The following is a 57671-nucleotide window of genomic DNA, read 5'->3' as shown; positions in this document are numbered from 1 at the left end:
CACGGCGAGACGATCGGCGCGCTCGGCGTCACCGATGTCGCGCTCTTCAAGGATGCATACGATCCGCTGATCCGCAACGCGCATGTCGTCGCGTCGCCGGATGCGCGTTTCGCGCGCGACGATGAAACGGCCGCCGACGTCGCGCAACGCGCGCTCGACGACGTGCGCTCGCTGTTCGAAGCGCGCGCGAGCAACATCGCCGCGCTGATCGTCGAACCGCTCGTGCAATGCGCGGCTGGCATGGCGATGCACGACCCGTCGTACATCGCGGGCTTGCGCGCGCTGTGCGACCACTATGGCGTGCATCTGATCGCCGACGAAATCGCCGTCGGCTGCGGACGCACGGGCACCTTCTTCGCGTGCGAGCAGGCGGACGTGTGGCCCGATTTCCTGTGCCTGTCGAAGGGAATCAGCGGCGGCTATCTGCCGTTGTCGATCGTGCTGTCGCGCGACGAAATCTTCGCGGCCTTCTACGACGACGACACGACGCGCGGCTTCCTGCATTCGCATTCGTACACGGGCAATCCGCTCGCGTGCCGCGCGGCGCTCGCAACGCTCGATCTGTTCGCCACCGATAACGTGCTCGCCACGAACGCAACGAAATCAACCGCGTTGCGTGCTGCGCTCGACCCGCTCGTGCAGCATCCGAATGTGCGCAATCTGCGTCAGCGCGGCACGATCATCGCGTTCGATGCCGAAATCGACGACGCCCACGCCGCGAAGACGTTCTCGCGCCGCTTCTTCGAAAACGCGCTCAAGCGTGAACTGCTGCTGCGCCCGATCGGCACGACGGTGTATCTGATGCCGCCGTACATCCTCGACGAAGAAGAAATCGCGCTGCTCGGCGAACGCACGCGCGCGGCCTTCGAAGCGACCCTGGCGGAGGCGCGCTGATGCAGTTGCTCGAAACGCTCGAACAAGGGCTGAAGGATATCGACGCGCTTGGCCTGCGCCGTCGCCGCCGTACCATCGACTCGCCGTGCTCCGCGCATATGACCGTCGACGGCCGCGACATGATCGGCTTCGCGAGCAACGACTATCTCGGGCTCGCCGCGCATCCGCTGCTCGTCGCCGCGATGACGGAAGGCGCGCGCCGCTATGGCGCGGGCAGCGGCGGATCGCATCTGCTGGGCGGCCACTCGCGCGCGCACGCGCAAGTCGAAGACGATCTCGCGGCCTTCGCGGGCGGCTTCGTCGACAATCCGCGCGCGCTGTATTTCAGCACCGGCTATATGGCGAATCTCGCGACGCTCACGGCGCTCGCCGGACGCGGCACGGCGCTGTTCTCCGACGCGCTCAATCACGCGTCACTGATCGACGGCGCACGGCTCTCGCGCGCCGAGATCCAGATCTATCCGCACGCGGATACCGAAGCCTTGAGCGCGATGCTCGACGCTTCGGACGCCGCCGTAAAGCTGATCGTCACCGACACCGTGTTCAGCATGGATGGCGACGTTGCCCCGCTCGCCCGCCTGCTCGAACTCGCGGAACAGCATGGCGCGTGGCTTGTCGTCGACGACGCGCACGGCTTCGGCGTGCTGGGTCCGCAAGGGCGCGGCGCCGTCGCCGAGGCCGCGCTGCGCTCTCCGCATCTGATCTCGATCGGCACGCTCGGCAAGGCGGCGGGTGTGTCGGGCGCGTTCGTCGTCGCGCACGAAACGGTGATCGAATGGCTCGTGCAGCGCGCGCGGCCGTATATCTTCACGACGGCGTCGGTGCCCGCTGCCGCGCATGCCGTATCCGCGAGCCTGCGCATCATCGAAGGCATCGAGGGCGACCACCGCCGCGCGCATCTGCGCTCGCTGATCGAACGCACGCGCGAGGTGCTCAAGCGCACGCCGTGGCTTCCCGTCGATTCGCAGACGGCCGTGCAGCCGCTCGTCATCGGCGCGAACGAGGCGACGCTCGACGTCGCCGCGTCGCTTGATCGCGCGAATCTCTGGGTGCCGGCGATCCGTCCGCCGACGGTGCCCGAGGGCACGTCGCGTCTGCGCATTTCGCTGTCGGCGGCGCATTCGCACAGCGATCTCGATCAGCTCGAGCACGCGTTGATGAAGACGGCGGAGACGGTCGCATGAGCCGCGCACTGTCTCTCTTCGTGACGGGCACCGATACGGAAATCGGCAAGACGCTGGTGTCGGCGGCGCTGCTGCGCGGCTTCGCGCGCGACGGCTTGCGTGCAGCCGCGATGAAGCCGGTTGCGGCGGGCGCGTCGATGGTGGACGGCGTGCTGCACAACGAAGACGCCGATCAGCTCGACGCCGCCGCGAACGTGCTGCTGCCGCCCGACATCCGCACGCCGTTCATGCTGAAGGAACCGGCCGCACCGCACATCGCCGCCGCGCACGAAAGCGTCACGCTCGACATGACGCGCATCGTCGACACGCACCAGGCGGCGCTACACATGGCCGATGTCGTCGTCGTGGAAGGCGTCGGCGGCTTTCGCGTGCCGCTCACCGATGCGCACGATACCGCCGATCTCGCCGTCGCGTTGAATCTGCCCGTGGTGCTCGTGGTCGGCATGCGGCTCGGCTGCATCAGCCATGCGCTGCTGACGGCGGAAGCGATCGTCGCGCGCGGACTTCCCATCGCGGGCTGGGTCGCGAACCGCGTCGATCCCGCAATGCAATTCGGCGACGAGAACATCGCCGCGATCCGCGAGCGGCTCGACCGCCAATACCGCGCGCCGCTGCTCGGCAGCGTGCCGCATCTGAGCCCTGCGTCGCCGGACATTGCCGCGACGCATCTCGACACCGCCCGACTGTTGCAGACGCTGCGTGCCGCGCAGCGCGGAATCTTCGAAAAAACGAATCATCAAGGAAGGACCCCATGAGCCATATCAACACTGCCCCCCTGCCCGTTACGCCGTCCCAGGCAGCGGCCGCCGCCGACGCAGCCGCCGCGCGCTGGCGCGTCGCGGATGTCGTCGCGCTGTACGAACTGCCGTTCAACGATCTGCTGTTCCGCGCGCAACAGGTGCATCGCGAGCACTTCGATGCGAACACCGTGCAGTTGTCCACGCTGCTGTCGATCAAGACGGGCGGCTGCGAGGAAGATTGCGCGTACTGTCCGCAATCCGTGCATCACGATACGGGGCTGCAGGCCGAAAAGCTGATGGACGTCGAAGACGTGCTGGCGGCTGCGCGCGTCGCAAAGGAAAACGGCGCGACGCGCTTCTGCATGGGCGCCGCATGGCGCAATCCGAAGGACCGCCACCTCGAACCGATCAAGGACATGATTCGCGGCGTCAAGTCAATGGGCCTCGAAACCTGTGTAACGCTCGGCATGCTCGAAACGCATCAGGCGCAAGGTCTGCGCGAGGCGGGGCTCGACTACTACAACCATAATCTCGATACGTCGCCGGAGTTCTACGGCCAGATCATCTCGACGCGCACGTATCAGGATCGACTGGAGACGCTCGAGCGCGTGCGCGACGCGGGCATCAACGTGTGCTGCGGCGGGATCGTCGGCATGGGCGAGTCGCGCCGCGAACGCGCGGGCCTGATCGCGCAGCTCGCGAACATGGAGCCGTATCCGGAATCGGTGCCGATCAACAATCTCGTGCAGGTCGAGGGCACGCCGCTCACGGGCACGGAAGCACTCGATCCGTTCGAGTTCGTGCGCACGATCGCCGTCGCGCGAATCACGATGCCGCGCGCGATGGTGCGCCTGTCCGCAGGCCGCGAGCAGATGGACGAGGCGCTGCAGGCGATGTGCTTTCTCGCAGGCGCAAACTCGATTTTCTACGGCGATCAGTTGCTGACGACCAGCAACCCGCAGGCGGAAGCCGACCGCAAGCTGCTGGAGCGGCTCGGCATTCGCGCGGAAGCCGCACAGCAGATGCCGCTCGAACGCAGCGGATGCGAGCATGGTTGCGATGGACATTGAACGTCGCGTCTGTGCCTTCGCGTCTGTGCCCGCTAGCCGGAGTTAGCCGGCGCGATCGAACTGCATGACTCAGGAAAGGCCGCTTCGAACAATCGAAGCGGCCTTTTTTTCGTTGTTCTCGCGTTCGAGAAAAGCCGCGAGCTTGCACGCGACACCAAGACATACCGAGAGCGATTCCTACGCCTTCTGGCCAGGTTTTCTGACGGTTCGATTGCACGTACGATCGGTTCACAGAGTGGCTCGCGAACCGTCGATCGCCATGCTGCGACGCAATTTACGCTCGTCGGTCTGTCGAGTGTCTGATCAAACAAAACCCTGCGTAGGAAGGAATTTGCTTAGGATGGTGCGAATGGAAACGATGGAAAAACCTGTCGCGAAGCGCCACTTCCACGCGCTTCGCCTGATTCACGGCGGTATCAATATGGAGGCACGAATGACTCGGGCTGAAACGACGATCGAACACATTCTCCAGGACCTCGAAGACCTCAAGCGTGAAGTGCGCGAGTTGAAGGTCTATGTGGATGAACGCTTCCGCCTCTTCGAAGCGAAGATGGATGCGCGTTTCAGCGCGCTGGAATCCTCCATGCGCACCGAGTTCCGCCTGTTGTGGGCCGCGAACTTCGCGCTCGTCGGAATCCTCGCGAAGGGCTTCCACTGGATCTGAGCGCGGCGGCACTGTGCCGTGGTATCGCCGCGCTCACGTGCGTCCGCGTGCGCTCAGTTCAATGCCTGCACGTCCGGCTCCGGCGCTTCGTCTCGGAACCGCAGCGGCGCTGCGCAGTGAGCGAGCGTATCCACGAAGTACTTCGCGCGCGGCCACGGTCCAAAGCCCGCCGCTGTGTTGATGTGGCCCACGTCGCCCAGATTGACGAACGCACTGCCCAGATGCCGCGCCAATTCCCGCGCATCGGCAACGGGCATCCACGGGTCGGTCTCGCTGCCGATCAGAATCGACGGCACGCCAAGGCGCCGTGCGTCGAACGCACCCGCGAACTCGAACTTCTTCGGGCTGGCCGGCGCGACGAACAGCACACCCGCGATATCGGCCACGTGCACGCCTTGCAGAAGTGCATGCGCGGTCGCAAGACACCCGAAGCTATGCGCGGCGAGCACGAACGGTCCACGCTCGCTCGCGAGCAGATCGCGCACGGCCTTGGCCCACTGGCCGAGGTTCGGCGCGTCCCAATCCGCCTGCTCGACGCGCAGTGAGCGCGAAAACTGGCGCTCCAGCCAGCTCTGCCAATGCGCGCCTTCGCTGCCGTGCAGGCCCGGCACGGTCACGAGCCGTGGCGGCCAGATCGATCGGGTGCACGAAAACATGATTCTTTCCTCGTCGCCGGAATCCTGGAAATCATTGTCGCGTGAGCAGCGCACAGCTTGAACCAATTTTTCGTGCTTTACATATCCCCACGCCGCAGCACCCGTCCGCGTTCCGGCGCTCGGCCCGCTTCACGCCCGCCGGAACGCGCGCGAATGGCGGCGAAAAAGTAGAATGAAGCCTATCCATAAGAGGAGTGGCCCCATGTCGCAGACTTCGTCCGCAACGCCACGTGCGCTGCAGCCCTTTCATCTGGCATTTCCCGTCACAAGCCTCGAGAACGCGCGCGCGTTCTATGGCAATCTGCTCGGCTGCCCGGAAGGCCGCAGTTCGCCGGAATGGGTCGACTTCGATTTCTTCGGCCATCAGCTGGTCGCGCATCTTTCGCCGGAAGAAGCGGGCCATAAGAGCGTCAATCAAGTGGATGGCGACAATGTTCCCGTGCGTCACTTCGGCGTGGTGCTGACCATGGACGACTGGCACGCGCTCGCGGAAAAGCTTCGCGCGGCGGGCACGAAATTCATCATCGAGCCGCACATCCGCTTCAAGGGCGAAGTCGGCGAGCAGGCGACCATGTTCTTTCTCGACCCGTGCGGCAACGCGCTCGAGTTCAAGGCTTTCGCCGACATCAGCCGGCTGTTCGCCAAGTGACGGCAACGCTCACCCGCTCGCGCATGAAAGTCCTGTTCTATACGCCGCAATCCGATACCGCCGCCTGGCTACACGACCTGTCGCGCGCGCTGCCCGACGTCGACCTGCGCGAGTGGCAACCGGGCGACGATGCCCCGGCCGATGTCGCCGTCGTCTGGCGGCCGCCGCGTGAAATGCTCGCGGGCCGCAACGATCTGCGCGCGATCTTCAACATGGGCGCCGGCGTCGATGCAATTCTCGCGCTCGAACGCGAGCATCCCGGCACGTTGCCGCGCGGCGCGCAACTCGTGCGTCTCGAAGACACGGGCATGGCGCAGCAGATGGCGGAATACGTGACTCACGCGGTGCTGCGCTATATGCGCCGTTTCGACGAGTACGATCTGCTTCAAAAACAGCAGCGCTGGCATGTGCTGGAGCCGCATCCACGCGAGACGTTCACGATTGGCGTGCTCGGTCTGGGCGTGCTCGGCTCGCATGTCGCGCAAACGCTGGTGCCGCTCGGATTTCCGGTGCGCGGGTTCAGCCGCGGCGCGCGGCAGATCGACGGCGTGGAGACGTTCGCGGGCGATGCGCAATTCGATGCGTTCCTCGACGGGGTCAAGGTGCTCGTCAACCTGCTGCCGCACACGCCCGAAACGCACGGCGTGCTGAACAAGGCCAGCCTGTCGAAGCTCGCGCGCGGCGCATATCTGGTCAATATCGCGCGCGGCGCGCATCTCGTCGAACAGGATCTGCTCGACGCGCTCGACGAAGGCCAGATCGCGGCCGCGACGCTCGATGTGTTCGTCGAGGAGCCGCTGCCGTCGCATCATCCGTTCTGGACACATCCGCGCATCGCAATCACGCCACATATCTCGGCATTGACGCTGCGCGAAGAAAGCGTCGTGCAGATTGCGCAGAAAATCGGCGCGTTGAAGCGCGGCGAGGCGATCGGCGGAATCGTCGACATCGCGCGCGGGTATTGAATTCGCCAACCTAAGAAACTGAACAGCCGCTTCATGCGGGAGCAATCGTCTTGCATGGGGCGGTGTAAGCGTGAGACAGAAGTAAGGCGCTGAGGTGGCGACTCCCTCTATCGCTTTGCATGGGACGGGAGTACCGCTATAAATCGCCTACTCCCGTCGACCGCTTTGCATGGGACGGGAGTACGTGCTCTGCATGGGGCCGGAGTAAGTGCTAAAGCACTAACTCCGGCCGACAGATAAATCGCCTACTCCCGTCGACACAGGAGACAGACATGGCTGCGCCACAAGCAGTAAAAATCGTCGAAGTCGGTCCGCGCGATGGACTGCAAAACGAGAAGGAATTCGTGCCGACCGAAGTCAAGATCGAGCTGATCAACCGGCTGTCGGCGGCCGGGTTCAGGAACGTCGAGGCAGCTTCGTTCGTATCGCCGAAATGGGTGCCGCAAATGGCCGACGGCGCCGAGGTGCTGGCAGGCATCGAGCGCCGCGAAGGCACGATCTACTCGGTGCTGACGCCGAACATGCGCGGCCTCGAAGGCGCCATCGCCGCGCGCGCCGACGAGATCGTGATCTTCGGCGCCGCCAGTGAAGCGTTCTCGCAGAAGAATATCAATTGCAGCATCGCGGAAAGCATCGAACGCTTCGTGCCCGTCGCGCAAGCCGCGAAAGAAAAAGGCTTGCGCGTGCGCGGCAGCTTGTCGTGCTCGCTCGGCTGTCCGTACCAGGGCGAAGTGCCCGTGGCATCCGTAGTCGACGTGGTCGAGCGCTTCGCCGCGCTCGGCTGCGACGAGATCGATATCGCCGATACGATCGGCGTCGGCACACCGAAGCGCACGCGAGAAGTGCTCGCGGCCGTCACGAAGGTGTTTCCGCGTGAACGTCTGTCGGGCCACTTCCACGATACCTACGGCCAGGCTCTCGCGAACATCTACGCCGCGTTGCAGGAAGGCATCGAGATCTTTCACGCATCGGTGGCGGGGCTCGGCGGCTGTCCGTATGCGAAGGGCGCAACGGGCAACGTCGCCACGGAAGACGTGCTGTATCTGATGAACGGACTCGGCATCGAGACGGGCATCGATCTCGCGCAAGTCGTCGAGATCGGCGATTTCATTTCGACTTCGATCGGCAAGCCGAACGCGTCGCGCGCGGGCAAGGCGCTGCTGGCGAAAGCGCGCAGCGAAAAAGCCTCCTGCGTGTGACGCATCAAAGGAACAAAAAACATGACGGACAACGCAACAGTTCAAACGCCCCAAGCGACGCCTTTCGATTCGCTGCCTGATTCGGCGCGCCGCGTCTCCCTGCTCTTGCGCGAGCGCGGCCACGCCGGACAAATCGTGATGCTGCCGGAAACGGGCAAGACGTCGGCGGAAGCGGCGGCGGGGCTCGGCTGCTCGATCGCGCAGATCGCCAAGTCGATCCTGTTTCGTCGCCGCGAAGACGACGCGCCCGTGCTGATCGTCGCGAGCGGCGCGAATCGTGTCGACGAGAAGAAGGTCGCGGCGCAGGTCGGCGACATCGCGCGCGCCGACGCGAAGTTCGTGCGCGAGAAGACGGGCTATGCGATCGGCGGCGTGTGCCCGATCGGCCATGCGACGCCGCCCGTCACGCTGATCGACGCCGATCTGTTCACGCTCGACAGCCTGTGGGCCGCCGCCGGTCATCCGCACGCGGTGTTCAATCTCACGCCGCAGGAACTCGCTGCGCTGACGGGCGCGCCCGTCGTCGATGTGGCGCTGCGCGAGACGGCATGACGGCCGACACGGTTCGCACTCACGACACGGCGCAAAGCGTCGCGCCTGTTCCTTCGCCCTGCATCAACGTGTGCCGGATGGACCCGTCCAACGGCTTGTGCGAAGGCTGTCTGCGCACGATCGACGAAATCGCGAACTGGTCTTCGTTCGACGATGCCGCGAAACGCGCAGTCTGGGATGAAATCGAACGACGTCACGCCGATCTGATGGCAAAGCAACGGCAGCGGCGCGAGGCAAGCGAATGAACATACCGCCGCGCGTCGTCACGGTCGGCGAGACGTTCAGCGCGACGCTGACCGTATCGGCTGATTCGATCAAGTCGTTCGCGACGATCGTCAATGATCTGAACCCGCTGCATCACGATGACGCGTATGCCGCGCAGAGTCGCTTCGGCGGCCTGATCGCGTCGGGCACGCAGCCTACCGCGCATTTCATGGCGCTGCTCGCTACGCATTTTTCGACATACGCGCAGCCGCTCGGCCTCGAATTCGACATGAAGCTGAAGAAGGCCGTCCATAGCGACGACACGCTGACCATGACGTGGCGCATCGTCGGCGCGTTCTGGAAGGCGAGTCTCAATGGCGATTTGACGCAACTCGAAGGCAACGTCGTCAATCAGCGCGGCGAAACGGTCCTGATCGGCAAATCGACCATACTCGTGATGCCGAAGCCGCAGACGCCGTCCAATGTCGACGGGAACAACGAGACATGATCGCGCTGCCACGCTCGGTACGCGTGTTCGAACGCGGCTGGCTGTCGTCGAACAACGTGCTGTTGATCGATGACGCGTGTGCGGCGCTTGTCGACACCGGCTACGCGTCGCACGCCGATCAGACGGTGGCGCTCGTTCGGCATGCGCTCGACGGAAGGCCGCTCGATCTGATCGTCAACACGCATCTGCATTCGGATCACTGCGGCGGCAACGCGCGGCTGCAAGCAACGTGGCCGTGCCGCGCGCTGATTCCATCGACGGAAGCCGACGCCGTGCGCGCATGGGACGAGACGCGTCTGACATTTCGCGCGACGGGCCAGCTCTGTGAACGTTTCGCGTTTTCCGGCACGCTGACGCCGGGCACGCGACTCACGCTGGGCGCGCTCGATTGGGAAGTGCTCGGCGCGCCGGGACACGATCCGCATTCGCTGATGCTGTACTGCGCCGAGCAGAAGCTGCTGATCAGCGCGGACGCACTGTGGGAAAACGGCTTCGGCGTGATCTTTCCTGAGCTCGAAGGCGAAAGCGGCTTCGCGGAACAGCAAGCCGTGCTCGAACTGATCGGCACGCTCGACGTGAAGACGGTGATCCCGGGCCACGGCGCGCCGTTTTCCGATGTGCGGGCTGCGCTCGATCGCGCGTTGTCACGGGTTGCGTGGCTGCGCGCCGATCCCGCGCGCAACGCGAAGAACGCGCTGAAGGTTTTGATGGTGTTCAAGCTGCTCGACGCGCGCACGCTGTCGTTCGACGCCTTGTTGCGCATGCTCGACGACGCGAGCGCGATGCGCGCCGCCGCGTCGATGCTGAAGCCGCGCAGCGCATGGCCCGCGCTGCTGCGCGAACTGATCGAGGGTATGGCGGATGAGAACGGGCCGCTGCGCTTCGACGGCGCGCAAATCAGTGCGCGCGCAGCATGATTGGCTGAAGCATGGGAACGCCGTCGAAAGATAGCGGCAATTGCCGCGAACGAGCGTACAAAAAGAAAGCCGCTCGGCTTTCAGTTCGAGCGGCGTAATTATTGTTGACGTGATCAGCGTCGACAAAATGATACCTGCAGGAAGCTTTCGGACGCATCGGTGATTTCCCTACAGAATCATGACGTCCGACGAATCGGATCGCGCGCTTATTCGGAATCCGTACTATTGACATGAGCTGTTGTTATATGGAATAGCGGCGCGTCGGCACGATGCGCCAGCCGAGATTCACGCCCGCCGCCGCGAGCAGAATCAGCACTGCGCCAAGCACCTGAATCCACGCGAGCTTCTGCCCAAACGCCACACGATCGACGACGATTGCCACGACGGGATAGATGAACGACAGCGCGCCTGTCATCGCCGTCGGCAGCTTCTGGATCGCGCCGTATAGAAGCACGTACATGATCCCCGTGTTGACGACGCCGAGCGTGACGAGTTGCAGCCAATGCATGCCTGTCGAAGGCAGCGCGTCGTACTGCACGAACGGCGCGAGCACGATCACGCCCGTCGTCACGGTGATCAGCGCGATGAGGTGCGGCGGCGTGTTCTTCAAGTGCTTTGTGATGATCGACGAGACCGCGTACAGAAATGCCGCGCCGAAGGCATACGCGACGCCTTGCAGATACTGTCCCGGCATCGCGAGCACGGCCGGCTCGACTTTCACGACGAACACGAGCCCGACGAACGCGATCAGCATCCACATGATCGTCGACGCCGTCACGCGCTCGCGGAACACCAGCGCGCCGAGCGCGACGAGCATGAACGGTTGCGTGCTGTACACGGTCGTCGCCATCGAAATCGACGCGCGCGAGTAAGCGGCAAACAGCAGCACCCAGTTCACGACGATGGCGGCGCTGCTGAGCGTCGCCAGCAGGATCATCCTCCATGAGAACAGCTTGCGCTTGAGCAGCCCGAGCACCGCGCAGATCAGAAGCAGCGTCGCGCCGCCGAACAGACATCGGAAGAACGCGACGTTCAGCGCCGATTGCTGCGACGAAACGACCAGCCAGCCGATCGTTCCCGACATCAGCATTGCAAGCGTCATCTCGACCGCGCCGCGTCGCACTTCGTTGGTTGATGCCATTTGGAACGCTCCAGAAGAATCACATCTTGCGAGCAGTGTAATTAATCCGAAGCGCCGGATACATCTCTAAAATGAGGCGATCAATAGAATCGACCTAAGAAGCGAAGGCCAAAATGACGAAGCGCCTTACTCCTGTTTCGAAGCAGGCGCCAGCGCCCGCAACGCTCGACGATACCGATCGCCTGCTGCTCGCCGCGCTCGCCGACGATGCGCGTCAGCCCGTCAGCGAACTCGCGCGCAACGTCGGCCTGTCGGCGCCGGCGACGGCCGATCGCTTGCGCCGTCTCGACGCGCTGGGCGTGATCGAACGATTCACGGTGCAGATCGATCCGCGCGCGCTGGGCTACACGCTGCAGGCAATCGTGCGCGTGAAGCCGTTGCCCGGCCAGTTGCATCTGGTCGAAGACGTGATTCGCCGCATTCCTGAGTTCGTCGAATGCGACAAGGTGACGGGCGACGATTGCTTTATCTGTCGGCTGTATCTGCGCACGATCGATCAGCTCGACGAGATTCTTTCGAAAGTGACCGAGCGTGCCGAAACGAGCACGGCCATCGTCAAGTCGACGCCCGTGCCGCGTCGCTTGCCGCCGCTCGCCTGAATCCGCGAGCGGCGCGCGCCATTTGATCGTTCAGGGATCAAAGCTCGACGGCTTCGAAAAACGCCAGCATTTCCGCGACGAGTTCGGCGTGCGCCTCTTCGGGGATGTAGTGGCCGCAAGGCAGCGAGCGGCCGCTGACGTCGCGCGCGACCTTGCGCCATTCGGCGATCGGCTCGAAGCATTTCTCGATCACGCCCTCTGCGCCCCACAGCACGCGCAACGGACAGCCGATCTTGTGACCGCGCTCGATATCGGCGCGGTCGTGATCGAGGTCGATGGTCGCGGATGCGCGGTAATCCTCGCACATCGCGTGCACGGCGCCCGGCTGACGCAATGCGTTGCGATATTCGGCGAGCACTTCCGGCGCGAACGGCGCGAGGCCCGCGTGACGGCTGCCCATCACGCGGTCGACGTAGACATCCGGATTTCCTTCGATCAGCGTTTCCGGCAGCGGCTCCGGCTGGATCAGAAAGAACCAGTGGAAATAGAGGGTCGCGAAGGTGCGGTCGGTGGCTTCGTACATTGCGAGCGTCGGCGCGATGTCGAGCAGCATCAGACGTTCGACGGCACCCGGAAAATCGAGCGCCATCCGGTGCGCGACGCGCGCGCCGCGATCATGCGCGCACACGAGAAACCGCTCGTAGCCGAAGTGACGCATCACGGCAACCTGGTCGGCGGCCATCGCGCGTTTCGAATAGGGCACGTGCGTCGCATCGCTAGGCGGTTTCGCCGACGCGCCATAGCCGCGCAGATCGGTGGCGATCACGGTGAAATGCGCGGCAAGCTCGGACGCGCAGCGATGCCAGATCAGATGGCTCTGCGGATGACCGTGCAGCAGCAGCAAAGGCGGCCCCGCTCCGCCCTTGACTCCATGAATATCGACGTCACCGGCCTTGACGCGAAAAGGTGTGAAGTCCTTGAAGGGCATGTCGGCTCTCGTTGTCGTTGTGGGTCTGGGCATTGTAGAAGGCTGGTGCGGGCGCGCGAGTGGGATAACCCACGCTTTCGTAGAACCTGAACACTCCTTCGAACGTCACCGTGCGAGCAGTGCGCGCGAGACTCGCCTATAATCGAACGACCGTTCTTAAATCAGGTCTACGGTTGTCATGAACGGCGCGGCACCACGGACGTACCGCGCAAAGCGCGGGCCGCAGCCGCTACACTCATATCGCCGGACGCCGATGGCGCCGGCACGTCGATCAGGAGACTTGCACCATGGCATTGCCCGCCGTCCTGCAGCAACTTGCGCTGCCCGTCGTCGCTTCGCCGATGTTCATCGTCAGCTATCCGGAGCTCGTGCTCGCGCAGTGCAAGGCGGGGATCGTCGGATCGTTTCCCGCGCTCAATGCACGCCCGGCCGAACTGCTCGACGAATGGCTGACGCAAATCCAGGCGTCGCTCGCCGAGCACAAGGCGGCCAATCCGGATGCCCTTATCGGGCCGATCGCGGTCAATCAGATCGTTCATCAGTCGAACGCGCGGCTCGAGCACGACATTCGCGTGTGCGTCGAGCACAAGGTGCCGATTTTCATCACGAGCCTGCGCGCGCCCGCGAAGGAGATCGTCGATGCCGTGCACAGCTACGGCGGCATCGTGCTGCACGACGTGATCAATCTGCGCCACGCGCAAAAGGCACTCGACGCGGGCGTCGACGGGCTGATTCTTGTCGCTGCCGGCGCGGGCGGCCATGCGGGCACGACGTCGCCGTTTGCGCTCGTCGGGGAAGTGCGGCGCGCGTTCGACGGGCCGATCGTGCTGTCGGGCTCGATCGCCAACGGCGGCTCGATTCTCGCCGCGCAGGCAATGGGCGCCGATCTCGCGTACATGGGCACGCGCTTCATCGCGACGAAAGAAGCGCATGCCGTCGAAGGCTACAAGCAGGCGATCATCAACGCGAACTCGGCCGACATCGTCTACACCAACCTCTTTACCGGCGTGCACGGCAACTACATTCGCGAGAGCATCGTGAATGCGGGTCTCGATCCCGATGCATTGCCCGAGTCCGACAAGTCGAAGATGAATTTCGGCGGCGACAAGGCGAAGGCATGGAAGGACATCTGGGGCGCAGGCCAGGGCGTGGGGCTGATGCACGACGTGCCGAGCGTCGCTGAACTGGTCGGTCGTTTGAAGCAGGAGTACGACGCGGCCAAGTCGCGCCTCGCCATCGGCCGCTAAGGCTATTAAGCCCGCTAAGGCTATTAAGGCCGCTAAGGCTATTAAGGCCGCTGAGGCTGTTGATCCCGCGCGTCGGGTGGCCGCGCTTTCCGACGCGCGGCCTTTGCGTCACCGCATCACATATTGCGCCGATACTGCCCGCCCACTTCGAACAGCGCGTGCGTGATCTGTCCGAGCGAACAGACGCGCACCGCATCCATCAACACGGCGAACACGTTTTCATCATCGATGACGGCCTGCTTCAGGCGTTCGAGCATCTCAGGCGTTTCGTCCTGATGCCGTGACTGGAACGCGCGCAGCCGCTTAAGTTGTCCCTGCTTTTCTTCTTCCGTCGAGCGCGCGAGCGCAATCGGCGGCGGCGCATCGTGCGCGTGCGCGCCGAGGAACGTGTTCACGCCGACAATCGGATACGAGCCATCATGCTTGCGATGCTCGTACAGCATCGACTCGTCCTGAATGCGTCCGCGCTGATAGCCCGTTTCCATTGCGCCCAGCACGCCGCCGCGTTCCGTCAACCGGTCGAACTCAGCGAGCACGGCGGCTTCCACGAGATCCGTCAGTTCGTCGATGATGAAGCTGCCCTGGTTCGGATTCTGGTTCTTCGCGAGACCCCACTCGCGATTGATGATCAGCTGGATCGCAACGGCGCGGCGCACCGAGTCTTCCGTCGGCGTCGTGATCGCTTCGTCGAACGCGTTCGTGTGCAGCGAGTTGCAGTTGTCGTAGATGGCAATCAGCGCCTGCAACGTCGTGCGGATATCGTTGAAGTCGATTTCCTGCGCGTGCAGGCTGCGCCCCGACGTCTGGACGTGGTACTTCAGTTTCTGGCTGCGCTCGTTCGCGCCATAGCGGTCGCGCATCGCGACTGCCCAGATGCGCCGCGCGACACGGCCGAGCACCGTGTACTCCGGGTCCATCCCGTTCGAGAAGAAGAACGACAGGTTGGGCGCGAAGTCGTCAATGGCCATGTCGCGCGCGAGATACGCCTCGACATACGTGAAGCCGTTCGCGAGCGTGTACGCGAGCTGCGAGATCGGATTCGCGCCCGCCTCGGCGATGTGATAGCCGGAGATCGACACCGAATAGAAATTGCGCACGCCGTGCTCGACGAAGTACGCCTGAATGTCGCCCATCACCTTCAGGCTGAATTCCGTCGAGAAGATGCAGGTGTTCTGGCCTTGATCCTCCTTCAGGATGTCGGCCTGGACCGTGCCGCGCACGTTCTCCAGTGCAAAGCGGCGCGCGTCGTCGAGTTCCTGTTGCGACGGCTCGCGCCCTTCCTGTTGCGCCTTCGCGCGCGCGAGCGCGATCTGCTGATCGATCGCGACGTTGAAGAACATTGCGAGTATCGTCGGCGCGGGCCCGTTGATCGTCATCGATACCGACGTTTCGGGCGCACACAGGTCGAAGCCGTCGTAGAGTGCGTGCATGTCGTCGAGCGTCGCGACCGATACACCCGAATTGCCGACCTTGCCGTATATGTCTGGCCTTTCGTCCGGCTCTTCGCCGTACAGCGTGACGGAATCGAACGCCGTCGACAGGCGCTTCGCGGGCATGCCTTCCGATAGCAGCTTGAAGCGTCGATTGGTGCGGAACGGATCGCCTTCGCCAGCGAACATGCGCGTCGGGTCTTCGTTCTCGCGGCGGAAAGGAAACACGCCGGCCGTGAACGGGAAATAGCCAGGCAGATTGTCGAGCATCAGCCAGCGCAGGATTTCGCCGGGGTCCTTGAACGCCGGCAGCGCGACCTTGCGGACTTTCGAGCCCGACAAGGTTTCGACGGTGAGCGCCGTGTGGATTTCCTTGTCGCGAATCTTCACGATATGTTCGTCGCCGGAATAGGCGGCGACCGTCCGCGGCCACGAATCGAGCAGCGCCTTTTCGCGCTCGCCCATCTGCGACTTGCGCGCGTCGATCAGCGCATCGAAACCGTCGGTGTGTTGCGCGCCACCGTCGCCTTCATCGAGCATGCGCCGCGCTTCTTCGAGATGCCAACGCTCGCGCGCAAGCTGCGACTGCGCTTCGACGCGCTCGCGATAGCCGCGCACCGTCAGCGCGACATCCGACAGATACCGCACGCGCGCCGGCGGCACGATTGCGTTGCGGCCCGTCGAGTGGCGCACGTCTTCCATCGTGGGCAGCCGCCCGTCGCTCTCGCGCAGCCCGTATTCGCGCAGCGCGCTTGCGATATGTTGGTACACAGCCGTCACGCCATCGTCGTTGAAGCGCGACGCTATCGTACCAAACACCGGCATCTCGTCTACTTTCGACGAGAACTTCTGGTGGTTACGCTGCACCTGTTTCGCGACGTCGCGCAGCGCATCGGCGGCGCCCTTGCGGTCGAACTTGTTGATCGCGACGAAATCCGCGAAATCGAGCATGTCGATCTTTTCAAGCTGGCTCGCCGCGCCGAACTCGGGCGTCATCACGTACAGCGACTTGTCGGCGTGCGGCACGATCGCGGCATCGCCCTGACCGATACCGGATGTCTCGACCACGATCAGATCGAAGCCCGCCAGCTTGCATGCGGCAATCGCGTCGGGCAGCGCATCGGAAATCTCGCTCGACGCCTCGCGCGTCGCCAGCGATCGCATGAAGACGCGCGCCCCGCTGCCCCAGTCGCCGGTCGCATTCATGCGAATCCGGTCGCCCAGCAGCGCGCCGCCGGACTTGCGGCGCGACGGATCGATCGCGATCACCGCGATGGTCAGCGAGTCGCCATAGTCGAGGCGAAAGCGCCGGATCAGTTCGTCCGTCAGCGACGACTTGCCCGCGCCGCCCGTCCCCGTGATGCCGAGCACGGGGACGTTCGCCTGTTCGGCTTGCTGGCTGAGTTGCGCGCGGGTCGAGTCGTCGAGTTCGCCCGTTTCGAGCGCCGTGATCAGTTGCGCGAGCTTGCGGAATGCGGCGACGTGACTTGCGTCGCGATGAAGCTCGCCCGCGAGATCGCGAGTTAGTTGCGCCAGCGATGCATCGGATCGCGCGGCACTGCGGCAGCGCGCGATCATGTCGTCGATCATGCCTTGCAGCCCGAGCCGCTGCCCATCGTGCGGCGAGTAGATGCGCTCGACGCCATAGCGCTCCAGTTCCGCGATCTCATCGGAGACGATCACGCCGCCGCCACCGCCGAACACCTTGATCCGTTCGCCGCCCCGCTCTCGCAACAGATCGACCAGATAGCGGAAGTATTCGACATGGCCGCCCTGGTAGCTCGATACCGCGACGCCGTCCGCGTCTTCCTGCAACGCGGCTGTCGCGACTTCTTCGACCGAGCGGTTGTGACCTAGATGGATCACTTCGACGCCGCTCGCCTGGAGGATGCGCCGCATGATGTTGATCGACGCGTCGTGGCCGTCGAACAGCGCGGCAGCCGTGACGAAACGCAGGCGTCTCGACGACTGCGCGTCCGATGCGCGTTGCGCGGAAGGTTGTGAAGCCTGCTCCGAAGGCGCGTCGTCGCCGATGCGCTGCGGCGTGGAAAGATCGGTCATGTCTCCCCCGGATCGAATCGTCAGGTTCGTTCGTCCCTACTTCGCGGGTACTGCCTGCAACCAGTATAACGATACGACCCGACCGACCGGGCGGCGTTCAGCAGCGCCTGATGCGTCGCCGTTCCGCCCGCATTCGGGAACTCACCGCACCGCCAGCGCGCGAATCTGATCGAGCGTCGGCCAGAGCGTCTCGCTGGCGAAGCGCTCGGCGATGAAATCGACAAACGAACGCACCTTCGCCGATAGGTGCCGGCGGCTCGCGTACACGACGTGAATCGGCAGTTCGCGCGGCGGCAGTTCGTCGACGAGCAGCGGCACGAGACGGCCCTCGGCCAGATCGTCGCCGATCACTTCCGTGCCGAGCAGCGCGAGCGCCGCGCCCTGCAACACGACGACGCGCTGCGCTTCCAGATGATTGACAATCAGATTGCCCGACACCTTCACGCGCGCATTGCCGGCGTTCGCGCCCGCCACCAGTTCCAGCGCGGACACGCCCGCGTACTCGATGAAGTTGTGCGCGGCGAGATCGGCGACACGCTTCGGCGCGCCGTGCCGCTCGATGTATCCCGGCGATGCACACAGCACGAGGTGCGCGGTCGCCACCTGCCGCGCGATCAGCGACGACGACTTGAGCCCCGTCGGCGACGCGCGGATCGCCACGTCGAAGCCTTCGTCGATCAGTTCCACCACGCGATCCGACAGCGTGATATCGACGGTGACTTGCGGATGCTGCGTCGCATAGTCGGCGACGGCGCTCATCACGTGACGCAGGCCGAACGCCGACAGCGACGACACGCGCAGCCGCCCTTGCGGCACGACGCTTGCCGCGCCCACCGCCTGCTCGGCTTCGTCCAGTTCGGTGAGCACCTGACTCAGCCGCTCGTAGTACTCGCGCCCGGCTTCCGTCGGCGCGACGCGGCGCGTGGTCCGGTTCAGGAGCCGCGCGCCGAGCTGCTGTTCGAGATGCATCACGTGCTTGCTCGCCATCGCTGCGGACATGTCCATCTTCTCCGCCGCGCCGACAAAGCTGCCGACCTCGACGACGTGGCGAAACACTTTCATGCTGACGAGGGTATCCATGGCGGTCGCTCGGGACAGGAATGAATCAGGCTGATTCCCAGGACTTTATCAAGGAGCCGTCGACAATGCGCGGCCGCGCGGTATCGCTCAGAAAAAAGCCCCGCCTTCCGTGAAGAAGACAGGGCCTCGCGGGCAGACGCCTCGAAAGACGTCGCCGCCCATTTCGACGAGTAATGCGCGCCGATTTGCGCCGGTCAGAACTTCGCGCGGATGCCAACGCCGGCCGTATAGCCCGACGACTGGCTCGTGTACTTGTCGTAGAGATAGGCCGCGTACACGTCGGTACGCTTGGACAGCGGGTAGTCGTAGCCGAGCGCCGCCGACTGGTGCATCTGGTCGAGGCCGCCCGCATCGCGCGAGTAAGCATACGACGCCATCACGGTGCCCGTGCCGAGCGGCACCGACACGCCACCTTGCGCCGTGTTCACGTGCCAGCTGCCGACGTCCTGGTCGTTCTTCGTGTACATGTACTGGCCATAGAACTTCACGAACTTCAGGTCATACGACAGGCCGAGTTGCGCAACCGACTGGCTCTTCAGGCCCGCGACGAGCGAGCCGAGGTCGGCGGGCGTGTTGTTGAAGTTGACGTACTGATAGACGCCCGTCGCCGCGAACGGACCGTGGAAGTACAGGAACTGCGCGCTGTACTTCTTCGAGCTGTTCTGGCCGGCCGTATTGCCGAACGCGTACATCGCGCTGCCCGACAGGCCGTTGAAGTTCGGCGTCGAGTACTGGACCGCGTTGTTCCAGCCGGAATCGCCGACCACGCCCATGTCCGTCGTGTAGGTCGGGAACGTGCCCAGGCCGAGGAACACGTGATAGACCATCGGCGAGAAAACGTACGAGTCGATGAACGGGTTGAACAGGATCGTCGACACGAACAGATGCGTGGTCAGACGGCCCGCCGTCACCGTGCCAAACGGCGACTCGACGCCGACATACGCGTTACGGCCGAAGAAGGTGTCGCCGTCGAAGCGGCCGAACTTGCCGTTCTGCGCGCGGAAGAAGTCCTCCAGCGTAAAGATCGCCTTATAGCCGTTGCCCAGATCTTCCGAACCCTTGAGGCCCCAGTACGACGTCGACATACCGCCGCCCGACACGTTCCACGCCGTCTGGCTGCCCGGGAACTTCGTCGCGCCGACCCATTCGTCGACTTGTCCATAAAGCTGCACGCTCGACTGCGCGAACGACGAAGCCGACGCAGCAGCCAGCAATGCGCCGACGGCGCCCGCCTTCAGGGTTGTTCTCAGCGCACGGCTGACGGATGTTTTCATGGGTTCTCCTGTCTTTGTCAAAAGGGTGTGGCTGTGCGGCGGGGCGCTCGCCGGTCCGTGTCTGTCATCCGTCTGAATCGTCGAGCCAATCTGGGCTGGACAAATCTTTGCGGACCATTTTTGCGGACAAAAATAGCTGTACTTATTGCCGGTATATCGGACTGGATAGTTTGGTCGACTTTCGGCCTGATACTCGTTGCCGACGCATCTTGTTTCCGCGATGCCGCAAACCTGCGCGCCCGCCTTGAGGCGCGCGGATTCTACAGCACCGGGAAAGATGCGAAGCGCATCCACTGTCGGATGACGCGCTGCCGCAACGAAGACGGGATTTGAGGATGAAACGGTGAACGCTGACGAGCGATTTCAAAAATGTGTGGCGTGCTTACGTCACATCAGCGTGAATGATTCTCTCGGGACGAGAGGATGCCTGAGACGGCTGCGAGCGAGAACGGGGAGTTTGATCCAGCCTCATGAGCAAGGCCGAAAGGCGCGACAGGACTGGCGGGGAAGAAAAGCTCAGTTGCGATACGGCGACGGCGCCGGAATGCGCGAGTCGGCGGGAGGACGGGGAATCTGGCGCGAGACGCCGCGTTCTTCGTTGTACCGCGCAACGTCGTCGCGGATGGAGCCGACGTGCGCCGATTGCGCATTGGCCGGTGGCCGCGGCGCGGGACGCGATTCGGTGCTGATCGGCGTGATTGCGCCGGCGTATTGCGTCCCGACGTATTGCGCCGACGGACGGTTGCGGTAGACGTCGTTCGGAAGCGTCATGCGTTGCATCGTGTCACGGCTCGCACTGCCGCCGATGTGGCCGGCATACGCGTCGCCTGTGTCCGATCGGCTGGTCGCGTTGACGCGCACGCGCTGCGCGTCGTTTCTCGCATACCGGCTGCCGTGAGCCATGTCAGGCGAAACGTTTGCGCGCGGCACCTGGTTTCCGTAGACAGGGCCGTCAAACGATGAGACGCGATGAGCCGCGCCCCGGCCGAAGAAGCCATGTCCTTCGTGTGACGGGAACGGTGGCTTTGCATAAGCGAGCGAAGTCAGCGCAACGACCAGCGCGCTCGTCCCCCACCATTTGATCCTCGACAGCCCTACATGCACCATGTTTCACCTGCCCGACGATCCACCTGAAAGCCCGCCGCTCGAGCTGCGGCTGGGCTTGTTCCGGGACTGGCGCGACGGCGCGGCAAAACTTGCCACGCGCGATGTCCCAACGGCCTTCGAACAGTAATTTATTGGCCCCCCCAAGGGGTGTCGAGCCAAAAAATGTTAGGTCTGCGGCACTCTTGTAACGCATTGTTACTGCGACGCTTTTTCGCCACAAATCGCTTGCGGAACCCTCCGAAAAGGCGCTGAAAAGAAGTTGTTCGAACACCTGAATTCGTCTGAACAGACGCGCACCAACTGCACCCAAAAACTGTCCTTGCGGACAATCTTGCCGATACCAAATTGGCTTCCTTGCCAGGCATTCCGATGCGCGCGCACTCATTCCCGCAACACTCCCGTTTCATGCGCTCAAGTAATTAATCAATTCGGCAAATGAATTTGCTTTTTTAATCGCTTTGCGTTGACAATAGCCCTTTGGCGTTCGCCTGCAAGCAAAACGGCAAGGCAACCGCCTGATCAGCATCGAGATTTGAAAGATGGCTCGTCCGAAATTTCTTCCCGACAATTTCACGCTCTGCCTGATCGGCACGGTGATTCTCGCCAGTCTGTTGCCCGTTCACGGTCAGGCGGCGAAAGCGTTCAACTGGGTCACGGACATTGCGGTCGGGCTGCTGTTCTTCCTGCACGGCGCAAAGCTGTCGCGCGAGGCGATCGTTGCCGGCGCGACGCACTGGCGGCTGCACATCATCGTGCTGCTAAGCACGTTCGCGCTGTTTCCGATACTCGGGCTCGTACTCAAACCGCTTCTTTCGCCGCTCGTTACGCCCGCGCTCTACGCCGGCATCCTCTTCCTCTGCACGCTGCCGTCGACGGTTCAGTCTTCGATCGCGTTCACGTCGATTGCGAAGGGCAACGTGCCCGCGGCCGTATGCAGCGCGTCGGCCTCCAGCCTGCTCGGCATATTCATCACCCCCGCCCTCGTCAGCATGATCGTGACGAGCCAGGCGGCGAGCGGCGGTTCGCCGTGGCATACGGTGTGGAATATCGTGCTGCAACTGCTGGTGCCGTTCGTCGCCGGGCAGTTGCTGCGGCCGATGATCGGCGGATGGATCGAGCGCAACCGCGCCGTGCTGAAATTCGTCGACCAGGGCTCGATTCTGCTCGTCGTGTATGCCGCGTTCAGCGAGGCCGTCAACGAAGGGCTGTGGCATCAGATTCCGCTCGCCGCGCTCGGCGGATTGCTGGTCGTGTGCGTCGTGCTGCTGGCGCTCGCGCTCCTCGTGACGATGTTCGTCAGCAAGCGCCTGGGCTTCAGCCGCGCGGACCAGATCACGATCATCTTCTGCGGCTCGAAGAAAAGTCTCGCGTCCGGCGTGCCGATGGCCAAGGTCATTTTCGCGACGCACGCGGTTGGCGCCGTCGTTCTGCCGCTGATGCTGTTCCATCAGATCCAGTTGATGGTGTGCGCCGCGCTCGCGCAGCGTTGGGGCGCGCGCGACACCAGCGCCGAGAAGCGCGCTGCGAAGAAAGGCGCGACAGCCGCTGTTGCGCGCCGCTAGGCCCGCATGCGATCCATACAAGATGTGATTCATGAGCGCTCTCCCTGAGTGCATGTCGTGAAGGCCGCCTCCGGGCGGCTTTTTCATTGGCGTTTCGTTATTTCAACGCACCTTCCGCATGCTGTCGCGTCGAGCAAATGTCATAGGACAAAAGCACGAAATTGCACCCTTTTTGCGCCTCTTTTTTCGAATCGTGAAAGCGTTTCCGCCGCGGACGGCACGGGGCGTCGACTGTCACTAAAAATTCACTTAATTCCGTATGAATAATGCCGATATGCCGACGGTCGAATGCTCCGGTCGTTTGTCATGTCCCAACGCTCGTCTTCCCCAACCGTAGCGCCGCGTATCGAAGACCTGATTGCGCAGCGCGACCTGTCTGCCGTCTTCCAGCCCATCGTCGATTTCGACGACGGCGCCATTCTCGGCTATGAGGGTCTGATTCGCGGACCGGTCGGCACGCCGCTCGAAACGCCGTATGCGCTGTTCGCCCGAGCTGAAGCCGAAGGCAGCGTGATCGCGCTGGAGCGCGCGGCCGCGCGGACCTGCATCGAGGCGTTCGCGCAGCTCGCGTACGAGGGCAAGCTGTTCCTGAATTTCAGCGCGGGCGCGATCCGCCAGTTGGCCGACGACCGCGACAGCACGTTCGTGATGTTGCGCGATATGGGCGTCGAGGCCGAGCGCATCGTGATCGAGTTGACCGAGCAGAGCGCGATCCCCGACGTCGCCAGCTTTCTGCCCGCGATCTCCGTGTTGCGCATGGCGGGCGCGCAGTTCGCGCTGGACGACTACGGCACGGCGAACGCGAGCATGAACCTGTGGGTGCGCCTGCAGCCGGACGTCGTGAAGATCGACCGCTTTTTCATCCACGACATTGCAAGCGATCCGCTGAAGTTCGAGGCCGTCAAGGCGATGCAGCATTTCGCCGCGGCGAGCGGCGCGCGGCTCGTGGCCGAGGGCATCGAAAAGGAAGCAGATCTGATCGTCGTGCGCGACATGGGCATCGGCTGCGGGCAGGGCTATTTCTTCGGCAAGCCGCACGCGCGCCCGCCGCGCGCCGTCGCCGACGACGCCCGTGAAGCGCTGCGCGCCGGGCACATCGCCGTGTTCCCCGAAGCGACGCGCGCGGTCAGCGCATCGCCTTCGGGCGGCATGGCGTCCGCGAAAATGATCGTGCACGCACCCGCGCTGCCGCGCCACGCGACGAACAACGACGTCCTCGAGCTCTTCAACCGGCTGCCGAACCTGCATGCCGTCGCCGTCGTCGAGCAGAACGAACCTGTCGCGCTGATCAACCGACGCGCGTTCATGGACCGCTACGCGCTGCCGTATCACCGCGAGCTGTTCGGCAAGCGGCCATGCATGCTGTTCGCGAACGCGTCGCCTGTCGTGATCGAAAAGTCGATGACGGTCGAGGACATGGCGAAGCTGCTCGCCAGCGACGACCAGCGCTACCTCGCGGACGGCTTCGTGATCACCGATCAGGGCCGCTACGTCGGGCTCGGCACGGGCGAAAGCCTCGTGCGCGCAGTGACGGAAGTGCGCATCGAGGCGGCCCGCTACGCCAATCCGCTCACCTTCCTGCCGGGCAACATCCCGATCAGCTCGCACATCACGCGCCTGCTCGGCAACGACTCGGGCTTTTACGCGTGCTACGTGGACCTGAATCACTTCAAGCCTTTCAACGACCAGTACGGCTACTGGCAAGGCGACGAAGTGCTGAAGTTCGCCGCGCACGTGCTCGCGGAGGTCTGCGATCCGACGCGCGACTTTCTCGGGCATGTTGGCGGCGACGACTTCCTGATCCTGTTCCAGAGCGACGACTGGCGCGAACGCGCGCAACGCGCGATCCACGTCTTCAACGAAGGCGCGCAACGCTTCTACGCGCCGACGGACCGGCTCGCGGGCGGCATCCATGGCGAAGACCGCCGCGGCAATCCGACGTTCTTCGGCTTCGTGACGATGGCGATCGGCTGCGTGCACGTCGAGCCGCAGACAGGCAAACAGCTTCATGGCAGCGAGGACATCGCCTCGGTCGCGGCGCTCGCCAAACGCCGCGCGAAGAGCGAGGCGTCCGGCCTCGTGCTGATCGGATTCGAGGAAAGCCAGGCGCTGCTGCGAGGTCGGACGACGGCCACCGTCGACTGAGCTTCGAAGCCGGCTCATTATTCGCGTCAAAGCGTCGCCGCTGCAGCAACTTGCGCCCGATGCGACGGGCGCTATTGGATCGGCATCCAGCCGCCGACATTCTTCTGTCATCGCGAGCAGTCACCTTCGAGCAAGGTGTCGGCTGCCCGTGCCCCATTCCCTGATTCATCCCGCATCGAGCCACTTGCAAGCTCGGTCCATCGCACGCCCGCCGGCGTCGGAATATCCGGCAGGCCACGCCAATCAGCGATTCGACAGATCGTTTAGTGAATTTTACTAAACAAATATTTAGCCGCCAGTAGGCCTACCTACGGGTATCTACGCGTATCTAAAGCCGGCCAGCAGGGGTTTGCGCGCAGCGTTTTACTATACAATCACCCGAACCTGAACTTCGCTGCGGCGCGTCTGCGTGCGGCCGCTTCTCTCGATGGCTACAACGATCCGCGACGTCGCCCGCGCAGCCAGCGTGTCGATCGGCACGGTCTCACGAGCGCTGAAAAATCAGCCCGGTCTGTCGGAAACGACGCGCGAGCGCATCGTCGAAACGGCGCGCCGGCTCGGCTACGACTCCGCGCAACTGCGCCCGCGCATTCGCCGGCTCACGTTCCTGCTGCATCGGCATCACAACAACTTCGCGGTCAGCCCGTTCTTCTCGCATGTGCTGCACGGCGTCGAGGACGCTTGTCGCGAGCGCGGCATCGTCCCGTCCGTGCTGACGGCAGGTCCAACAGAGGATGTCGTCCAGCAGATGCGCCTGCACGCGCCCGATGCGATTGCCGTCGCGGGCTTCGTCGAGCCGGAAACGCTCGCGACGCTCGCCGCGATGCAGCGCCCGCTCGTGCTGATCGACCTCTGGGCGCCGAATCTGCGCTCGGTGAATCTCGACAACCAGGCGGGCGCGGCGCTCGCGATGCAGCATCTGTTCGCGCAGAAGCGCACGCGCGTCGCGTTCATCGGCGGCTCGCTCGCGCACTACAGCATCGCGCAGCGCGCGCTCGGCTACCGGCGCGCGTTCTTCGAAGCGGGACTGCTGTTCGATCCGTCGCTCGAAGTGACGATCGACGCGGGCCTCGACCCCGACGCAGGCGCCGCGCTCGCGATGGAGCAGTTGCTCGACCGCCCCGGCCCGCGCCCCGACGCCGTCTTCGCGTACAACGACCTTGCCGCGCTCGCCGCGCTGCGCGTGTGTCTCGCGCGCGGCGTGCGCGTGCCGGAAGACATCGCGATCGTCGGCTTCGACGACATTCCCGCCGCCGCGCACGCGCGTCCGCCGCTCACGACGATCGCCGTCGACAAGGAAGCGCTCGGCCGACGCGGCGTCGAACTCCTGCTCGAAGACGCGCCCGCCGCGCTCGATATCCGCGTACCCGTCCAACTCGTTGTCCGTGCCAGCACTTCGGTGAATACGCCATGAAACAACCCGACACGACTCTCTCGAACGACAACGCCAACCACCAGGCGCCGCCCGTCGCGAGCTTCCGCGACAGCACTTTCCTGCTGTCGCATATCGAAGACACGCTGCGCTTCTACGCGCCGAACGTGCTCGACCCGAGCGGCGGCTTCTTCCACTTTTTCCGCGACGACGGCACGATCTACAACCGCGCGACGCGCCATCTGGTCAGCAGTTGCCGCTACGTCTTCAACTATGCGATGGCGTACCGGCAGTTCGGCGATCCGCAACATCTGGAATACGCGCAGCACGGCCTGAAGTTCCTGCGCGACGGCCACTGGGACCCGCATCACCAGGGCTACGACTGGGAGATCGACTGGCGCGACGGCCACAGGCGCACGCTCGACGCGACGCGCCACTGCTACGGCCTCGCGTTCGTGCTGCTCGCGTATGCGCACGCGGCGATGGCGGGCATCGAAGAGGCGAAGCCGATGATCGCCGCGACGTTCGAGCTGATGGAGCACCGCTTCTGGGACGCGGCGACGGGTCTCTACGCCGACGAAGCCACGGCCGACTGGCGCGTGAGTACCTATCGCGGCCAGAACGCGAACATGCACACGACGGAAGCGCTGCTCGCCGCCTACGAAGCGACCGGCCATCTCGTGTACCTCGACCGCGCCGAGCGCGTCGCGACCAATATCACGCTGCGCCAGGCGAAGCTCTCGCAAGGGCTCGTGTGGGAGCACTTTCACGCGGACTGGTCGGTGGACTGGCACTACAACGAGGAAGACAGCTCGAACATCTTCCGCCCATGGGGTTTCCAGCCCGGCCATCAGACGGAGTGGGCGAAGCTGCTGCTGATTCTCGAACGTCATCGTCCGCTGCCGTGGCTGCTGCCGCGCGCGATCGAACTGTTCGACGCCGCGATGACGCACGCGTGGGATCACGATCACGGCGGCCTCTACTACGGCTTCGGCCCGGACCGCACGGTCTGCGATCACGACAAGTACTTCTGGGTGCAGGCCGAAACGTTCGCGACGGCGGCGCTGCTCGGCAAGCGCACGGGCAACGAGCGCTTCTGGGACTGGTACGACGAGATCTGGCGTTATAGCTGGACGCACTTCGTCGATCATCGCTATGGCGCGTGGTATCGCATCCTCACGTGCGACAACCGCAAGTACAGCGACGAAAAGAGCCCAGCCGGCAAAACCGACTATCACACGATGGGCGCATGCTACGAAGTGCTGCAACACGCGTTGCAGTCCGCGTTGCAGCCCTCGGGCAAGTCCGAATAACCCTGTACGGTGAGCATCATGAGCGCAAGCCCCGAATTTCCCGACTTCGTATCCGCCGGCGACATCCTCACCGATCTCGTGCGCACGGGCCCTTCAACGTGGCTGTCGGTGCCGGGCGGCGCGGGCTGGAACGTCGCGCGCGCCGTCGCGCGGCTCGGCCTGCCGACGGCGTGCGCCGGATCGCTCGGCGTCGACAACTTCTCCGACGATCTGTGGAACGCCAGCGTAGCCGCCGGTCTCGACATGCGCTTCATGCAACGCGTCGAGCGCGCGCCGCTGCTCGCGATCGTGCATCAGACGCATCCGCCCGCGTACTTCTTCATGGGCGACAACAGCGCGGACCTCGCGTTCGATCCGTCGAAGCTGCCGGAAGGCTGGATGTCGCATGTGAAGTGGGCGCACTTCGGCTGCATCAGCCTCGTGCGCCAGCCGATCGGCGCGACGCTCGCGAAGCTCGCGGCCGAACTACGCGCGCGCGGCGTGAAGATCAGCTTCGATCCGAACTACCGCAACCTGATGGCGCACGGCTACGAGCCGACGCTGCGCCACATGGCGTCGCTCGCCGATCTGATCAAGGTGTCGGACGAAGACCTGCGCCTGCTGTTCAAGACCGACGACGAAGCGTCCGCTCTCGCGCAACTGCGCGCGATGAACCCGAAGGCGATCGTGCTCGTCACGCGCGGCTCGGAGAAGGCGACGCTGATCGACGGCGAGCGCATCGTCGAAGCGCAGCCGCCGCGCGTGGCTGTCGCCGATACCGTCGGCGCGGGCGACGCGTCGATCGGCGGGCTGCTGTTCAGCCTGATGACGGCGCCGCAACGCAAGTGGGAAGAGCATCTGGCGTTCTCGCTCGCGGCGGGCGCGGCGGCCTGCCGTCACTCGGGCGCGCATTCGCCTACGCTCGACGAAGTGGTATCGCTGCTGGAGGATTGATCCGGAAGAAGTTGCCGCAACAACGCGTCGGAACGCGCGCCGAAGCTGCAACTTCACCCGTCTGAGCAACGGCGCTCGACGGCGCGAGATAGCCGCAAGCGCGCCGCGAAGCACCGACATGTGAGCGTCGAAATCGCGTGCTACGATGGAATCTCCCCCTTGCAGGAGATGCATCATGGAGGACGTCACCTACACCAAAGGTCTCTACACGGCGACGGCGACGACCCGCCCATTGGACGGCGGGAAGTATCAGGGCGTGGTTTCGCTCTCGCGCGACGAAGGCGATGAGACAGAGGACACGGTCTACGAAGTCGAAGCCACCTCGGCAACGGCCGACGAAGCGCTCGAAGAAGCGAAGGCACTGGCCCACAGAATCCTCGGCGAGATCGAACTTTAAGCATCGGGCTCGTGCGCCGGGTTGTATGCACCGGGTTGTATGCATCGAGGCAGACGTGGCGCGTCCGCCGCGCGCCGCGCCGATGGCCCTCTTCGACTTGAACAGGCGGAGGCGATCATGGCAGAACCGCTCTTTCTTTACGGCGTGTATGCGATACACGTACGTCCGCTCGAACTTCAAGGCGCGCGCTGGGACGCGGAGTATGAAATCCGGCATCGCGATCATCCCGTGCAGCGCTGGACCACGGTAGGTGGCGACTCGGGCTTTGCAACCGAGGCGGAAGCGATCGAGACGGCACATCAGCAAGCCGTCGCCGATATCGAACACGGCGCGGGCGTGCCGAAGCCGCGGACGTTTCCCTGACACGACGCGCGTCTGTCGCCGGCCGGCGCGGTCCGCACAAACCGCGCATCACGGCGATCGATCCGGCGGTTATCTGCTTGCGCCCGTCCCGGCGCACGCAATTCTTCTCTGACGCGCCTACGCACCGGGCCTGGCAGCACGGCTCGACGCGACGCGAGGCTGCGCCCGCGTGACGGCGACGCTACCGTGTATCGAACGGATTCACGCGCTACACTACGCGCGGCAGCGGGTGCCGCACGCGCGCGCCGTGACGCTGCAGAACACCCACGTCAGCAGAACAAGAATGAGCGCGACCCCGCCCGATTCCAAAGATCACCCGCAACACAAAGGCCGAATCCTCGACCGGAAGATTCGCATGCGCTCGCATGTTGTCGTCGCGCACGGTCTGCCGCTGCGCGTGTGGCAGGACCTCTACCACCGCGCACTGACGATCAGCTGGCCCGTCTTCTTCGTGTCGCTCGCCGTCCTGTTCCTGCTGCTGAACTCATTCTTCGGATCACTGTACGAACTCGGCAACGCGTCGATTGCCAATCAGAATCCCAAAGGTTTCACGGGCGCGTTCTTCTTCAGCGTCGAAACGCTCGCGACGGTCGGCTATGGCGACATGCATCCGCAGACGCTATACGCGCATCTCATTGCGACGCTCGAAATCTTCGTCGGCATGTCGGGCATCGCGCTCGCCACCGGTCTGATCTTTGCGCGCTTCTCGCGCCCGCGCGCCAAGATCATGTTCTCGCGTTACGCGATCGTGCGCCCCATCGACGGACGCACTACGCTGATGGTGCGCACGGCGAACGCGAGACAGAACGTGATCGTCGAGGCTCGCGCGCGGCTGCGGCTGATGCGCGTCGAGCGCTCGTCGGAAGGCTACGTGCTGCGCCGGATCTACGATCTCGGTCTCGTGCGCGACCAGCAGCCGATGTTCTACCTCGGCTGGAACCTGATGCACGTGATCGATGAAGCGAGCCCGCTGTATGGCGAAACGCCGGAGAGCCTCGCCGAACAGGATGCGTCGCTGCTGATCACGATAGAAGGCTCCGACGAAAACACCGCGCAGACGATGCAGGCGCGCTTCTCGTGGCCCAGCGACGACATCCGCTGGCAGCACCGTTTCGTCGATCTGATCCGCGAAGAGAACGGCGTGAGCCATATCGACTACACACATTTCGACGATGTCGTGCCGCTCGCGGCACACGAGATCCAGCAGCAGCCGACGGGCTGACGGACTGACGGTCCCGCGCGAACCGCGCGGTCCGTGCGGCTCGATCAGCGCACGGAATTCAATGATGCAGCTTCAGCGCGTCGATTTCCCGCTGCTCGACGGCCATCGCCCGCGCGTGCGCGTCGCGCGCCATTGCCCGCTCGACGTACTCGCCGATGCGTCCCGACGCTTCGAGCAGCTTCGCGACGAACGCGATCTGCAACGTGCTGGCCAGCAGCAGATCGGCGGCCGTAAAGCGCTCGCCGAGCAGCCATTCGCCTTCGTCCAGCGCCGTGTCGATCGCCAGTTTCACGCGCTCCAGATTGCCCCAGCCGAAGCTGAACGAATTGCCCGATGCGCCCGTCAGCTTTTCGGCCATCGCCGGTTCGAGGCAGCCCGGCGTGAAGAAAAGCCATTGCAACAGACGCCCGCGCAGCGGATCGCCGATGGGCGCGCCGAGCTTCGACTCCGGAAAGCGATCGGCGAGATACAGCAGCACCGCGCCCGATTCAGCGACCTGCACGCCGTCGTCGTCGAGCGCGGGCAGCTTGCACATCGGGTTGACGTGATGGAAATCGGTCGTGTCCTGCTCGCCTGCGCGAAGGTTCACGCGCGCCAGTTCATACGGTGCGCCGATCTCCTCGAGCATCCACAGCGCGCGGAAAGCCCGCGTCTTCGGCCAGTAATACAGTTTCATCGCCCCTCCCTATGCCTTCGGTGCACATCGGTCGGCATAGCGTAACCCATCGGCGGGCTGAGCGAACCTCGTCCGAATGGCCAGGTGTCCCTGTAAAAACGGCCGCGCCAGCCCCGCGCAAGTCATCGAAAAAAGCCGCTTTTGCCGAAGCGGTGGATCTATCTCAAAACCTGGCGGAATGCCAGGAATCCTCTCGGGAGAAATTGATCAACCGCAAAAAGTAGCAAGAATTCTCTCTAATTGACGCGAAAGAATGGAGTCTCTTTCGCCGCGACGGCAACGAGCACGCAATAAGCACGATTTGTCGGCGGCGAAACGCATAACAGCAACGGAGACTCCACGATGACCGCTCGTCTGCCCATCGACGGCACCCCGGCACTCGCCGACTACCGCCTTTCGGACAACCTCACCGCCACGCGTGGCCGCATCTTTCTGACGGGCACGCAGGCGCTCGTGCGCCTCGCGCTGATGCAGCGCCAGCTCGACAAGGCACGCAGCCTGAACACGGCCGGCTTCATCAGCGGCTATCGGGGCTCGCCGCTCGGCATGGTCGATCAGCAGTTGTGGAAGGCGAAGAAACTGCTCGACGCGAACGACGTGCGCTTTCTGCCCGCGATCAACGAAGAACTCGGCGGCACGGCCGTGCTCGGCACGCAGCGCGTCGAGGCGGACCCGGAGCGCACCGTCGATGGCGTGTATGCGATGTGGTACGGCAAGGGCCCGGGCGTCGACCGCGCCGGCGATGCGCTCAAGCACGGCAACGCGTACGGCTCGTCGCAGCACGGCGGCGTGCTGGTCGTGGCGGGCGACGATCACGGCTGCGTGTCGTCGTCGATGCCGCATCAGAGCGACTTCGCGATGATCGCGTGGCATATGCCCGTCGTGAATCCGTCGAACGTCGCGGACATGCTCGAATTCGGCCTGTACGGCTGGGCGCTGTCGCGCTACTCGGGCGCGTGGGTCGGCTTCAAGGCGATTTCGGAGACGGTCGAATCGGGCTCGACGGTCGATCTCGACGCGCTGCAGACGCAATGGGCGACGCCCGAAGGCTTTCGTGCGCCCGCAGGCGGCCTGCACAACCGCTGGCCCGATCTGCCGAGCCTCACGATCGAACAGCGTCTGCACGCGAAGCTCGACGCCGTGCGCCACTTCGCGCGCGTCAACAGCATCGACAAATGGATCGCGCCGAGCCCGCACGCGAACATCGGCATCGTGACGTGCGGCAAGGCGCATCTCGATCTGATGGAAGCGCTGCGCCGGCTCGATCTCACCGTCGCCGATCTGGAGAAGGCGGGCGTGCGCATCTACAAGGTGGGCCTGTCGTTCCCGCTCGAAATGACGCGTATCGACGCGTTCGTTTCCGGGCTTTCCGAAGTGCTCGTGATCGAGGAAAAGGGCCCTGTCGTCGAGCAGCAGATCAAGGACTATCTGTATAACCGCACGCAAGGCGCGCGGCCTGTGATCGTCGGCAAGCACGCGGAAGACGGCTCGATGCTGCTGTCGTCGCTCGGCGAATTGCGTCCATCGCGCATCCTGCCCGTGTTCGCGAACTGGCTCGCGAAGCACAAGCCCGCACTCGATCGCCGCGAGCGCGTCGTCGATCTCGTCGCGCCGCAAATCCTGTCGAATGCCGCCGATGCCGTGAAGCGCACGCCGTATTTCTGCTCGGGCTGCCCGCACAACACATCGACGAAAGTGCCGGAAGGATCGATTGCGCAGGCGGGCATCGGCTGTCACTTCATGGCCTCGTGGATGGAGCGCGACACGACGGGGCTGATCCAGATGGGCGGCGAAGGCGTCGACTGGGCCGCGCATTCGATGTTCACGAAGACGCGCCACGTGTTCCAGAATCTCGGCGACGGCACGTACTTCCACTCGGGCATTCTCGCGATTCGCCAGGCCGTCGCGGCCAAGGCGACGATCACCTACAAGATCCTCTATAACGACGCCGTCGCGATGACGGGCGGCCAGCCCGTCGACGGCAGCATCTCCGTCCCGCAGATCGCGCGCCAGGTGGAAGCGGAAGGCGTGTCGCATTTCGTCGTGGTCAGCGACGAGCCGGAGAAATACGACGGCCATCATGGCCTTTTCCCGAAGGGCACGACGTTCCATCACCGCAGCGAACTCGACAAGGTGCAGCGCGAGTTGCGCGACATCGACGGCGTGACGGTGCTGATCTACGACCAGACGTGCGCCGCCGAAAAGCGCCGCCGCCGCAAGAAAGGCGAGTTTCCCGATCCGGACAAGCGCCTTTTCATCAACGAGGAAGTGTGCGAAGGCTGCGGCGATTGCGGCGTGCAGTCGAACTGCCTGTCGGTCGAGCCCGTCGAAACGCCGCTTGGACGCAAGCGCCGCATCGATCAGTCGTCGTGCAACAAGGACTATTCGTGCGTGAACGGCTTTTGCCCGAGCTTCGTGACGATCGAAGGCGGCAAGCTGAAAAAGGCCGCGGGCGTCGCGTTCGATGCGGCCGCGCTGGCCACGCGCGTCGATGCATTGCCGCTGCCCGCGACGCATCTCGATGCCGCGCCCTACGACATTCTGGTGACGGGCGTCGGCGGCACAGGTGTCGTGACGGTCGGCGCGTTGATCAGCATGGCCGCGCATCTGGAGGGCAAGAGCGCATCGGTGCTCGACTTCATGGGCTTCGCGCAGAAAGGCGGCTCGGTGCTGTCGTTCGTGCGCTTTGCCGCGCGCGACGAGTGGCTCAACCAGGTGCGCATCGACACGCAACAAGCCGACGTGCTGCTCGCCTGCGACATGGTGGTCGGCGCGAGCGCCGATGCGTTGCAGACCGTGCGTCATGGCCGCACGCGCATCGTCGTGAATACGCACGCCATTCCGAACGCGTCGTTCGTGCAGAACCCGGATGCGAATCTGCATGCGGATGCGCTGCTCGACAAGATGCGTCACGCAGCGGGCGAAGAGCGCATGTCGTCGTGCGATGCGCAGTCGCTCGCGACGCGCTTCCTCGGCGACACGATCGGCGCGAACATCCTGATGCTCGGCTTCGCGTGGCAGCTCGGGCTCGTGCCTGTTTCGTTCGCCGCGATGATGCGCGCGATCGAACTGAACAACGTCGCCGTGCAGATGAATCAGCTTGCGTTCTCGATTGGCCGCATGGCCGCCGCCGATCCCGCCGGACTCGAAGCGCTGTGGTCGCAGCGTCATGCCGTACAGCAGCCGGCCGCATCGCTGGAAAAGCTCGATGCGCTCGATGCGTTGATCGCGGATCGCGAAGCGCGGCTGCTCGCCTATGGCGGCGCGGCTTACGTGAAGCGTTATCGCGCGCTAGTCGATGCGGCGCGTCAGGCGGAGCGCAAGCTCGACGGCACGCAGGCAGAACGCTTGAGTCGCGCCGTCGCGACGACGTTCTATCGGCTGCTCGCCGTGAAGGACGAATACGAAGTCGCGCGCCTGCACAGCGATCCCGCTTTCCGCGCGGCATTGGAAGCGCAGTTCGAAGGCGTCGCGGGCAAGGACTTCGGCGTGAAGTTCAATCTCGCGCCGCCGACGATCTCACGCGCACGACACGGCGCGAAGCCGCAGAAGAAGACGTTCGGCCAATGGATGTGGCCCGTGTTCGGCGTGATGTCGAAGTGGCGCGGCCTGCGCGGCACGATGCTCGATCCGTTTGGACGCACCGTCGAACGGCGGATGGAACGCGAGCTTTCCACCGACTACGAAGCGACGATGCAGCGCGCGTTCGCAATGCTCAACAACGTCACCGCCGACGATATCGTCAAGCTCGCGGATCTGCATGCCCGCGTGCGCGGCTATGGTCACGTGAAGCTGGCGAATCTCGCGGCGGTGAAACGCAGCGAGCGTGAACTGGCCGCGCGCCTGCACATCGAGGCGGCCACGGGCGCGGCCGTCAACGCAGCGCTCGACGAAGCGAAGGGCGCGGGAACGTTGCGTGGCATCCCCGTGGTTGTCGCGAAGTGATGTGATGGTCTAACGCGTGTGCCGTTGTTGAGCGCGGCACACGCTAATGGCACGAATCACAGGCCGTCCAGCAACGTCCTCACGCGCAGCACTTTTTCTTCGTCGACGGGCGCGAGACCTTTGCCGTCGATACGCACGCCCGAGCCGAAGTGAACGGCTGTCACTTGCGTCGCGCACACGAAGTCCGCGACGCGATCGACGTTCAAGCCCGCACCCGCCAGTACGGTGCAATGCGTCCGCTCGGCGCGCCGCACGAGCGAGCCGATCTCCGTCGCAGCATCGAGCACGGAAGGCTTGCCGCCCGACGTCAGCACGTTCGTGACGGCATCGAAGCCGAGCAGCACGTCGAGCGCTTCGTGCAGATCGCGCGCTTCGTCGAATGCGCGATGAAACGTGATGGGCATGCCATCGGCGGCTTCCACGACTCGCGCCAAACCATCGCGGTCCACTTCGCGCGACGCCGTCATCATCCCGATCACGACGGCGTTCGCGCCCGCCGACTTCGCCGCGCGCACGTCACGCAGCATCACGGCGAAATCGCCGGCATCGTAGACGAACGAACGGCTATGCGGTCGCACGATCACGTTCACGGGAATCGGCACGGCCGCCACCACGGCCTCGATCAAACCGAGGCTCGGCGTCAGCCCGCCCTCGCCCATCGCGGTGACGAGTTCGAGACGATCCGCGCCGCCGCGCGCAGCGGCTTTCGCGTCGGCGAGCGTCGTCGCGATCACTTCGAGCAGCACACGTTCGCTGGCCATATCAAAGAGTCATGTCATGATGAAAGCGACATGATCTCAGAAGAGCGGCTCCTCGAACCAGTCGATGTCGCCGCACAGCACGCAGGTACGGTTGCCGATCTGCGTCGCCACCGACAGCGTCACGCACGGCACCGCCTCGTTGATCGACAGATAAGGCCGCGTCACGTGAACGCGTTCTGGCGCGTTGATCGCCGTGCGGAAATACGGACGGCGCAACCAGTTCGCGCCCTGCGCATCGGATAGCGGCAGAAAGCGCGTTTCGTGCGTCGCGCGATCCGCGCGCAGCACCACATTGCGCCCGGCTTGCCGGCCTTTGTCGTCGAGCAGATAGCAGCGCGCCGCGTGATCGAGCGCGAGAAAATTCCAGCACACTTCATCGAGCGGTTCGCCGGCGGCGAGCCGTTCCGCCGCGCGCTCGAATGCGCGAATGTGCGGCGCGAGCCGCGACGCGTTGCGCCGCTCGCGCTCCTCCGCTTGCGCCTGGCAACGCTCGGTCAGCTCGCCGATGCATGCCGCCGCATGCACCGCGTCGGCGAGCCCCGGATGCGGGCGCGCGAAGTAAAAGCCCTGCACGAAATCGACGTTGCAGGCGAGCGCCATATGCGCTTCGTGCTCAGTCTCGACGCCCTCGATCAGCACCAGCTTGCCCGCCTCGTGCAGCAGCGCGACGAGCCCAGGAAGGATTGATGCCATGTCCGCACGATGCGCGGCATGCGACAGCATGATGCGATCGAGCTTCACGATATCGGGATTCAGTTGCCAGATGCGCTCGATGTTCGAATGGCCCGCGCCGAAATCGTCGAGCGCGATCAGGAAGCCGCGCTCGCGAAACTGGCGCACGGCATCGGCGAGCCGCTCGATGTCCTGCGCGCTCTGCTCGAGCACTTCGAGCACGATGCGTCGCGGCGACAGGTTCAGCCGTCGCAGATTCGCAAGCAGCGCCGCCGAGTGATACGAGTCGATCAGCACGCCCGGATGAACGTTGAGAAAGAGCCACTCGCGCTCGGCGCCGAGCACCTTGAAGTTCTCGAGATGCAGCGACTGCGCGAGCCGGTCGACATGCAGCACATCGCCGACGCGCGCCGCCTCGCCGAATACGTCGACGGGCGACACCGCGCGATCGAATGGGTCGTGCGCGCGTAGCAGGCCCTCGTAGCCCACGGCACGCATATGCGAGAGGCTGAATATCGGCTGAAAGACGCTCGTGAGCGTCAGGTCGCCGTGTTGCACCGAATAGCGCTGCATGCCCGAGGTCACGCTGAGCTCGAATCCGTGCGGCACCGCTGTTCTTTCCTGTTGCGCAATGGTCATGCAGTCCTCTCACGCAAGGGTCCGGTGCGCGCTTCGCGAATGCGAAAGCGCGGCGGCCGTCCTCAAAATGTGCGTCATCGGCTCCTGATAAGCAAGCTCCATGCGCACGGTGGCGCACGCATCATCGAAAGCCGCATCGGGCGCTGCACCGCGCGCAATGCGCATGCGTCGTGCGAGGGCGTGCGATGCACCGTCGCGGTGCGCAAGGCTTTCGGTCATCTTGCGACGTTCGCGGCAGGAATTCATACGATCGGGCTAAACTTCGGCTGGTCGATGCGCTGGACGGCAGCGTGCTGACCTTGCGCTTTATGGCGCGCTTCATGGCGCGAGAAGTGCCGCTGAGAAAGTGCCCGCTACGAAGCGCTGCTGAGAAGTGTCGCCGAAAAGTGCCGCTGAGAAGTGCCGCTGAGAAGTGCCGCTGAGAAGTGCCGCTGAGAAGTGCCGCTGAGAAGTGCCGCTGCCAGGCCTGTTCTGCCGCTCCGACCTATCGCCTCGAAGCTTCACCCCTGCTTCCCTTCCGCCTGTTGTCCACATCCCGCTTCCGATGGATATCGTCTTTACCGTTCTGATACTTCTGCTCGCCGTTGCCGCTTCGGGCGTCGTCGTTCGGCTCGTGCCGTTCAGGCTGCCGTTGCCGCTCGTGCAGATCGCGTTCGGCGCGCTGCTCGCGTGGCCGCGCCTCGGCTTGCATGTGACGTTCGACCCCGAACTTTTCATGATGCTGTTCATTCCGCCGCTGCTGTTCGCGGACGGCTGGCGCATACCCAAGCGCGAGTTCTTCATGCAGCGCCGCGCGATCCTGATGCTCGCGCTCGGCCTCGTGTTCATGACGGTCGTCGCCGTCGGCTATTTCGTTCACGCGATGGTGCCGTCGATGCCGCTGCCAGTCGCCTTCGCGCTCGCCGCCGTGCTCTCGCCGACGGATGCCGTCGCGCTGTCCGGCATCGCGGGCCGCAACCGGCTGCCCGAGCATCTGATGCACATCCTCGAAGGCGAAGCGCTGATGAACGACGCGTCGGGCCTCGTCGCGTTGAAGTTCGCAGTGGCCGCCGCGCTGACGGGCGTGTTCTCGCTGCGCGATGCATCGGTGAGCTTCATCATCATCGCGCTCGGCGGACTCGCGACGGGCGCGGCCGTCAGCTGGCTGTTCAGCTACGCATCGACGCGCATTCTCAATCTCACGGAAGAAGGCGACCCCGCGCCCGGCGTCGTGATGACGCTGCTGATTCCGTTCGCCGCGTATCTGTTCGCCGAGCACTTCGGCTTCTCGGGCATCCTCGCCGCCGTCGCGGCCGGCATGACGATGAACTACTCGACGTTCGCCGCCGCGAGCCCGGCGTCGGCGCGCGTGCGGGCGAGCGTCACGTGGACGATGATCGAGTTCATCTTCAACGGCATGGTCTTCATTCTGCTCGGGCTGCAGCTACCGCATATCATCGGCCGCGCGCTGCTGGATGCGCATGCCGTCGAGAGCGGCTCCGAGCTGCGGCTGATCCTCTACGTGGCGGCTGTTTCAATTGCGCTCTACGCGCTGCGTTTCGTGTGGGTGTGGCTGCTGCGCTGGTTCGCGAGCCGAGGCGCGGCGAAACATGGCGTCGCGAACGCGGTGCCGGGGCTACGCACCGTGGCGATGATGACCATCGCGGGCGTGCGCGGCGCGGTGACGCTCGCGGGCGTGTTGTCGTTGCCCGTCGCGTTGTCGAACGGACAGCCGCTGCCGGGACGCGATCTCGCGATCTTCATCGCGTCGGGTGTGATTCTCGTATCGCTCGTCGTGGGCGTGGCCGGCTTGCCGTTGCTGATGAACGGCGCGCGACGCCGCGCCGATCCGCATGCAGCCGAGGAACGCGCCGCGCGCATTCAGGCCGCGCAGGCGGCGATTCGCGCGATCGACGAGTTGCACGAAACGTTGACGGCGGACCTCGACGAAGCAGCATCGGCCCATGCCGCCGATGTGACGGCGCGCGTGATGGGCATCTACCGCAGGCGCCTCGCGACGCTCGATGACGACATCGGTCCCGCCGACAAAGCCAGGCGCAGCGAAGAACTGGAGTTTCAGATGAAGCTCGCGGCGATGCGCGCCGAGCGCGCGACGCTGCTCGACATGCGCGGCACGCTGCGGATCAACGACGACACGATGAACAAGCTGATGCGTGAAGTGGATCTGTCGGAGACGGCCTTGCTCACGCGCGGGAAAGAGAAGGATTGAGACGGTGCAGATAAAAACGGCGCCTCGTGAGCCAAGAGGCTCCGGGCGCCGGTTCTTTCGTGAGTGACGAAGCGTCAGACGGCCGGCTCCTGCGGACCTTTGCGACGCAGCAGCGCGTACAGAATGATCGCGCCGAACGTCGCCGTGCCGATGCCGCCCAGCGCGAAGCCGCCGAGCTTCAACGAGAAGTCGCCCGCGCCGAGCACGAGCGTCACGGCCGCGACGATCAGGTTGCGGTTGTCGGAGAAGTTGACCTTGTTGACGACCCAGATGCGCGCGCCCGTCACCGCGATCAGCCCGAACACGACGATCGACACGCCGCCCAGCACCGGGCCCGGAATCGTCTGGATCACGGCGCCGAATTTCGGCGAGAAGCCGAGCACCAGCGCGATCACGGCGGCGATCACGAAGACGAGCGTCGAGTAAATCTTCGTGACGGCCATCACGCCGATGTTTTCCGCGTACGTCGTCACGCCCGTGCCGCCCGCGAAGCCCGACACCACAGTCGCGAGACCGTCGCCGATGAACGCGCGGCCGATGTAGCGGTCGAGGTTCTGCCCCGTCATCGCGCTCACGGCCTTGATGTGCCCGAGGTTCTCAGCGACGAGAATCACCGCGACGGGCGCGAGCAGCGTCATCGCCTGGCCGTTGAAGGCGGGCGCCATGAAATGCGGCATGCCGAACCACGACGCGTTCGCGACGATCGAGAAGTCGATCGGCTTGCCCATCCCCATGCCGTTCGTGACGACGGCGTAGATCGCGTAGGCGATCAGCAGGCCGACGAGAATCAGCAGACGCTGCAGCATGCCGTGCGCGAACACGGCCACCGCGCCGACGCACAGCACCGTCACGAGCGCCATGTACGAATCGAACGCGCTGCCGCTCACGCCCTTGACGGCGATCGGCGCGAGATTCAGGCCGATCACCGCGACGATCGAGCCCGTCACGACGGGCGGCATCAGCGTTTCGATCCACGCCGTGCCGATGGCCGACACGATCAGCCCGATGACGATGTAGGCGACGCCGCACGCGATGATCCCGCCGAGCGCAACCGGAATGTTCGGGTTCGGTCCTTGGCCCGTATAGCCCGTAATCGCGATCACGAGACCGATGAACGCGAAGCTCGAACCGAGATAGCTCGGCACGCGGCCGCCGACCAGCACGAAGAACAGCAGCGTGCCGATACCCGACATGAAGATGCACAGATTGGGATCGAAGCCCATCAGCAGCGGCGCGAGCACCGTCGAGCCGAACATCGCGACGACGTGCTGGACGCCCATCGCGAGCATCGACGGGCCGGGCAAACGCTCGTCGGTGTTGACGACGCGCCCTTCGACGCTCTTCGGCTGGACGCGCCAGCGCGGAAAATAGGAATCGGCCATCGCGGGGGCTCTCCTCTATTGGCGTAGATCTTGTGTGGGGTGCGCCGCCGCGTGTGCGGCGCGGTCCAGGATGGGATTCTTGAACTACGCGCGAGTGTACGGAGAGCGCCTGGCGCTGACAAGCCGCGCTAAATGTGCGGGCGCAACGGCGTCGCCGGGTGTTGTATCGAAGCGAAAACGTCGCATTGCCGTCTTAGGATGGCGCGCAGGTGGCCCGTCGCGGTCGCCGCTTTTTTGAGCAATCTAGAAATGTCGGCTCGCACGGAAGCCACGGGCTTCCCATACGCGCCGCCTTCCTGGACGAGAGCTTTGGGAGTTATCTGATAGGAGAACGGATGCCGCCTTCTCTACACTGCAACGGCTGCGTGACCCCGATTGATTGAGTAGCGCTAGCGATGTTGTAACTCTCCGACTTTCCGCTCATGCTCCCCGGCATGGGCGGTTTTTTTTTCGCCTTCAGGTTTTGCATCACCATTGCAGGCCGCATCGCCTGTGTCGAAGCATCCACCTGAGGCAATCACTCGGCGCTCCCGCGCAACGCGTCGATCAGTTCGAGCGGATCGAACGGCTTGCGCAATTGCGCCGCTTCCTGCAATTTCGACTGCTGTTCGATTGACAGCGGCGCGTCCGAGCCCGTGACGAAGACCACGCGCATGTCCGGCTGCCGCTCCCTCGCATCGAGCGCAAGCTCGACACCCGACGCACCCGCCAGCCCCACATCCGTCAACAGCACGTCGAACGTTCCGTCGTTCAGCATCTGCATGGCCTGCTCCGCGTTTTGCGCTTCGGCGACGTCGAGCCCGAACGTGCGCAGCAGTTCCGCCGTGCTGACGCGAACCAGTTCGTCATCCTCGACGAACAGGACTCGCAGATTGCGGATCGCATCGAACGTCTCGTTGTTGCCGCGATCGACCAGCCGCACGGTCTGCGAGTCTTCCGCCTGCAGCGTGACCGCGTCGTCCGGGCGCGCGTACTGCGCGCGCAACGTGTGATGCAGCTTGCGCGCGAGCGCGTCCTTCGAATACGGCTTGCTGAGCAGCGCGACGCCTTCGTCGAGACGCCCCGCGTGTACGATCGCGTTATCCGTGTAGCCCGACGTGAACAGCACCGCGATGCCGGGCTGCCGCTCGCGCACCTTGCGCGCCAGCTCGGTGCTGCGCATCGACCCGGGCATCACGACATCGGTGAAGAGCAGATCGATCGGCACGCCGCTCTCGACGATGGCAAGCGCGCTCTGCGCATCCTTCGCCTTCAGCACGCGATAGCCCAGCGACGCCAGCATCTCGACGACCGTCGTGCGCACGTCCTCGTCGTCCTCGACGATGAGTATCGTTTCGGCGCCGCCTTTCGCCGGACCGGCGTCGATATCCGTTTCGAGGTCTTCTTCGTCGCGCACGCGCGGCAGATAGAGGCGGATCGTCGTGCCGTGCCCAAGCTCGCTATAGATCTTCACGTGCCCGCCCGACTGCTTGACGAACCCATAGACCATGCTAAGACCCAGCCCCGTGCCCTGGCCTTCGGGCTTCGTCGTGAAGAACGGTTCGAACACGTGCTCCTGCACGTCGGCCGACATGCCTGAGCCCGTATCGCTGACGGCGACCATTACGTACTGGCCTACCGTCACTTCGGCGTGGCGCTTCGCGTACGCATCGTCGAGCGACGCGTTGCCCGCTTCGATGGTGAGCTTGCCGTGGCCGTCCATCGCGTCGCGTGCATTGATCGCGAGATTGAGCAGCGCATTTTCGACCTGAAACGGATCGACGAGCGTATTCCACAGGCCGCCCGAAACGATCGTCTCGATCTCGATGCCGTCGCCGAGCGCGCGGCGCAGCATGTCGTCGAGGCCGCGCACGAAGCGCCCGAGGTTCACCACTTTCGGCGCGAGCGGCTGACGCCTGCCGAACGCGAGCAGTTGCGACGCGAGTTTCGCGCCGCGCGCGACGCCTGCGAGCGCATTGCGCACGCGTTGCGCGGGCCGCTCCGAACCGGCAACATCGTCGGCGAGCAGTTGCAGATTGCCGCCGATCACCTGAAGCAGATTGTTGAAGTCGTGCGCGACGCCGCCCGTCAGATTGCCGATCGCTTCCATCTTCTGCGCGACGCGCAACGCCTCTTCCGCATGACGCAGCGCATCCTGCGTTTCGCGATCGCCCGTCACGTCGCGGCCGACGCCGTGAATACGCTTCGTATCGGGATCGAGTGAGAACGTCCACGCGATCCAGCGCCACGTACCGTCTATATGCGTCAGGCGGTTTTCGAAGCGCACGGGCGCGCCCGTGCGCCGCAACTCGTCGAGACACGCATTCACCATCGCGAGATCGTCGCGATGGATCAGCGTGAAGTACGGCTGTTGCGCGAGCCATCGCGCGTCGTGGCCGAGCAGGCGCGTCCACGACGGGCTCACGCGCTGCAACTCGCCGTTGAAGCCCACGACCACCAGCAGCTCCTCGCTGAAGTCCCACAGACGGTCCCGATCCGCGACCGCTTCGGCGACGCGCGCCTCCAGCGTTTCGTTCAGTTCGCGCAGCGCCTCTTCGGCCTTCGTGCGCTCGTCGATTTCGCGTTGCGCGGCCTGATACAGGCGCGCGTTATCGATGGCCGTCGCGGCCTGCGCGGCGATGCCTTCGACGATGCGCTCGGCGCGCGCCGTGAACACGCCCGGCTTCGGATGGCCGAAGAACAGTCCGCCGAGCACCTCGCCCGTGCGCGACAGGACGGGCGCGGCAAGATAGCTGCGTACCTCCAGATGCCCTTCGGGCATCCCGCGATGCGGCGGATTGTGCCCATAACGCGGATCGTTCGTCACGTCGTCGACGCGCACGATGCCTTCGCCCTTGAACGTCGGCGCAAAGATCCCCGTGTTGCGCGGCATCGGAAACTTCGCGAACGTGTCTTTCGGCACGCCCGAGAGCGTGTACAGCATGTAGCTGCCGCCCTTGCCGTCCTGCACGTTATGGAAGAACGCACCGAAGGCCGCGCCCGTGAGTTCCGTCGCCGCATCGACGACGACCTGCACCGCGTGGTTCAGATCGAGTTCAGCCGCAACGGCCATGCCGATACGATTGAGTATCTCGAGCGTGCGCGACTCCTCGCGCAGGCGGTTGCCCGTCTCGCGCCTCAGTTTCGCGAGCTGCAGATTGCCGGCGACGCGCGCGAGCAGTTCGCGCGCCGCGAACGGCTTGGTCAGATAATCGTCGGCGCCCGCTTCGAGGCCGCCCACTTTCGCCTCGTCGCCCGCGCGCGCCGACAGCAGCAGCACGGGTGTCTCGCGCAAGCGGGCATCGGCGCGCAGTTCGCGCAGCAGGCCGAAGCCGTCGAGCTTCGGCATCATCACGTCCGACACGACGAGATCGGGCTGCCACACGCGCGCGGCAACGAGCGCTTCTTCGCCGTCCGCCGCGAGGCACACTTCGTGGCCCGCCGCCGTCAGGATGCGCCGCATGTAGTCGCGCAGATCGGCGTTATCGTCGATGACGAGCAGCTTGCCCGTGATCGCGCCGGCGTGGTCCGCCGCGGCTTGCGTGAAGTCGGCGAGCGCGCTTGTGTCGTCGTTGGCGGCGTCGGGCGCGTCGGGCAGCCAGCGCAACGCCGCATCCGCGTAGCTCTGCGCCTGCACGCTCGTCGCGGCGCGCGCGCCTTCGCTCGACGCGGTGTCCGTCGACGCGACGGGCGGCAGCACCACGGTAAAGCGCGTGCCGATGCCCAGCTTGCTTTCGACGTGTATCGCGCCGTCATGCAGACGCACCAGTTCATGCACGAGCGCAAGCCCGATCCCGCTGCCTTCGACGGAGCGGCCCATCGCCCCTTCGACGCGATGAAACCGCTCGAAGAGCCGCGCAATCTCGTGCTCGGGAATGCCGATGCCTGTATCGGCGACGCTCGCTTCGATGCTGCCGTTCTCGGCCCTTTTCACGCCGACGGTGATCGTGCCTTCGAGCGTGAACTTGAACGCATTTGACAGCAGGTTCAGCACAACCTTTTCCCACATGTCGCGATCGATGGGCACGAGATGCGGCAGCGGCTCGCATTCGACACAAAGCGTCACGCCCGCCGATTCGATCGTCGAGCGGAACAGCGACGCGAGGTCGGCGGTGAAGGCGGCAAGATCGGTCGGCTGCGGATGAAACTCCATGCGCCCCGCCTCGATGCGCGAGAAGTCGAGCAGCGCGTTCACCAGCTTGAGCAGACGCAAGCCGTTGCGATGCGTGACTTCGATCAGCGGCCGGTCGGACGCATTGGCCGCCTGCGGCCTCGCAAGCAGTTCTTCGAGCGGGCCGAGCATCAGCGTGAGCGGCGTGCGGAACTCGTGGCTGATGTTCGAAAAGAAAGCCGTCTTTGCGCGATTGATTTCCGCGAGCGCTTCCGCGCGCCGCCGCTCTTCTTCGTATGCGCCCGCATAGCCGAGTGCCGCGCCGATCTGCCGCGCGACCAGTAGCAGGAACGAGCGGTAGTTGTCGTCGACGAGCCGGTACGGATTGAGCCCGACCACCAGCACGCCGCCGCGTCCCGTTTCGCCCGCTGGCTGCACGGGCAGCACGGCGGCCTGCGCCGTCGGCCGCTGCCATGCGCCCGAGGGCAACGGCGCGGCGAAGCGTTCGGACAGATCCGTGACGATGGCTAGTCGCTGGCTGCGCAGCACGTCGATGAATGGCCATGCGGGATCGCGCGCGGCGTCCATCGAACGCGGCGCGGCGGGATGATCGGCGGCAATGCCGCTCGCGCCGACCAGCGACGCAACCGTGCTGCCCGGCTCGGCCTGATAGAAAAGCGCGAAGGTGATGTCGTAGGGATCGCTTTTCAGCGCGAGCATGCTGTCTTCGCAGACGTCGCGCCACGACAGTGCATCGCGTGTCGCCGCGCCGATCTCGCGCAGCAGCCGCAACTGCCGTTCGCCGAGCACGCGCGCGGTGTCGTCGCTGTTCGCGCAGATGATGCCGCCCGTGCCGCCGCTGTCGTCGGGAATCGGGCTGTACGAAAACGTGTAGTACGTCTCTTCCGGATAGCCGTTGCGCTCCATGATCAGGAGCTTCTGTTCGTCGAACGTGCCTTCCGTGCCTGTGAGCGCCGTTTGCAGCAGCGGACGGATATCGCTCCAGATTTCGCGCCATACGAGCGACGTCGGCTGCCCGAGCGCACCGGGATGCTTGCCGCCGATGATCGACTTGTACGGATCGTTGTAGAAGACGATCAGATCCTGTCCCCAGCCGATCCAGATCGGCTGGCGCGACGTCAGCATGATGCGGATCGCCGTTTTCAGGCTTTGCGGCCATGCTTCGGGCTCGCCGAGCGGCGTCGCGCGCCAGTCGTAGCCGCGCATCAGACTGCCCATCTCTCCGCCGCCCGCGAGAAAGCTCGGCGCCGTGCTGCCCGCGAGCGCCGCATCCGCCTCAGGGCGCGCGCCCGCCATCGTGTTGTCCGGTTTCATCGACGCAGCCTCACCTGTCCCGCCGTATTGCCCGCGCGCATGCATGCTGCCATTGCCCGATGCGCCGTTCGCCCGTGCATGCCGTTGTTGCCTGCTGCTTGCTGCTGCTTGCTGCTGCTTGCTGCTGCTTGCTGCTGCTTGCTGCTGCTTGCTGCTGCTTGCTTGCTGATTGCTTGCTGCCTGCCAACTGTTCGTCAAACGCGCTGCTGTATCGCTCGTTCCCCGTTCCCGTTGTTTTTGTCTGCGGCTTCTTTCTCCTGGTTTTGAACCTGCTTTGCCCGGACTCACTCCGTCACGTCGGAACGCACGGGCGTGCCCGGATTGCGCGGCGCGCCGAGTGCGCCGTCCGCAGCGATCACGCGCTCGATATCGTCGAGCGAAGCCGGCTTCACGAGGTGATGATCGAAGCCCGCATCATGCGTGCGCTGCCGGTCGCTGTCCTGTCCGTAGCCCGTCAGCGCGATCAGCAATGCGTTCGCCGACGCGGGCTCGGCGCGCAACGCGCGCGCGACGTGATAGCCGTCGATGCCCGGCAAGCCGATGTCGAGCAGCACCACTTCCGGCCTGAACTCCGGCGCGGCCGCGATCGCCGCTGCGCCGTCGTACAGCACGCGAACTTCGTGCCCGAGCATTTCGAGCAGGATCGACATCGACTCCGCGCCATCGACGCTGTCGTCGACCACCATCACGCGCCGCTTCGCACCAGGTACGCGCGCGGAAGACTCCTCACCTTCGTCGGGCGTCTCGCCGCATGCGGGCGCGCCCTGGTCCGACTGCTGCGCGACGGGCAGCGTGACGACGAACTCCGAGCCCATGCCCGCGCCCGCCGAAAACGCTTCGATCGTGCCGCCGTGCAGTTCGCTGAGCGTCTTCGCGAGCGACAGTCCGATGCCCAGCCCGCCTTCCGAGCGCGCGAGCGAATCTTCGGACTGCATGAACAGATTGAACACGTCGGCGAGTTCGTTCGGCGGGATGCCGATGCCGTTGTCGCGCACGCGAATCGCGATGCCGCCGTCCGTCCCGCTCACGTCGAGTTCGATCTCGCCGCCCTCCGGCGTGTACTTCGCCGCATTCGACAGAAGATTGCTGATGACCTGCGCGACGCGAATGGAGTCGCCGCGAATCATGCAAGGCTCGTCGGGCAGGCTGACGCGCAGCGTGTGATGCTTTCTGTCGATGAACGGCTGGTTCGTCTCCACCGCCGTCGCGACGGCCGCCGCGATGTCGACGCATTCCAGTTGCAGCGAAATCTTGCCGTGCGTGATACGCGACACGTCGAGCAGATCGTCGACGAGCCGGCTCAGATGCTCGACCTGCCGACGCGCGATCATGCGCGCATCGCGCAACGCGGCGTCGTTGGCGTTATGGCGCGGGTCCATCAGCTCGACGGCATTGCGGATCGGCGCGAGCGGGTTGCGCAATTCGTGCGCGAGCGTCGCGAGAAACTGGTCCTTGCGGCGATCCGCGTCGCGCAGCGCTTCCTCCGCGCGATGCAGGCGCAACAGCGCGCGCACGTTGGCGACGAGTTCGGCGGGCTCGATCGGCTCGGTCAGATAGCTGTCCGCGCCGCCGTCGAGCGCGCGAACCTTGTCGAACGACTGCACGGCGGCCGCCGACGTTTGCAGGATGAGTGTGGAGCGTGTCAGCGGATCGCGCTTGAGGATCGAGCACACTTCGATGCCGCTGATGTCGGGCAGCTTCACGTCGAGCAGCACGAGCGCGGGCTTGTGCGCGCGCACCTGATCGAGCGCGCCATAGCCCGACGCCGCCTCGATCACCTCGAAACCGGCATGCACGAGCACGCGCGTTTTCGCATAGCGCGCGCCGTCGTTGTCGTCGACGTTGAGAATGAGGGGAGCGACAACCGTCATGACGCGCCTCCGTGCGCGATGGCCGCGCCGCCTGTCATGCGACCCGTGGCGCCACCTGTCGCGCCGTCCGCACCCGATGCCGCGACGGCTTCCGCCTTCACCGGCAACGTCGCGTAGAAGGTCGAGCCGACACCCGGCGCGCTGTCGACACCCGTATAGCCGCCGAGCAGCGCGGCGAGCTTGCGGCACAGCGGCAAGCCGAGGCCCGTGCCCTTGACGCGCTGCTGCAGATGGTTCTGCACCTGGCCGAACTCTTCGAAGATCACTTGCTGATGCTCCTCAGCGATACCAATGCCTGTATCGGACACAAAAAACGTCACCTGTTCGCCGCCCGGCTCCAGCCGCGCGCCCACGCGAATCTCCCCGCCCTCGGTAAATTTGAGTGCGTTGGAGACGAAATTACGCAGTATCTGCGTGAGCTTGGCTTCGTCGTTGAAGATGGGAGGCAAACCGTATGTGTCCTCGAAGATCAGCTTCACGGCCGGGTTGATCAGCAGCGGCGTGAGCATTGCGCGCAGCGCCGCGAAGAGTCCCGAAGCCTTGAACCAGATCGGCGTCACATCGGTTCGGCCCGCTTCGATCTTGGCCAGATCGAGCAGATCATTGACGAGTTCGGACAAATCCTCGGCCGATTTGCGGATGAGTAGCACTTGGCGTTCCTGCTCCTCCGAAAGGTCGCCATCGAGCCGGTTCAGCAGCAGATTCGACAGCGCGCGGATCGAGCTGAGCGGCGTGCGCAACTCGTGGCTCATGTTGGACAGGAAGCGCGATTTCATCGTGTCGGCGCGGCGCAGTTCGTCCGCGCGCTCGTCGAGCTCCGCGTACAGCGCGACCACGCCGCGGTTCGTCGCTTCGAGCTCCTGCGTGAGACGCACGAGTTCGTCCTGGCGGTCGCGCAGTTCCGTGAGCGTCGACAGCAGTTCGCGGTTCTGTTCGTGCACTTCGTCGATCGAACGGCGCACGTCGGTGTCGCTGTCTTGCAGTGCGTTCTGCTGGACGAGGGCGCGCATGATCGCGTCGACGTCGGTCACGGCCACTTCCTGCCGGTCGTTCGGCAGGTAGCGCGCCATCGAAACCGTCGTGCCGCGCTGCGCCGACGATTCGATCGCGCAGCGGTCCATCAGCCGACGGCTGCCGGCGATGCCGAGGCCCATGCCCGTCGGCGACCGGTACGTGCCGTCGAGCACCGATTCGAGGTCGCGGATGCCCGGCCCCTTGTCTCGCACGTCGATCTGAAACGCCTGTGGCTTCGCCGCGCCGTCGAAGGCGAACGATACTTCGCCGCCGTGCGCGTATTCGAATGCGTTGCGCGCAATCTCCGATACCGCGCTTGCGATGCGTGTCTGGTCGAGCGGCGAGAAGCCGAGGCCAGCAGCAATCGAGCGCGCCTTGCGGCGCGCTGCGACGACGTCTTCCTCGGTGTCTAGCCGGATCCGCAGTATGGGGGTCGTCATGCCTGAAATTTACTCCTGTCGACCGGAGTTAGTGCTTTAGCTGTCGGCTGGAGTTGGTACTTTAGCTGTCGGCTGGAGTTGGTGCTTCAGCTGTCGGCTGGAGTTGGTGCTTCAGCTGTCGGCTGGAGTTGGTGCTTCAGCACTTACTCCAGCCCCATGCAGAGCTCTTACTCCAGCCCCATGCAGAGCTCTTACTCCAGCCCCATGCAGAGCTCTTACTCCAGCCCCATGCAAAGCTCTTACTCTGATCCCATGCAAAGCTGTCGACCGGAGTGAGTGCTTCGGCACTTACTCCAGCCCAATGCAGAGCACTTGCTCCGGTCCCATGCCTCAATCTGGTCCCATGCAAGTCGATTGCTGATCCGCCTTGACGACGACCACCGTCGCGTCGTCGCGGCGGCGCGAAAAATCGCGGTACAGCACGGCGGCGATCATCACCGCCGGCTGCAGATGCAAGCCCGGATAAGCAGCGAGATCCCAGCGAGTGCCGATGCCGTCCGAATGCAGGATCAGCAGCGCGTTGCGTGTCCACGGTACTTCGAATTCCTGCGAATCGCGCATCGTATGACCGACGATGCCGTTGCGCGACGTGAGCTGCCAGCTGTCGCGCGCGCCGCTCGTCGAAGCGTCCGTGCCGCGCCCCGACGCGTTCGTGCCGAGTCCCGCTCCGCCGCTGACGGACGCAGGCCGCGCGACATTGAAGATCGACGCGGCGACGTTGCCCGTGCCGGCAAACGCGAGCTGCGCGCGCGCAAGATCGAGCCGCGCGATGGCGACGGCCGCGCCGCGCGTCGGACGCAGCGCGCTGTGCGCGAGCTGCATCAGCGTGGCGGGCGAGCGGCCCGCGCGCCGGCGCACGACGTCGATCGCGCTCGCCGCCGCCACATGCGCATCGGGACCGTGACCGAGACCATCGGCGACGGTGATCGTGACGCCATGTTGATCGGCATCGACGCCCCACGCATCGCCGCATACGGATTCGCCCGGGTAAGGCACGCAGATGCCGCCGATGTCCGTGCCCGATGCCGGGCGACCCGCGCGAGCGTTCGCGCCGCGGCTGCGCACGACGGCGCGCAGCACGGTGCCGAGACGCGGCTGCGAGTACACGCACAATTCGTCCGACAGACGATTGATCGCGCCGAGTCCCGTGCCGGGCGAACCTGCCGTCGAGCGTCCGTCGTGAAAGGCGTGGCGCACGTCATGCATGCCCGGGCCCTTGTCGACGGCGATGATCTCGACGCCGTCGGCGAACGTGCCCGTCGCATCCGCAGGCAGCGCGCGCACGAGCAGTTCGCCGTGCTGCGCATGCTTGAGAATGTTGGTCGCCGCTTCCGTCACGATCAGCGCGACGCGGCCCATATCGGTGTCGTCGAACGCGCCTTTCTGCGCCGCATCATTGGCGCCGCGGCGCGCGAACGCGACGCTGCTCGCGTCGGCGATTTCGAACGACGTGTGCATCCCGCGCAGACCGCTTAGCGAAGTTTCCATTTAGTGATCGACACTATCGTGCCTTTGCCTGGTTCCGACTGAATCTCGAACTCGTCGCACAGACGGCGCGCGCCGCCGAGTCCGAGACCGAGGCCCGATCCGCTCGTGAAGCCGTCTTGCATCGCGCGATCGACATCCGCGATGCCCGCGCCTTTGTCGACGAACGTGAGCCTGAGCCCTTTGCGCATGCCGTTGACGAGCACGTTCAACGTCGCGTCGCCGCCTCCGCCATGCAATAGCGTGTTGCGTGCCAGTTCGCTCGCGGCCGTGACGAACTTCGTCTGGTCGACGAGCGAGAAGCCTTGCGCGATTGCCTGGTCGCGCACGAGCTGGCGGAGCTTGACGATCTCCTGATCCGAGCGCAGGCCGACTTCGAGAGTCGACGCCACCACTACGCCGAATGAGTTCATGTGAGCGCCCTGATTGATCAGCGCTGTCGCTGCTGAAGCAGCGCCATGCCTCGTTCGACGTTGAGCGCCGTGCGCACGCCGCTTAGCGTGAGCCCGAGTTCGACCAGCGTGATCGCCACGGAAGGCTGCATGCCGACGACGACCGTCTGCGCATCGAGCACGGTCGCCATCGCAGCCGTGTTGCTGATCATGCGGCCGATGAACGAATCGACGATGTCGAGCGCCGAGATGTCGATCAGCACGCCCTTCGCCCTGTCCTTCACGATACGCGCCGTCAGGTCGTCCTGAAGCGCGATCGCGAGACGGTCGTGCATGTCGACCTGAATCGCGACGATCAGGCAATCGCCCATCCGCAGGATTGGAATGCGGTCCATGTCGCGACCTTAGCTGGCGGTGCGCGTCGAGATGCTCGACCCGCTCTTTTGCAGCGCAACGACGAACGCGTCCGCAAGCGTCGACTTCGTGATCACGTTCGTCAGATCGACGCCGAGATGCACGATGGTCTGCGCGATCTGCGGACGAATGCCGCTGATGATGCAGTCCGCGCCCATCAGACGCGCGGCCGCCACCGTCTTGAGCAGATGTTGCGCGACGAGCGTATCGACGGTGGGCACGCCCGTGATGTCGATGATCGCAATCGCCGCGCCCGTTTCGACGATCTTCTGCAACAGGCTCTCCATCACCACCTGGGTGCGCGCCGAGTCGAGCGTGCCGATGAGCGGCAACGCGAGAATGCCTTCCCAGAGTTGGACGACTGGCGTCGACAGTTCGAGCAGTTCTTCCTGCTGACGCGAGATGATCGCTTCGCGGCTGCGCTGGAACACTTCCGTCGTGTAAAGGCCGAGTGTGTCGAGCAACATGTTCACGGTCCAGCTCACGTCGGCGAGCTCTCCCGGTCGCGCGTCGAACTCGACACGCAGGCGCGAATAGAGCGGCTGCTTCAGCGAGAACACGAACGTCGCCGTTTCAGCGGGCGTGAAGCCCTGGCGCGCGCGATGCGCGGACATGTCGGCGAGAAACGCGCGCACGGGTTCCCATTCGGGACGGCTCGCGTCGAGCGTCTCGGCATTCGCGAGCGTATCGGAGAAGACGTTCAGGAAGTTGCGGAACTGCTCGTTCATCTCCGCATCGGTCGTCAGGCCACGGCGGAGCGCGATCGATAGATGCTGATTCAACCAGTCGGCGAGCAGCGTATCGCGATGACGCGTCAGCATCTCGACGAGGGCTGCCGTTTTCGATGCGTTCATAAGGTCTCCGGGAACCAGTGCGAGTAAATATTGCTGATTTATTTGCGTGCAAACTGTTCGTGCGCATCCGATTTCCGCAAACATTACCGGATAGGGAGTGAATGACGACAGTTAGCGGCGTCTTGTTGCATGATCGACCAATACTACAGGCGCGCCATGCAACCGACGACACAAATGAGGGCGGAAATGTGCGATGCGTGACAGGCGATTCAGCCTCACTTCACGCTGCATTGATGTGATGCAAGGCAACCGGCGAGATCAGGGCTCGCTGCACGCGAAGTTGTTGGCGTTGTTCAGATTGCCCTTGCCCAGATAGCGCGGAAACATCGGATAGCGGCACAGCGGACGCGAGCGTCCGTTGGTCGCAGCGGCGATATCGGTGGCGAGCAGCGTCTCCGGTGCGATGCCGCGCGTGACCCAGTTGTCGAGCGCGCCGAGCAGATCGACGGAAGGAATGAACACGCCGCTGCCGTGCTGGAAGCCCGGCACCATGTACAGGCGCATGAATGCATTCACGCGCTCGTCGCCATACTGATCGACGAGCCGGTCGTAGTAAGCGATGGTCTGGCTCGGGCTGATGACTTCATCGGCGAGGCCCTGCATCGTGATCAGCTTGCCGCCCTTTTCGATGAAGCGGCTCACGTCCGGATTCATCGCGCCGATCGTCTGCGACAGCGCGACGACCTGCTTCTGATACTTGCCGGGATGCAGCACGTCGAATTTCATCGAATCGAATGTGGCGTCCTGTGCGACGAAATAGCGGATATAGCCGTCGCCTTGCGTGAACAGATAGCCGTTGCTGCTGAACGTCGGCGACGTCTGGCGCGCGGCGTCGCGGCCGAGTCCGAGCACGCCCGTGAAGCGCGTGCCCTGAAAGACGTTGTAGCCGCGATAGCCGCTCACGTCGTAGGCGAGCTTGTACGGCAAGCTCAGTCCGTCGCGCAGGACGAGCAGCGTCGACAGTTGCGCGTCGCTGAGACAGCCGCCTTCTTGCGCGTATGACGTGCCGCGGTGGCAGCGCAGCGCATCGACGATTTCCGCTTCATGTCTGCGGCACTCGACGACATCGCTGACGATGCCATCCGACGCGCCGTCGAGCTTGTCGCAAACTTCGAGCGACTTCTGATACACGCGATCGAGCAGCGCGGGCGGAACGTAGCCGCCGGGCGTCGCGTATTCGGCCTGGCCGACGCGCACGCCGATCAGCCTCACGCCCGAGAAGTTGAGTGCGGGCGAATCGGCGATCACGCCGTCGTAGTCGTCGGGGAAGCGCTGCATCACCGTGTAGCCTTCGCGCCCGCCCGTCGAGCCGCCCGCGAAGTACATGCGCCCCGGCGGATGGCCGTACATGCGCACGATCACGGCGAGCGCCGCGTCGTGCGTCTTCTTCAGATGCGCGTAGCCGAAGTTTACGACGGCTTCGTCGACGAGACCGAACACCGCGAGCGCCGAATTTCCGACGTGTCCCGAGTCGTCGCCGAAAGTCACATAGCCTTGCGCGAGCGGCGCGCGCACCGGCGAGAACGGCATCACGCCGATACCCGTTACGACGAAGCCGTTATAGCCGCCGCCGCCCACCTGCAATGCGCGGCCGTTCCAGTTCTTCGGGAGATTCACATCGAAGCGGATGTCGGGTGTCGTCCCTTTGATCGCACGAATGACGCCCGTGATCCGGCAGAAGTCGCCTGCGCTATTGCCCGACGTCTGCGCGGAAATCATCGTTGCCGTTTCGATGTGCGCACCGTGCGTGGGCAATGCGATCGAGTCGGTGTCTATCCAGACGTCGCCGAGGTCCGTGCAGCGCGTCGCGAATGGCGGTTGATTCTGTTTCTGCGCCGGGTTCTGGCCCGCTGGCGATGCGTTCGTTGCGATGGCGGCCGCCAACGCCGATTGCGCGCTGTAGACCATCGCGTAAAGGATGGCCGCGCGTGCGAGCCCGAGCGCCGCACGCGGCCATGCGATGCCGCGCTTCATCGGCAGTCGGCTCCGTGGACGGCCGCGCGCGTCTGCGTCGGCCCCATCCATTCGTTCCAGATGCGCGCGAGCAGCAGCACGGCGATGATCGCGACGAGATCGCCCGCGAGCGCGGCAAGCCCGTGACTCAGGCCGTGGATGTTGTGCGGCGTCGCCGTATCGACGACAAGCGAAATCAGCGTGCCGCCGACGAAACAGACGAGGCCCGTCCGGCCGACCTTGATGACGGCGGGCATCCGGCGCGCGAGTGTCGCGATGTGGCCCGTGCGGACGAGCACAGCGGCGACCCAGGCAATGGCGAGAAAATTGATCACGCGTTCGATCGACAGGTTCTGTTTCAGATGGCCGGGCAGCGGCTGCGTCAGGACGAAAAGCCTGACGATGGCGAAGGCTAGCACGGCTGCGATGGCTAGAGCGGTGAGCCACCGGCCGGCTTTCGACAGCTGGAAGCGGTCGGACACCGGCTGCACACGGCACAGGATACCGATGACGAACATCAGTTGCCAGGCAAAGGGATTGAAGGACCAGTTGCTGACGTCGTCGATCGCGAAGAACTTCGCCAGTGGAATGGCGAGCGCCCACATCGCGAGGCTCAGCGTCAGCGCCGATACGGCCGATTTTCGCGCGAGCGGCACGATGAAAGGGACCGTGATCGCGAAGAGCACGTACATCGGCAGGACGCTGGACAGATAGGGCTGGCGTCTGAGAGTGGCGATGTTGACGGCCTCTCTGATCGGCGCCGATGAGAAAGATGGCCAGTCTGTCAGGTCGACCATCGGGCGATTCAGGTGCAAGAACTGAAGAATCGCGCCTGATAACAGCGTCAGTAGCGCTGTCAGCAGATAGGCCCGGTAGATTTCCCAGCAGCGCTTATAGAAGCGGTTTTGGGCGGATTTTTGGCCCTTTTTGGCCAGCACGGCATTGTAGGCTGCTGCGGATGCATAGCCTCCGAGGCAGACGAAGACTTCGGCTGAATCGCATAAGGCGTAGGCGTGCAGCATCAGATGCTGCAGGACGCCGCCTGGAATGTGGTCCAGCACGATCACGATCAGCACGATTCCTCGGAAGAAATCCACTTCGATTGAGCGTGTGGTGCGGGTTTGCATTCGAGGCTCGATTGGGGGGGGGGGGTGCTCGTGGTCAGGGTTGGTGGCGCGGCGGGGCCGTTGGGCTGTTGGGGCGTTGCTCATGAGAGCTTTTGTGACTTCATGAGGTTGGATGCCGCGCGCGTCGGGTTTACGTGCTGTAGGAACTGCTTTGATTCAGAACGTTCCCGGGTTTACCCGTTGTTGTGAGAATGAATTGCGGTGGGAAGGGAGTTGAAATGTTGGGGGTGTACGCGTGTTTCCGGGCGTGTTTGGTGTGACGTCTGGTGCCAGAGTTCGTGCGTCGGAATGCGAACTGATCTGTCGATTAGTATGAGTGCCGTCGTTTATGCGGCCAAGGCACGGGTCCTACACTGAAGCGGCCAACTGACCGGAGGACCGAGGCGCGATAGAAACGCAAGCCCGACGGAATTAGGGGGTATGTCAAGTCATTCTTGGCGTCACGGTTGGACGACGCGGATAAGACCGCTCGGCGCGGAGGCCTCAAACTAATCCGTCGACTGCCCATCTGGCTCGGACATCCGGAATAGACCCTCAGTCCTCCGTCTCTGGAACGTCCCAATCCGCCGGGCGCGCCTCGCCGGTCTGGTAGAACTGCTTCACGAGCTTTACATACTGCAGAAAATCCCGGTTCTCGGTCGCCAGCCGGTTGGCCATATCCCAATCGATCTCATCTCTTTCGCGAGCCGGAATCAAAACCTGACTTTCTGCCGGGTTATCGGCATCCAACTTGATTAGGCCAATGCCGTGCGCTGCGAACAGCATCCGCAGTTCCTTCAGCGTGTCCTGTCCCTCGATCTCCGCCGCGACCAGGTAGCCGAAGTTCGCCCACGACGAGTTGGACACCGCTTGGAAGAAGCATTCACGAACGTTCGACCGGTTGATCAGCAACTTGGCCTCGAACGACCACAGCTTGGTGCGCTTGTCCGAGTACTGGTCCACGCAGTCCCGCACCTCTTGGTGCCACTCCGCGCCCAGGTCTTTCATTCCGACCACGTCCGGATACAACCAGCGGTTGCCGTTCGGCCCGCGCTTGTTCGATGAGCGCTTCTCGTCGATCCGCTTCGAATGAACCCCAAACTCGTCCCACAGATACTGCGAGAGCAGCGGATACAGTGCGTGCTCGCCGAGCCTTGTTTCACTGGCATCCGCTGTTGGTACGACAACCACGCCTTCCGCGGCTGCCACTTCGGCGACGTCGGACATCGTCGAGTAGTAGTACTTGCGTGGCCGCCCCTCGGTTGTTTTGAGGCTGGGGTCGCGCTTTTGCAAATCAGGACGTCGACTACCAATTTCTGCGACCAGCTGTTGCACCAGGTCAGCATTTGTTTTGATGTAGCCGCCCCGGCTGTTGGCTTTTTTCTCCTGACATTCGGCAGGATAGGTTTCAAAAATCCACTCGGCGATTTGCCGCGCAGTCAGCTTCTCGTCGACACGCTCTTTTAGGCAGTCCAGTACAGCGTTTGCCAAACTCAATGCCATATCAATCTCCTGCCGACTTGACTTGCCGATACACCGCCCGCATCAAATGGCTAGCGACGACATTCCTAAAAGTTTCGTCGTTCATCAGACGTACGAATATTTCTTCGTTGCCGTCCATGCGCTCAACGAACAGGTTTTCGAGCTGCTTGTTGAACACCGGCTCGAAGTTTTCCATGCTGTTACCAGCGGTGGGGTCGTACACACTGCGGTAGATGCCTTTCTCGTAGATGCCATCTTCGCCGGTGAATACCAGTTGCACCATCAGACGGATGACTTCACGCGGGGTGAAGTGATCCCTAGCCTCTTCGTTGGATTGCTCGTTGAACTTTCGCACCAGTTCCTCGAACAGGTAACCCATCTGCAAATTGCTGATGACCTTGGGTGAGAGGTTGATATCTGGCGAGCAGAACTCTTTAATGATCAGGTATGAGGTTGACCCGGTTCGACGGACAGATTTGCAGTCAGCAATTTGATGTGATCTGGCCTCCGTTAAGCGTTGAGTCGCGGGTTGTCCACGGGCGGGCGGCGGGTCGCCCCTCACGACCATGACGCTG

47 protein-coding genes (1 of these 47 running past the window's edge) are annotated in these 57671 nt (G+C 64.2%); 25 read left to right on the top strand and 22 right to left on the bottom strand.

Translation table 11 applies throughout. From position 1 onward, the window contains the following. The 5 genes from bioA to VSR68_RS25330 all read left to right on the top strand — a co-directional run. Positions 1–894, top strand: partial view of an adenosylmethionine--8-amino-7-oxononanoate transaminase gene (gene bioA / locus VSR68_RS25350; protein WP_342942469.1) — the 3' portion only. 453 nt of this gene lie to the left of the window's left edge; the window shows 894 of its 1347 coding nt (coding positions 454–1347); its start codon lies beyond the left edge, outside the window; the stop codon is at positions 892–894. Continuing rightward, positions 894–2078: an 8-amino-7-oxononanoate synthase gene (gene bioF / locus VSR68_RS25345; RefSeq protein ID WP_342942468.1), complete on the top strand. Its 1185-nt coding sequence runs from the start codon at positions 894–896 to the stop codon at positions 2076–2078. Before bioA ends, bioF begins: the two co-directional genes overlap by 1 nt. Continuing rightward, entirely contained in the window at positions 2075–2833 is a 759-nt protein-coding gene (gene bioD / locus VSR68_RS25340) for a dethiobiotin synthase (RefSeq protein ID WP_342942467.1), read from the top strand. The genes bioF and bioD overlap by 4 nt, the downstream gene beginning before the upstream one ends. Further along, a complete protein-coding gene (gene bioB / locus VSR68_RS25335; protein WP_342942466.1) occupies positions 2830–3888 on the top strand; it encodes a biotin synthase BioB in 1059 nt (352 codons plus the stop codon). Before bioD ends, bioB begins: the two co-directional genes overlap by 4 nt. A gap of 349 nt (positions 3889–4237) precedes the next feature. Further along, positions 4238–4552: a hypothetical protein gene (locus tag VSR68_RS25330; protein WP_342942465.1), complete on the top strand. Its 315-nt coding sequence runs from the start codon at positions 4238–4240 to the stop codon at positions 4550–4552. Positions 4553–4605: 53 nt separating this feature from the next. Here VSR68_RS25330 and VSR68_RS25325 read toward each other — a convergent pair whose 3' ends face one another. Beyond that, positions 4606–5208 (bottom strand): alpha/beta hydrolase, encoded by a 603-nt coding sequence (locus tag VSR68_RS25325; RefSeq protein ID WP_342942464.1) that lies wholly within the window; start codon positions 5206–5208, stop codon positions 4606–4608. A 202-nt stretch (positions 5209–5410) separates the two neighbouring features. Here VSR68_RS25325 and VSR68_RS25320 point away from each other — a divergent pair, with 202 nt between their 5' ends. From VSR68_RS25320 to VSR68_RS25290, 7 genes are all read left to right on the top strand, one after another. Continuing rightward, entirely contained in the window at positions 5411–5857 is a 447-nt protein-coding gene (locus VSR68_RS25320) for a VOC family protein (RefSeq protein ID WP_162497870.1), read from the top strand. Between the two features lie 23 nt (positions 5858–5880). Next, the gene (locus VSR68_RS25315; RefSeq protein WP_342942463.1) at positions 5881–6822 is read left to right on the top strand and encodes a glyoxylate/hydroxypyruvate reductase A; all 942 of its coding nucleotides are present in this window, start codon (positions 5881–5883) and stop codon (positions 6820–6822) included. Between the two features lie 272 nt (positions 6823–7094). After that, entirely contained in the window at positions 7095–8021 is a 927-nt protein-coding gene (locus VSR68_RS25310; RefSeq protein WP_342942462.1) for a hydroxymethylglutaryl-CoA lyase, read from the top strand. A gap of 21 nt (positions 8022–8042) precedes the next feature. Beyond that, the gene (locus VSR68_RS25305) at positions 8043–8573 is read left to right on the top strand and encodes a YbaK/EbsC family protein (protein WP_342942461.1); all 531 of its coding nucleotides are present in this window, start codon (positions 8043–8045) and stop codon (positions 8571–8573) included. Continuing rightward, positions 8570–8818: a DUF1289 domain-containing protein gene (locus VSR68_RS25300; protein WP_342942460.1), complete on the top strand. Its 249-nt coding sequence runs from the start codon at positions 8570–8572 to the stop codon at positions 8816–8818. The genes VSR68_RS25305 and VSR68_RS25300 overlap by 4 nt, the downstream gene beginning before the upstream one ends. Then, positions 8815–9285, top strand: a complete 471-nt coding sequence (locus tag VSR68_RS25295) for a MaoC family dehydratase (protein ID WP_342942459.1) — start codon at positions 8815–8817, stop codon at positions 9283–9285. Before VSR68_RS25300 ends, VSR68_RS25295 begins: the two co-directional genes overlap by 4 nt. Further along, the gene (locus VSR68_RS25290; protein WP_342942458.1) at positions 9282–10202 is read left to right on the top strand and encodes an MBL fold metallo-hydrolase; all 921 of its coding nucleotides are present in this window, start codon (positions 9282–9284) and stop codon (positions 10200–10202) included. The genes VSR68_RS25295 and VSR68_RS25290 overlap by 4 nt, the downstream gene beginning before the upstream one ends. A 241-nt stretch (positions 10203–10443) precedes the next feature. Here the strand turns inward: VSR68_RS25290 and VSR68_RS25285 are convergent, their stop codons facing one another. Next, positions 10444–11343: a DMT family transporter gene (locus tag VSR68_RS25285; protein ID WP_342942457.1), complete on the bottom strand. Its 900-nt coding sequence runs from the start codon at positions 11341–11343 to the stop codon at positions 10444–10446. 113 nt (positions 11344–11456) lie between these two features. On the opposite strand from VSR68_RS25285, the gene VSR68_RS25280 reads away from it, so the two are divergent. After that, the gene (locus VSR68_RS25280) at positions 11457–11942 is read left to right on the top strand and encodes an Lrp/AsnC family transcriptional regulator (RefSeq protein WP_342942456.1); all 486 of its coding nucleotides are present in this window, start codon (positions 11457–11459) and stop codon (positions 11940–11942) included. A 37-nt stretch (positions 11943–11979) separates the two neighbouring features. On the opposite strand, the gene VSR68_RS25275 is transcribed toward VSR68_RS25280, so the two are convergent. Further along, on the bottom strand, positions 11980–12870 hold the full coding sequence (locus tag VSR68_RS25275) for an alpha/beta hydrolase (RefSeq protein ID WP_342942455.1): 891 nt from the start codon (positions 12868–12870) through the stop codon (positions 11980–11982). A 287-nt stretch (positions 12871–13157) separates the two neighbouring features. On the opposite strand from VSR68_RS25275, the gene VSR68_RS25270 reads away from it, so the two are divergent. Beyond that, positions 13158–14117, top strand: coding sequence for a nitronate monooxygenase family protein (locus VSR68_RS25270; protein ID WP_342942454.1), 960 nt, complete (start codon positions 13158–13160; stop codon positions 14115–14117). A gap of 116 nt (positions 14118–14233) precedes the next feature. On the opposite strand, the gene icmF is transcribed toward VSR68_RS25270, so the two are convergent. From icmF to VSR68_RS25250, 4 genes are all read right to left on the bottom strand, one after another. Further along, positions 14234–17608 carry a fused isobutyryl-CoA mutase/GTPase IcmF gene (gene icmF, locus VSR68_RS25265; RefSeq protein ID WP_342942453.1) on the bottom strand — a complete coding sequence of 1125 codons (3375 nt, stop codon included), beginning with the start codon at positions 17606–17608 and terminating at the stop codon, positions 14234–14236. A gap of 141 nt (positions 17609–17749) precedes the next feature. Further along, the gene (locus VSR68_RS25260) at positions 17750–18688 is read right to left on the bottom strand and encodes a LysR family transcriptional regulator (protein WP_342942452.1); all 939 of its coding nucleotides are present in this window, start codon (positions 18686–18688) and stop codon (positions 17750–17752) included. Between the two features lie 194 nt (positions 18689–18882). Next, positions 18883–19962 carry a porin gene (locus VSR68_RS25255; RefSeq protein WP_342942451.1) on the bottom strand — a complete coding sequence of 360 codons (1080 nt, stop codon included), beginning with the start codon at positions 19960–19962 and terminating at the stop codon, positions 18883–18885. Between the two features lie 516 nt (positions 19963–20478). After that, positions 20479–21069, bottom strand: coding sequence for a hypothetical protein (locus VSR68_RS25250; RefSeq protein ID WP_342942450.1), 591 nt, complete (start codon positions 21067–21069; stop codon positions 20479–20481). Between VSR68_RS25250 and VSR68_RS25245 the strand changes: the two genes are divergently transcribed. The 9 genes from VSR68_RS25245 (at position 21068) to VSR68_RS25205 (ending at position 30376) form a co-directional block, all read left to right on the top strand. Then, positions 21068–21196, top strand: coding sequence for a hypothetical protein (locus VSR68_RS25245; RefSeq protein WP_342942449.1), 129 nt, complete (start codon positions 21068–21070; stop codon positions 21194–21196). The genes VSR68_RS25250 and VSR68_RS25245 overlap by 2 nt on opposite strands. Before the next feature lie 412 nt (positions 21197–21608). After that, positions 21609–22631 (top strand): bile acid:sodium symporter family protein, encoded by a 1023-nt coding sequence (locus tag VSR68_RS25240; protein WP_342942448.1) that lies wholly within the window; start codon positions 21609–21611, stop codon positions 22629–22631. 306 nt (positions 22632–22937) lie between these two features. Then, positions 22938–24776, top strand: coding sequence for a phosphodiesterase (locus VSR68_RS25235; protein WP_342942447.1), 1839 nt, complete (start codon positions 22938–22940; stop codon positions 24774–24776). 427 nt (positions 24777–25203) lie between these two features. Continuing rightward, positions 25204–26190, top strand: coding sequence for a LacI family DNA-binding transcriptional regulator (locus tag VSR68_RS25230; protein WP_342942446.1), 987 nt, complete (start codon positions 25204–25206; stop codon positions 26188–26190). After that, positions 26187–27461, top strand: a complete 1275-nt coding sequence (locus VSR68_RS25225) for an AGE family epimerase/isomerase (protein ID WP_342942445.1) — start codon at positions 26187–26189, stop codon at positions 27459–27461. Before VSR68_RS25230 ends, VSR68_RS25225 begins: the two co-directional genes overlap by 4 nt. Before the next feature lie 18 nt (positions 27462–27479). Next, a complete protein-coding gene (locus tag VSR68_RS25220; RefSeq protein WP_342942444.1) occupies positions 27480–28394 on the top strand; it encodes a carbohydrate kinase in 915 nt (304 codons plus the stop codon). 175 nt (positions 28395–28569) lie between these two features. Continuing rightward, on the top strand, positions 28570–28791 hold the full coding sequence (locus VSR68_RS25215) for a hypothetical protein (RefSeq protein ID WP_087734270.1): 222 nt from the start codon (positions 28570–28572) through the stop codon (positions 28789–28791). Positions 28792–28908: 117 nt separating this feature from the next. Continuing rightward, a complete protein-coding gene (locus tag VSR68_RS25210; RefSeq protein WP_090862994.1) occupies positions 28909–29154 on the top strand; it encodes a hypothetical protein in 246 nt (81 codons plus the stop codon). Between the two features lie 283 nt (positions 29155–29437). Then, complete coding sequence (locus VSR68_RS25205; RefSeq protein ID WP_342942443.1) at positions 29438–30376, top strand: ion channel; 939 nt, start codon at positions 29438–29440, stop codon at positions 30374–30376. Between the two features lie 58 nt (positions 30377–30434). Here VSR68_RS25205 and VSR68_RS25200 read toward each other — a convergent pair whose 3' ends face one another. Then, positions 30435–31052 carry a glutathione S-transferase gene (locus VSR68_RS25200; protein ID WP_342942442.1) on the bottom strand — a complete coding sequence of 206 codons (618 nt, stop codon included), beginning with the start codon at positions 31050–31052 and terminating at the stop codon, positions 30435–30437. Positions 31053–31394: 342 nt separating this feature from the next. Here VSR68_RS25200 and VSR68_RS25195 point away from each other — a divergent pair, with 342 nt between their 5' ends. Next, positions 31395–34997 carry an indolepyruvate ferredoxin oxidoreductase family protein gene (locus VSR68_RS25195; protein ID WP_342942441.1) on the top strand — a complete coding sequence of 1201 codons (3603 nt, stop codon included), beginning with the start codon at positions 31395–31397 and terminating at the stop codon, positions 34995–34997. Between the two features lie 56 nt (positions 34998–35053). Here VSR68_RS25195 and VSR68_RS25190 read toward each other — a convergent pair whose 3' ends face one another. Both VSR68_RS25190 and VSR68_RS25185 read right to left on the bottom strand, forming a co-directional pair. Further along, positions 35054–35758: a copper homeostasis protein CutC gene (locus tag VSR68_RS25190; RefSeq protein WP_342942440.1), complete on the bottom strand. Its 705-nt coding sequence runs from the start codon at positions 35756–35758 to the stop codon at positions 35054–35056. A gap of 36 nt (positions 35759–35794) precedes the next feature. Next, positions 35795–37069: an EAL domain-containing protein gene (locus VSR68_RS25185; RefSeq protein ID WP_342942439.1), complete on the bottom strand. Its 1275-nt coding sequence runs from the start codon at positions 37067–37069 to the stop codon at positions 35795–35797. A 544-nt stretch (positions 37070–37613) separates the two neighbouring features. On the opposite strand from VSR68_RS25185, the gene VSR68_RS25180 reads away from it, so the two are divergent. After that, complete coding sequence (locus VSR68_RS25180) at positions 37614–39278, top strand: Na+/H+ antiporter (RefSeq protein WP_342942438.1); 1665 nt, start codon at positions 37614–37616, stop codon at positions 39276–39278. Between the two features lie 74 nt (positions 39279–39352). On the opposite strand, the gene VSR68_RS25175 is transcribed toward VSR68_RS25180, so the two are convergent. The 12 genes from VSR68_RS25175 to VSR68_RS25120 all read right to left on the bottom strand — a co-directional run. Further along, positions 39353–40660, bottom strand: coding sequence for a solute carrier family 23 protein (locus VSR68_RS25175; protein ID WP_342942437.1), 1308 nt, complete (start codon positions 40658–40660; stop codon positions 39353–39355). Between the two features lie 517 nt (positions 40661–41177). Beyond that, on the bottom strand, positions 41178–46085 hold the full coding sequence (locus VSR68_RS25170; protein WP_342942606.1) for a response regulator: 4908 nt from the start codon (positions 46083–46085) through the stop codon (positions 41178–41180). Positions 46086–46369: 284 nt separating this feature from the next. Then, the gene (locus VSR68_RS25165) at positions 46370–47956 is read right to left on the bottom strand and encodes a response regulator (RefSeq protein WP_342942436.1); all 1587 of its coding nucleotides are present in this window, start codon (positions 47954–47956) and stop codon (positions 46370–46372) included. Next, positions 47953–49410, bottom strand: coding sequence for an ATP-binding protein (locus tag VSR68_RS25160; protein WP_342942435.1), 1458 nt, complete (start codon positions 49408–49410; stop codon positions 47953–47955). Before VSR68_RS25160 ends, VSR68_RS25165 begins: the two co-directional genes overlap by 4 nt. 330 nt (positions 49411–49740) lie before the next feature. Continuing rightward, positions 49741–50898 (bottom strand): ATP-binding protein, encoded by a 1158-nt coding sequence (locus VSR68_RS25155; protein WP_342942434.1) that lies wholly within the window; start codon positions 50896–50898, stop codon positions 49741–49743. Then, the gene (locus VSR68_RS25150) at positions 50883–51308 is read right to left on the bottom strand and encodes an anti-sigma regulatory factor (protein WP_342942433.1); all 426 of its coding nucleotides are present in this window, start codon (positions 51306–51308) and stop codon (positions 50883–50885) included. The genes VSR68_RS25155 and VSR68_RS25150 overlap by 16 nt, the downstream gene beginning before the upstream one ends. A 17-nt stretch (positions 51309–51325) precedes the next feature. Beyond that, the gene (locus VSR68_RS25145; protein WP_342942432.1) at positions 51326–51682 is read right to left on the bottom strand and encodes an STAS domain-containing protein; all 357 of its coding nucleotides are present in this window, start codon (positions 51680–51682) and stop codon (positions 51326–51328) included. A 9-nt stretch (positions 51683–51691) separates the two neighbouring features. Further along, on the bottom strand, positions 51692–52555 hold the full coding sequence (locus VSR68_RS25140; RefSeq protein ID WP_342942431.1) for an STAS domain-containing protein: 864 nt from the start codon (positions 52553–52555) through the stop codon (positions 51692–51694). Positions 52556–52813: 258 nt separating this feature from the next. Further along, complete coding sequence (locus tag VSR68_RS25135; protein ID WP_342942430.1) at positions 52814–54529, bottom strand: tannase/feruloyl esterase family alpha/beta hydrolase; 1716 nt, start codon at positions 54527–54529, stop codon at positions 52814–52816. Continuing rightward, positions 54526–55635, bottom strand: coding sequence for an OpgC domain-containing protein (locus VSR68_RS25130; protein ID WP_342942605.1), 1110 nt, complete (start codon positions 55633–55635; stop codon positions 54526–54528). The genes VSR68_RS25135 and VSR68_RS25130 overlap by 4 nt, the downstream gene beginning before the upstream one ends. A gap of 534 nt (positions 55636–56169) precedes the next feature. Continuing rightward, positions 56170–57117, bottom strand: a complete 948-nt coding sequence (locus tag VSR68_RS25125; protein WP_342942429.1) for a COG2958 family protein — start codon at positions 57115–57117, stop codon at positions 56170–56172. Between the two features lies 1 nt (position 57118). Beyond that, a partial coding sequence (locus VSR68_RS25120) for an N-6 DNA methylase (RefSeq protein WP_342942428.1) occupies positions 57119–57671 on the bottom strand: 553 nt, incomplete at its 5' end.

This window comes from Paraburkholderia phymatum, assembly GCF_038900715.1.
GTDB lineage: Bacteria > Pseudomonadota > Gammaproteobacteria > Burkholderiales > Burkholderiaceae > Paraburkholderia > Paraburkholderia phymatum_A.
The sequence above is the reverse complement of the archived record's forward strand: the minus strand, read 5'-3'. Positions and strand labels throughout refer to the sequence as shown.

Excerpts from the sequence above, each read along its gene's own strand:
- bioF (WP_342942468.1), top strand. The coding sequence starts at position 894 with ATGCAGTTGCTCGAAACGCTCGAACAAGGGCTGAAGGATATCGACGCG.
- bioD (WP_342942467.1), top strand. The coding sequence starts at position 2,075 with ATGAGCCGCGCACTGTCTCTCTTCGTGACGGGCACCGATACGGAAATC.
- bioB (WP_342942466.1), top strand. The coding sequence starts at position 2,830 with ATGAGCCATATCAACACTGCCCCCCTGCCCGTTACGCCGTCCCAGGCA.
- VSR68_RS25330 (WP_342942465.1), top strand. The coding sequence starts at position 4,238 with ATGGAAACGATGGAAAAACCTGTCGCGAAGCGCCACTTCCACGCGCTT.
- VSR68_RS25325 (WP_342942464.1), bottom strand. The coding sequence starts at position 5,208 with ATGTTTTCGTGCACCCGATCGATCTGGCCGCCACGGCTCGTGACCGTG.
- VSR68_RS25320 (WP_162497870.1), top strand. The coding sequence starts at position 5,411 with ATGTCGCAGACTTCGTCCGCAACGCCACGTGCGCTGCAGCCCTTTCAT.
- VSR68_RS25315 (WP_342942463.1), top strand. The coding sequence starts at position 5,881 with ATGAAAGTCCTGTTCTATACGCCGCAATCCGATACCGCCGCCTGGCTA.
- VSR68_RS25310 (WP_342942462.1), top strand. The coding sequence starts at position 7,095 with ATGGCTGCGCCACAAGCAGTAAAAATCGTCGAAGTCGGTCCGCGCGAT.
- VSR68_RS25305 (WP_342942461.1), top strand. The coding sequence starts at position 8,043 with ATGACGGACAACGCAACAGTTCAAACGCCCCAAGCGACGCCTTTCGAT.
- VSR68_RS25300 (WP_342942460.1), top strand. The coding sequence starts at position 8,570 with ATGACGGCCGACACGGTTCGCACTCACGACACGGCGCAAAGCGTCGCG.
- VSR68_RS25295 (WP_342942459.1), top strand. The coding sequence starts at position 8,815 with ATGAACATACCGCCGCGCGTCGTCACGGTCGGCGAGACGTTCAGCGCG.
- VSR68_RS25290 (WP_342942458.1), top strand. The coding sequence starts at position 9,282 with ATGATCGCGCTGCCACGCTCGGTACGCGTGTTCGAACGCGGCTGGCTG.
- VSR68_RS25285 (WP_342942457.1), bottom strand. The coding sequence starts at position 11,343 with ATGGCATCAACCAACGAAGTGCGACGCGGCGCGGTCGAGATGACGCTT.
- VSR68_RS25280 (WP_342942456.1), top strand. The coding sequence starts at position 11,457 with ATGACGAAGCGCCTTACTCCTGTTTCGAAGCAGGCGCCAGCGCCCGCA.
- VSR68_RS25275 (WP_342942455.1), bottom strand. The coding sequence starts at position 12,870 with ATGCCCTTCAAGGACTTCACACCTTTTCGCGTCAAGGCCGGTGACGTC.
- VSR68_RS25270 (WP_342942454.1), top strand. The coding sequence starts at position 13,158 with ATGGCATTGCCCGCCGTCCTGCAGCAACTTGCGCTGCCCGTCGTCGCT.
- icmF (WP_342942453.1), bottom strand. The coding sequence starts at position 17,608 with ATGACCGATCTTTCCACGCCGCAGCGCATCGGCGACGACGCGCCTTCG.
- VSR68_RS25260 (WP_342942452.1), bottom strand. The coding sequence starts at position 18,688 with ATGGATACCCTCGTCAGCATGAAAGTGTTTCGCCACGTCGTCGAGGTC.
- VSR68_RS25255 (WP_342942451.1), bottom strand. The coding sequence starts at position 19,962 with ATGAAAACATCCGTCAGCCGTGCGCTGAGAACAACCCTGAAGGCGGGC.
- VSR68_RS25245 (WP_342942449.1), top strand. The coding sequence starts at position 21,068 with ATGTTTCACCTGCCCGACGATCCACCTGAAAGCCCGCCGCTCGAGCTG.
- VSR68_RS25250 (WP_342942450.1), bottom strand. The coding sequence starts at position 21,069 with ATGGTGCATGTAGGGCTGTCGAGGATCAAATGGTGGGGGACGAGCGCG.
- VSR68_RS25240 (WP_342942448.1), top strand. The coding sequence starts at position 21,609 with ATGGCTCGTCCGAAATTTCTTCCCGACAATTTCACGCTCTGCCTGATC.
- VSR68_RS25235 (WP_342942447.1), top strand. The coding sequence starts at position 22,938 with ATGTCCCAACGCTCGTCTTCCCCAACCGTAGCGCCGCGTATCGAAGAC.
- VSR68_RS25230 (WP_342942446.1), top strand. The coding sequence starts at position 25,204 with ATGGCTACAACGATCCGCGACGTCGCCCGCGCAGCCAGCGTGTCGATC.
- VSR68_RS25225 (WP_342942445.1), top strand. The coding sequence starts at position 26,187 with ATGAAACAACCCGACACGACTCTCTCGAACGACAACGCCAACCACCAG.
- VSR68_RS25220 (WP_342942444.1), top strand. The coding sequence starts at position 27,480 with ATGAGCGCAAGCCCCGAATTTCCCGACTTCGTATCCGCCGGCGACATC.
- VSR68_RS25215 (WP_087734270.1), top strand. The coding sequence starts at position 28,570 with ATGGAGGACGTCACCTACACCAAAGGTCTCTACACGGCGACGGCGACG.
- VSR68_RS25210 (WP_090862994.1), top strand. The coding sequence starts at position 28,909 with ATGGCAGAACCGCTCTTTCTTTACGGCGTGTATGCGATACACGTACGT.
- VSR68_RS25205 (WP_342942443.1), top strand. The coding sequence starts at position 29,438 with ATGAGCGCGACCCCGCCCGATTCCAAAGATCACCCGCAACACAAAGGC.
- VSR68_RS25200 (WP_342942442.1), bottom strand. The coding sequence starts at position 31,052 with ATGAAACTGTATTACTGGCCGAAGACGCGGGCTTTCCGCGCGCTGTGG.
- VSR68_RS25195 (WP_342942441.1), top strand. The coding sequence starts at position 31,395 with ATGACCGCTCGTCTGCCCATCGACGGCACCCCGGCACTCGCCGACTAC.
- VSR68_RS25190 (WP_342942440.1), bottom strand. The coding sequence starts at position 35,758 with ATGGCCAGCGAACGTGTGCTGCTCGAAGTGATCGCGACGACGCTCGCC.
- VSR68_RS25185 (WP_342942439.1), bottom strand. The coding sequence starts at position 37,069 with ATGACCATTGCGCAACAGGAAAGAACAGCGGTGCCGCACGGATTCGAG.
- VSR68_RS25180 (WP_342942438.1), top strand. The coding sequence starts at position 37,614 with ATGGATATCGTCTTTACCGTTCTGATACTTCTGCTCGCCGTTGCCGCT.
- VSR68_RS25175 (WP_342942437.1), bottom strand. The coding sequence starts at position 40,660 with ATGGCCGATTCCTATTTTCCGCGCTGGCGCGTCCAGCCGAAGAGCGTC.
- VSR68_RS25170 (WP_342942606.1), bottom strand. The coding sequence starts at position 46,085 with ATGAAACCGGACAACACGATGGCGGGCGCGCGCCCTGAGGCGGATGCG.
- VSR68_RS25165 (WP_342942436.1), bottom strand. The coding sequence starts at position 47,956 with ATGACGGTTGTCGCTCCCCTCATTCTCAACGTCGACGACAACGACGGC.
- VSR68_RS25160 (WP_342942435.1), bottom strand. The coding sequence starts at position 49,410 with ATGACGACCCCCATACTGCGGATCCGGCTAGACACCGAGGAAGACGTC.
- VSR68_RS25155 (WP_342942434.1), bottom strand. The coding sequence starts at position 50,898 with ATGGAAACTTCGCTAAGCGGTCTGCGCGGGATGCACACGTCGTTCGAA.
- VSR68_RS25150 (WP_342942433.1), bottom strand. The coding sequence starts at position 51,308 with ATGAACTCATTCGGCGTAGTGGTGGCGTCGACTCTCGAAGTCGGCCTG.
- VSR68_RS25145 (WP_342942432.1), bottom strand. The coding sequence starts at position 51,682 with ATGGACCGCATTCCAATCCTGCGGATGGGCGATTGCCTGATCGTCGCG.
- VSR68_RS25140 (WP_342942431.1), bottom strand. The coding sequence starts at position 52,555 with ATGAACGCATCGAAAACGGCAGCCCTCGTCGAGATGCTGACGCGTCAT.
- VSR68_RS25135 (WP_342942430.1), bottom strand. The coding sequence starts at position 54,529 with ATGAAGCGCGGCATCGCATGGCCGCGTGCGGCGCTCGGGCTCGCACGC.
- VSR68_RS25130 (WP_342942605.1), bottom strand. The coding sequence starts at position 55,635 with ATGCAAACCCGCACCACACGCTCAATCGAAGTGGATTTCTTCCGAGGA.
- VSR68_RS25125 (WP_342942429.1), bottom strand. The coding sequence starts at position 57,117 with ATGGCATTGAGTTTGGCAAACGCTGTACTGGACTGCCTAAAAGAGCGT.